This is a genomic window from Larkinella ripae, from assembly GCF_054780775.1.
In genome coordinates this window covers 113,781-171,451 of record NZ_BAAGVR010000001.1, presented here as the reverse complement: position 1 = coordinate 171,451, position 57,671 = coordinate 113,781, and the positions used below count along the sequence as shown (strand labels likewise).

General features: G+C 53.1%; 50 protein-coding genes and 1 tRNA gene (2 of these 51 cut by a window edge). 34 read left to right on the top strand and 17 right to left on the bottom strand.

Annotated features, from left to right (window positions below):
* Window positions 1–463: the 5' end (the start) of a M16 family metallopeptidase gene (locus ACYVHX_RS00770; protein WP_460669684.1), read on the bottom strand. The gene continues 773 nt to the left of window position 1, outside the view; the window shows 463 of its 1,236 coding nt (coding positions 1–463); the start codon lies at window positions 461–463; its stop codon lies beyond the left edge, outside the window.
* 114 nt (window positions 464–577) lie between these two features.
* Between ACYVHX_RS00770 and ACYVHX_RS00765 the strand changes: the two genes are divergently transcribed.
* Together ACYVHX_RS00765 and ACYVHX_RS00760 are read left to right on the top strand one after the other, a co-directional pair.
* Window positions 578–1,687, top strand: a complete 1,110-nt coding sequence (locus ACYVHX_RS00765) for a tetratricopeptide repeat protein (protein WP_460669683.1) — start codon at window positions 578–580, stop codon at window positions 1,685–1,687.
* Between the two features lie 12 nt (window positions 1,688–1,699).
* Window positions 1,700–2,701, top strand: coding sequence for a phosphotriesterase family protein (locus tag ACYVHX_RS00760; protein ID WP_460669682.1), 1,002 nt, complete (start codon window positions 1,700–1,702; stop codon window positions 2,699–2,701).
* Between the two features lie 9 nt (window positions 2,702–2,710).
* On the opposite strand, the gene ACYVHX_RS00755 is transcribed toward ACYVHX_RS00760, so the two are convergent.
* Together ACYVHX_RS00755 and ACYVHX_RS00750 are read right to left on the bottom strand one after the other, a co-directional pair.
* Window positions 2,711–4,555: a DNA polymerase III subunit gamma/tau gene (locus ACYVHX_RS00755; protein WP_460669681.1), complete on the bottom strand. Its 1,845-nt coding sequence runs from the start codon at window positions 4,553–4,555 to the stop codon at window positions 2,711–2,713.
* A gap of 81 nt (window positions 4,556–4,636) precedes the next feature.
* Entirely contained in the window at window positions 4,637–5,227 is a 591-nt protein-coding gene (locus ACYVHX_RS00750) for a DUF6962 family protein (RefSeq protein WP_460669680.1), read from the bottom strand.
* Between the two features lie 211 nt (window positions 5,228–5,438).
* Here ACYVHX_RS00750 and sucD point away from each other — a divergent pair, with 211 nt between their 5' ends.
* From sucD to porN, 8 genes are all read left to right on the top strand, one after another.
* The gene (gene sucD, locus ACYVHX_RS00745; RefSeq protein ID WP_460669679.1) at window positions 5,439–6,317 is read left to right on the top strand and encodes a succinate--CoA ligase subunit alpha; all 879 of its coding nucleotides are present in this window, start codon (window positions 5,439–5,441) and stop codon (window positions 6,315–6,317) included.
* Window positions 6,318–6,431: 114 nt separating this feature from the next.
* On the top strand, window positions 6,432–7,556 hold the full coding sequence (locus ACYVHX_RS00740) for a DUF4271 domain-containing protein (RefSeq protein ID WP_460669678.1): 1,125 nt from the start codon (window positions 6,432–6,434) through the stop codon (window positions 7,554–7,556).
* A 39-nt stretch (window positions 7,557–7,595) separates the two neighbouring features.
* Window positions 7,596–8,381: a uroporphyrinogen-III synthase gene (locus ACYVHX_RS00735; RefSeq protein ID WP_460669677.1), complete on the top strand. Its 786-nt coding sequence runs from the start codon at window positions 7,596–7,598 to the stop codon at window positions 8,379–8,381.
* A 252-nt stretch (window positions 8,382–8,633) separates the two neighbouring features.
* Window positions 8,634–9,602 (top strand): PorP/SprF family type IX secretion system membrane protein, encoded by a 969-nt coding sequence (locus tag ACYVHX_RS00730; RefSeq protein WP_460669676.1) that lies wholly within the window; start codon window positions 8,634–8,636, stop codon window positions 9,600–9,602.
* Between the two features lie 264 nt (window positions 9,603–9,866).
* On the top strand, window positions 9,867–10,946 hold the full coding sequence (gene porK, locus ACYVHX_RS00725) for a T9SS ring complex lipoprotein PorK/GldK (RefSeq protein ID WP_460669675.1): 1,080 nt from the start codon (window positions 9,867–9,869) through the stop codon (window positions 10,944–10,946).
* A 68-nt stretch (window positions 10,947–11,014) separates the two neighbouring features.
* Entirely contained in the window at window positions 11,015–11,833 is an 819-nt protein-coding gene (gene porL, locus ACYVHX_RS00720; RefSeq protein WP_460669674.1) for a type IX secretion system motor protein PorL/GldL, read from the top strand.
* 37 nt (window positions 11,834–11,870) lie between these two features.
* Entirely contained in the window at window positions 11,871–13,466 is a 1,596-nt protein-coding gene (porM, locus tag ACYVHX_RS00715) for a type IX secretion system motor protein PorM/GldM (RefSeq protein WP_460669673.1), read from the top strand.
* A gap of 64 nt (window positions 13,467–13,530) precedes the next feature.
* Window positions 13,531–14,592, top strand: a complete 1,062-nt coding sequence (gene porN, locus ACYVHX_RS00710; protein WP_460669672.1) for a type IX secretion system ring subunit PorN/GldN — start codon at window positions 13,531–13,533, stop codon at window positions 14,590–14,592.
* 66 nt (window positions 14,593–14,658) lie between these two features.
* Here porN and uvrC read toward each other — a convergent pair whose 3' ends face one another.
* The 4 genes from uvrC to porW all read right to left on the bottom strand — a co-directional run bounded on the left by uvrC (window position 14,659) and on the right by porW (window position 22,283).
* Window positions 14,659–16,467: an excinuclease ABC subunit UvrC gene (gene uvrC / locus ACYVHX_RS00705; protein WP_460669671.1), complete on the bottom strand. Its 1,809-nt coding sequence runs from the start codon at window positions 16,465–16,467 to the stop codon at window positions 14,659–14,661.
* 76 nt (window positions 16,468–16,543) lie between these two features.
* Window positions 16,544–17,671, bottom strand: coding sequence for a glycerate kinase (locus ACYVHX_RS00700; RefSeq protein ID WP_460669670.1), 1,128 nt, complete (start codon window positions 17,669–17,671; stop codon window positions 16,544–16,546).
* Between the two features lie 33 nt (window positions 17,672–17,704).
* Entirely contained in the window at window positions 17,705–20,059 is a 2,355-nt protein-coding gene (locus ACYVHX_RS00695; protein WP_460669669.1) for a penicillin-binding protein 1A, read from the bottom strand.
* A 76-nt stretch (window positions 20,060–20,135) separates the two neighbouring features.
* Window positions 20,136–22,283 (bottom strand): type IX secretion system periplasmic lipoprotein PorW/SprE, encoded by a 2,148-nt coding sequence (gene porW / locus ACYVHX_RS00690; RefSeq protein WP_460669668.1) that lies wholly within the window; start codon window positions 22,281–22,283, stop codon window positions 20,136–20,138.
* A gap of 221 nt (window positions 22,284–22,504) precedes the next feature.
* Here porW and ACYVHX_RS00685 point away from each other — a divergent pair, with 221 nt between their 5' ends.
* The 7 genes from ACYVHX_RS00685 (at window position 22,505) to ACYVHX_RS00655 (ending at window position 27,006) form a co-directional block, all read left to right on the top strand.
* Window positions 22,505–22,759, top strand: coding sequence for an AtpZ/AtpI family protein (locus tag ACYVHX_RS00685; RefSeq protein ID WP_460669667.1), 255 nt, complete (start codon window positions 22,505–22,507; stop codon window positions 22,757–22,759).
* A 1-nt stretch (window position 22,760) separates the two neighbouring features.
* Window positions 22,761–23,123, top strand: a complete 363-nt coding sequence (locus ACYVHX_RS00680; RefSeq protein WP_460669666.1) for a hypothetical protein — start codon at window positions 22,761–22,763, stop codon at window positions 23,121–23,123.
* Window positions 23,124–23,142: 19 nt separating this feature from the next.
* Window positions 23,143–24,213 carry a F0F1 ATP synthase subunit A gene (atpB, locus tag ACYVHX_RS00675; RefSeq protein ID WP_460669665.1) on the top strand — a complete coding sequence of 357 codons (1,071 nt, stop codon included), beginning with the start codon at window positions 23,143–23,145 and terminating at the stop codon, window positions 24,211–24,213.
* Window positions 24,214–24,356: 143 nt separating this feature from the next.
* Window positions 24,357–24,614 (top strand): ATP synthase F0 subunit C, encoded by a 258-nt coding sequence (gene atpE / locus ACYVHX_RS00670; protein ID WP_460636583.1) that lies wholly within the window; start codon window positions 24,357–24,359, stop codon window positions 24,612–24,614.
* A gap of 157 nt (window positions 24,615–24,771) precedes the next feature.
* A complete protein-coding gene (atpF, locus tag ACYVHX_RS00665; RefSeq protein ID WP_460669664.1) occupies window positions 24,772–25,266 on the top strand; it encodes a F0F1 ATP synthase subunit B in 495 nt (164 codons plus the stop codon).
* A gap of 58 nt (window positions 25,267–25,324) precedes the next feature.
* The gene (gene atpH, locus ACYVHX_RS00660; protein WP_460669663.1) at window positions 25,325–25,861 is read left to right on the top strand and encodes an ATP synthase F1 subunit delta; all 537 of its coding nucleotides are present in this window, start codon (window positions 25,325–25,327) and stop codon (window positions 25,859–25,861) included.
* Between the two features lie 86 nt (window positions 25,862–25,947).
* On the top strand, window positions 25,948–27,006 hold the full coding sequence (locus ACYVHX_RS00655) for a CHC2 zinc finger domain-containing protein (protein ID WP_460669662.1): 1,059 nt from the start codon (window positions 25,948–25,950) through the stop codon (window positions 27,004–27,006).
* Window positions 27,007–27,010: 4 nt separating this feature from the next.
* Here the strand turns inward: ACYVHX_RS00655 and ACYVHX_RS00650 are convergent, their stop codons facing one another.
* The gene (locus ACYVHX_RS00650) at window positions 27,011–27,451 is read right to left on the bottom strand and encodes a GNAT family N-acetyltransferase (protein WP_460669661.1); all 441 of its coding nucleotides are present in this window, start codon (window positions 27,449–27,451) and stop codon (window positions 27,011–27,013) included.
* A gap of 86 nt (window positions 27,452–27,537) precedes the next feature.
* On the opposite strand from ACYVHX_RS00650, the gene ACYVHX_RS00645 reads away from it, so the two are divergent.
* Window positions 27,538–28,776: a DUF6786 family protein gene (locus ACYVHX_RS00645; protein WP_460669660.1), complete on the top strand. Its 1,239-nt coding sequence runs from the start codon at window positions 27,538–27,540 to the stop codon at window positions 28,774–28,776.
* A 163-nt stretch (window positions 28,777–28,939) separates the two neighbouring features.
* Here ACYVHX_RS00645 and ACYVHX_RS00640 read toward each other — a convergent pair whose 3' ends face one another.
* Together ACYVHX_RS00640 and ACYVHX_RS00635 are read right to left on the bottom strand one after the other, a co-directional pair.
* Window positions 28,940–30,856, bottom strand: coding sequence for a hypothetical protein (locus tag ACYVHX_RS00640; protein WP_460669659.1), 1,917 nt, complete (start codon window positions 30,854–30,856; stop codon window positions 28,940–28,942).
* A 6-nt stretch (window positions 30,857–30,862) separates the two neighbouring features.
* The gene (locus tag ACYVHX_RS00635; RefSeq protein WP_460669658.1) at window positions 30,863–31,513 is read right to left on the bottom strand and encodes an oxidoreductase; all 651 of its coding nucleotides are present in this window, start codon (window positions 31,511–31,513) and stop codon (window positions 30,863–30,865) included.
* Between the two features lie 80 nt (window positions 31,514–31,593).
* On the opposite strand from ACYVHX_RS00635, the gene ACYVHX_RS00630 reads away from it, so the two are divergent.
* The 4 genes from ACYVHX_RS00630 to rodA all read left to right on the top strand — a co-directional run bounded on the left by ACYVHX_RS00630 (window position 31,594) and on the right by rodA (window position 38,708).
* Window positions 31,594–34,062 carry a TonB-dependent receptor plug domain-containing protein gene (locus ACYVHX_RS00630; RefSeq protein ID WP_460669657.1) on the top strand — a complete coding sequence of 823 codons (2,469 nt, stop codon included), beginning with the start codon at window positions 31,594–31,596 and terminating at the stop codon, window positions 34,060–34,062.
* Window positions 34,063–34,228: 166 nt separating this feature from the next.
* Window positions 34,229–35,266 carry an SMP-30/gluconolactonase/LRE family protein gene (locus ACYVHX_RS00625; RefSeq protein ID WP_460670404.1) on the top strand — a complete coding sequence of 346 codons (1,038 nt, stop codon included), beginning with the start codon at window positions 34,229–34,231 and terminating at the stop codon, window positions 35,264–35,266.
* Between the two features lie 154 nt (window positions 35,267–35,420).
* A complete protein-coding gene (gene mrdA / locus ACYVHX_RS00620) occupies window positions 35,421–37,394 on the top strand; it encodes a penicillin-binding protein 2 (protein WP_460669656.1) in 1,974 nt (657 codons plus the stop codon).
* Window positions 37,395–37,427: 33 nt separating this feature from the next.
* Window positions 37,428–38,708, top strand: a complete 1,281-nt coding sequence (gene rodA, locus ACYVHX_RS00615; RefSeq protein ID WP_460669655.1) for a rod shape-determining protein RodA — start codon at window positions 37,428–37,430, stop codon at window positions 38,706–38,708.
* A gap of 110 nt (window positions 38,709–38,818) precedes the next feature.
* Here the strand turns inward: rodA and ACYVHX_RS00610 are convergent, their stop codons facing one another.
* From ACYVHX_RS00610 to ACYVHX_RS00595, 4 genes are all read right to left on the bottom strand, one after another.
* Window positions 38,819–40,048, bottom strand: coding sequence for a sulfite oxidase (locus tag ACYVHX_RS00610; protein WP_460669654.1), 1,230 nt, complete (start codon window positions 40,046–40,048; stop codon window positions 38,819–38,821).
* Window positions 40,049–40,159: 111 nt separating this feature from the next.
* Window positions 40,160–41,443 carry an adenylosuccinate synthase gene (locus ACYVHX_RS00605; protein ID WP_460669653.1) on the bottom strand — a complete coding sequence of 428 codons (1,284 nt, stop codon included), beginning with the start codon at window positions 41,441–41,443 and terminating at the stop codon, window positions 40,160–40,162.
* A 79-nt stretch (window positions 41,444–41,522) separates the two neighbouring features.
* Window positions 41,523–42,041, bottom strand: a complete 519-nt coding sequence (locus ACYVHX_RS00600; protein WP_460669652.1) for a Fur family transcriptional regulator — start codon at window positions 42,039–42,041, stop codon at window positions 41,523–41,525.
* Window positions 42,042–42,159: 118 nt separating this feature from the next.
* Window positions 42,160–44,406, bottom strand: a complete 2,247-nt coding sequence (locus ACYVHX_RS00595) for a RelA/SpoT family protein (protein WP_460669651.1) — start codon at window positions 44,404–44,406, stop codon at window positions 42,160–42,162.
* 259 nt (window positions 44,407–44,665) lie between these two features.
* Here ACYVHX_RS00595 and ACYVHX_RS00590 point away from each other — a divergent pair.
* Together ACYVHX_RS00590 and tig are read left to right on the top strand one after the other, a co-directional pair.
* Window positions 44,666–44,747 (top strand) — tRNA-Leu (locus ACYVHX_RS00590).
* Between the two features lie 115 nt (window positions 44,748–44,862).
* Window positions 44,863–46,224, top strand: coding sequence for a trigger factor (tig, locus tag ACYVHX_RS00585; RefSeq protein ID WP_460669650.1), 1,362 nt, complete (start codon window positions 44,863–44,865; stop codon window positions 46,222–46,224).
* A gap of 57 nt (window positions 46,225–46,281) precedes the next feature.
* Here tig and ACYVHX_RS00580 read toward each other — a convergent pair whose 3' ends face one another.
* Window positions 46,282–46,680, bottom strand: a complete 399-nt coding sequence (locus ACYVHX_RS00580) for a helix-turn-helix domain-containing protein (protein WP_460669649.1) — start codon at window positions 46,678–46,680, stop codon at window positions 46,282–46,284.
* Between the two features lie 228 nt (window positions 46,681–46,908).
* Here ACYVHX_RS00580 and ACYVHX_RS00575 point away from each other — a divergent pair, with 228 nt between their 5' ends.
* The 10 genes from ACYVHX_RS00575 to argB all read left to right on the top strand — a co-directional run bounded on the left by ACYVHX_RS00575 (window position 46,909) and on the right by argB (window position 56,665).
* Window positions 46,909–47,583: a ClpP family protease gene (locus ACYVHX_RS00575; protein ID WP_460669648.1), complete on the top strand. Its 675-nt coding sequence runs from the start codon at window positions 46,909–46,911 to the stop codon at window positions 47,581–47,583.
* A 189-nt stretch (window positions 47,584–47,772) separates the two neighbouring features.
* Window positions 47,773–48,237, top strand: coding sequence for a heme-binding domain-containing protein (locus ACYVHX_RS00570; protein ID WP_460669647.1), 465 nt, complete (start codon window positions 47,773–47,775; stop codon window positions 48,235–48,237).
* Between the two features lie 262 nt (window positions 48,238–48,499).
* Complete coding sequence (gene clpX / locus ACYVHX_RS00565) at window positions 48,500–49,735, top strand: ATP-dependent Clp protease ATP-binding subunit ClpX (protein WP_460669646.1); 1,236 nt, start codon at window positions 48,500–48,502, stop codon at window positions 49,733–49,735.
* 134 nt (window positions 49,736–49,869) lie between these two features.
* Window positions 49,870–50,493 (top strand): hypothetical protein, encoded by a 624-nt coding sequence (locus tag ACYVHX_RS00560; protein ID WP_460669645.1) that lies wholly within the window; start codon window positions 49,870–49,872, stop codon window positions 50,491–50,493.
* A gap of 216 nt (window positions 50,494–50,709) precedes the next feature.
* Entirely contained in the window at window positions 50,710–51,354 is a 645-nt protein-coding gene (locus tag ACYVHX_RS00555) for a hypothetical protein (RefSeq protein WP_460669644.1), read from the top strand.
* Window positions 51,355–51,492: 138 nt separating this feature from the next.
* Window positions 51,493–52,221, top strand: coding sequence for an alpha/beta fold hydrolase (locus ACYVHX_RS00550; RefSeq protein ID WP_460669643.1), 729 nt, complete (start codon window positions 51,493–51,495; stop codon window positions 52,219–52,221).
* A gap of 202 nt (window positions 52,222–52,423) precedes the next feature.
* Window positions 52,424–53,611 (top strand): hypothetical protein, encoded by a 1,188-nt coding sequence (locus tag ACYVHX_RS00545; RefSeq protein WP_460669642.1) that lies wholly within the window; start codon window positions 52,424–52,426, stop codon window positions 53,609–53,611.
* A gap of 147 nt (window positions 53,612–53,758) precedes the next feature.
* Window positions 53,759–54,886 (top strand): aspartate aminotransferase family protein, encoded by a 1,128-nt coding sequence (locus tag ACYVHX_RS00540; RefSeq protein ID WP_460669641.1) that lies wholly within the window; start codon window positions 53,759–53,761, stop codon window positions 54,884–54,886.
* A gap of 28 nt (window positions 54,887–54,914) precedes the next feature.
* Window positions 54,915–55,862, top strand: coding sequence for an N-acetylornithine carbamoyltransferase (locus tag ACYVHX_RS00535; protein WP_460669640.1), 948 nt, complete (start codon window positions 54,915–54,917; stop codon window positions 55,860–55,862).
* Window positions 55,859–56,665 (top strand): acetylglutamate kinase, encoded by an 807-nt coding sequence (argB, locus tag ACYVHX_RS00530; RefSeq protein ID WP_460669639.1) that lies wholly within the window; start codon window positions 55,859–55,861, stop codon window positions 56,663–56,665. Before ACYVHX_RS00535 ends, argB begins: the two co-directional genes overlap by 4 nt.
* Here the strand turns inward: argB and ACYVHX_RS00525 are convergent.
* Together ACYVHX_RS00525 and ACYVHX_RS00520 are read right to left on the bottom strand one after the other, a co-directional pair.
* Window positions 56,653–57,207, bottom strand: coding sequence for a C40 family peptidase (locus tag ACYVHX_RS00525; RefSeq protein ID WP_460669638.1), 555 nt, complete (start codon window positions 57,205–57,207; stop codon window positions 56,653–56,655). The two genes, argB and ACYVHX_RS00525, sit on opposite strands and share 13 nt — an antisense overlap.
* Window positions 57,208–57,427: 220 nt before the next feature.
* On the bottom strand, window positions 57,428–57,671 hold the 3' portion of the coding sequence (locus ACYVHX_RS00520; RefSeq protein WP_460669637.1) for an esterase-like activity of phytase family protein. Its footprint extends 701 nt past the window's final position; the window shows 244 of its 945 coding nt (coding positions 702–945); its start codon lies off the right edge, out of view — the gene reads right to left on this strand; the stop codon is at window positions 57,428–57,430.

The following is a 57,671-nucleotide window of genomic DNA, read 5'->3' as shown; positions in this document are numbered from 1 at the left end:
ACCGATACGGATGCACGGTATAAGCCAGCGGACGGAGTTTGAGCCAGACGTCGCCGTAGGGCTGGTTGAGATACCGTTGTTTAAATTCCTCAATCACCACTTTTTGCTGGACCTCCAGCACCGTCGGGTCGAACGACAGGCCGAGCATCCGGTCCGATTCGAGCCAGAAGGCGGTTTCCAGGTTGGCCGACGGCAGCGTAATGTAGTAGTTGGTGATATCGGGCGAGGTGAACGCGTTGTTTTCGCCCCCCACTTTTTGCAGCGGTTCGTCGTAAACCGGAATGTTCTGAGAACCACCAAACATCAGGTGCTCGAACAGGTGCGCAAAGCCGGTTTTTCCCGAATCTTCATCGCGCGACCCGACATTGTACAAAATATTGACCGTCGCCATCGGGCTGGTCGGATCTTCGTGAACGTAGACCTTCAAGCCGTTATCTAATACAAAGTGCTCAAATTGAATCATGGCAAACTTTTTCGGTGGGGGTGTCGTTAGGCGTTTTGAGAACAAACAAAAGTAAGGGTCAAATCCTTTTCTTCAAAAAGGAACATTCCCCATTGCTTGTCAACACACCATCTCATGAAAAAATTCTGCGTATTCCTCTTTCTTCTGGCCCCGCTGCTGGGACGGGCGCAACTTCTCGACGATGCTGGTATTCAGCAGGTTATTTTAAAAGCGACCGACAAGATTTACAATTACGAATTCGAGGAAGCCGAGGAATACATCCGGGCGGTGAAAGCCAAATACCCCCAGCATCCGGTGGTGCCGGTTATGAAAGCCATTCAACTTTACTGGCAGTATTTGCCCCTGCACGAAAATAAGACCGCTACGACCCAGTATATGAGCTACCTGAATCAGGGCATTGCGTTGTCGAAGAAGCTGCTGGAACGGAATGAAAACGATCCGGAAGGCGTCTTTTTTTCGCTGGCGTCGCACGGCTACCTGGCAATGAAGTATCATTATGATAACGAGATGATGAAGGCCGTGGGCGAAGCGCAGAAAGCCTACAGCTACCTGCGGAAGGGCTTTAAACTGATGGAAAAAAATCCGGAATTTTATTTCTCAACCGGCCTGTACAATTATTACATCGAGCGGTATCCGATGGACCATTCCATGGCCAAACCGCTCCTGATTTTTTTCCAGAGTGGCGACATGGCGCTCGGCATCCGGCAGATGGAAACCGCCATTCGGCGGGGGATTTTCACCCGCACCGAAACGGCGATTTACCTGGGACACATTTACCTGGAACACGAAAGCCAACCGGCCAAAGCCGCTAACGTGATGAAACCGCTGGCGGACAAATACCCGCAGAACCCCCTTTTCAACCTCGGCACCGCCGAATCGCTGATGCAGGCCGGCCGCTACCGCGAAGCGCAGCTTTACGTCGAACGGCTTGAGAAGTTTCCCCAGAAGTTTCTGGCGATGCCGGTGAAGGTGATGCAGGGAATGGCGGAAGAAAAGCTGAACGGAAACCTTAAAGCAGCGGCTGAGAATTACCAGAACGCCGTCAGGATGCCGCACGACGAAGTTTTTACCAAAGAATTTGTGGCCCACGCCTACAGCGGACTGGCCCGGATTGCCGCCCAGACCGGCGACCGGAACCGGGCGAAGTCGATGTACAAAAAGGCGTTGAGCGTGGCCGGCTACAAATCGACCATCCGGGAGGCCAAGACCTATCTTAAATCCTAACCCCTTGATCAGGTGAAACGCCGGACTTTCCTGAAAGCTTCGCTGGCCGCCGGTTTTGGACCTTTGGTAAAGCCCAAACCGTTGCTCAACACGGTTACGGGACCGGTCCGGGTATCGGCGCTGGGTTTGACGCTCATCCACGAACACATACTGGTCGATTTCATTGGGGCCGACAAAAGTAATGCTGACCGCTGGAAACGCCCCGACGTGGTGGCCAAAATGCTGCCGTATTTGCAGACCTTGCACCAACTGGGCGTTCGGACGCTGGTGGAATGCACACCGGCGTATTTGGGCCGGGACCCGTTTTTGCTGAAGGAGTTATCCGAAAAAACCGGTATCCGGATTTTGACCAATACCGGGTATTACGGTGCCAGTAACAACAAATACCTGCCCGCCCATGCCCTGACCGAAACCGCCGACCAACTGGCCGACCGCTGGGTGGCGGAGTTTGAGCACGGTATTGCCGGAACCGGCATCCGACCCGCTTTTCTGAAAATTGGCGTCAATCCCGGCCCGCTGTCCGAACTGCACCGCAAACTGATCACGGCGGCTGCCCGAACGCACAAGCGGACCGGTCTGCCCATCTGCTCGCATACGGGGCCGTATGTCCCGGCTTTTGAGCAGCTTGATGTGCTGAAACAGGAGGGCGTCGATCCGGCGGCTTTCGTGTGGGTGCACGCGCAGGGACAAAACATGGTGCATTATGCCCGCGCCGTTCGCGAAGGAGCCTGGGTGAGTCTGGACGGTCTGGACGCTACCAACGTCGGGCAGTACGTCGAAAATTTGTTGCTAATGAAAGAAAACCGGCTGCTCCACCGGACGCTGCTTTCCCACGATGCCGGTTGGTACGATCCGGCCCAGCCGGCTGGTGGCCCGATTGGCCGCGACTACACGGTTTTGTTTACCCAACTCAGGCCGGAGCTAAACCGGAGAGGCTTCACCAAAAAAGACTGGAAGCAAATTCTGGTCGAAAATCCGGCGGAAGCCTTTCGAATAAAGCGGGACGAACTGTGAGTGATGAACTCAATAATCAACGTCCAGGCCCAAGGTTCGTTTCAACTCCAGCAGCGCCGGGTTTTTCTCGGCCAGGTAATTGAATTTGTCCTGCGGGGTGTAGATCATCCGGCGGCTTTCCTGCACGGCAACCGTCGATTCCAGCTGAATATGGCTATTTTGTAGCTCCTGCCGAAGATAGGTCAGTAAATCCTGCCGCAAATCATTGAGCAGGTTAGCCTGCAACGAATTGTCGAGGGCAATGTGGATGGTTTTGTCATCAAGAATAAACTCCCGGTTGAGCATCACCTGTTCCGTTTGCGAACCGCCCTGCTGATCGCGCAGGCGTGTAAACGTGCTCCAGGCGGCTTTTAATTGCTCAAAAATGAACGGTTTGTCCATTTTAGGTAATTCGGGAACCTCCAAAACCGCCGAGGCATTGGCAGAGTCCGCAACCGACGCGGGCCGGTTGATCGACGCCAGATTGGCGGTCGTTCGTAACCGGCTGCCGACCGGTTTCGGAATTTCGGCCACCACCGGAGCGCGCTCGGGGGCGGTTTTTACCGACCCGTTGCCGTTGGGCTGCGGATGATAGCCATTGGTGGGTTCGCTGGTGTGCGCCGGAATCAGGGCGGGCTCGTCCGGAGTCGTCAGGGAGTTACGATCGGCTGAGCTGTCCTTTTTTTTTTCGACCCGCTCGATTTCCGGGGGTGCTTTTCTATCCGAATCTCCGGCCAGAACCGGTATCGCGGACACCTCCAGCACATTCGGTAAATGGGCCAGCTTCATCAGGCAGACCTCCACGTGAAGCCGCTGATTTTTAGCGGCTTTATAATTCAGATCGCATTGAGCGCCCACGCTCAGCGCCGAGAGCAGAAAGCTCAGGGGCGCTTCGGCGGCCTGTTGCAGGTATTTTTGCTGAATGCTTTCGGTGACCTGCAGCAACTGAACCGTGGCGGTATCCTTGCAAACCAGCAGGTTCCGGAAGTGCTCGCTCAGACCGACAATAAACTGGTGGCCGTCGAATCCTTTCCGCAGAATTTCGTCAAACAGCAGCATACTTTGCGGCAGGTTAGCCGCCAGCAGCAGATCCGTCAGCCGGAAATAGTAATCATAATCGAGAATGTGGAGGTTTTCCAGCACCTCTTTGTAGCGCAGGGTGCGATCTTCCGAGAACGTCACATTCAGGTCAAACATCGAGAGCGCATCCCGCAAACCGCCGTCGGCTTTCTGGGCAATCAATTCCAGGGCCTCGTGTTCGGTCTGGATATTTTCTTTCCGGGCGATGTTCGCCAGGTGATCGCTGATGTCGCGCGGCTGAATCCGGTTGAAGTCGAACAGTTGGCAACGCGACAGAATCGTCGGCAGGATTTTATGCTTCTCGGTGGTCGCCAGGATAAAAATGGCGTAGGAGGGCGGTTCTTCCAGCGTTTTCAGGAAAGCGTTGAAAGCCGCCTGCGACAGCATGTGAACCTCGTCAATGATGTAAATTTTATAGTTGCCCGACTGGGGCGGATACCGCACCTGATCAATCAGGTTCCGAATGTCTTCCACGGAGTTGTTGGAAGCCGCATCCAATTCATGAATGTTGAAGGAGGCATTCTGGTTGAAGCTGACGCAGGATTCGCACTGATCGCAGGGTTCAACGGCGTCGGCCGATTTGATTTTACTCAGATTCTGGCAATTGATGGTTTTGGCCAGAATCCGGGCACAGGTGGTTTTCCCAACCCCGCGCGGCCCACAAAACAGAAACGCCTGCGCCAGGTGATTGGTCAAAATTGCATTCTTGAGAGTCGTCGTAATGTGGGCCTGCCCGACGACGGTATCGAAGGTAGCCGGGCGGTATTTTCGGGCCGAGACAACGAAGTTATCCATGGCCGCAAGTTAGCCAAAAAAACCGTGCGCCGGTGTGTCTGAAACCGGGTTGCTCAAAATTAAAATCGCTTTTTGCTCCGGTTACTGCCGCAGTCCTTTGACTGATTTTCCGAAGCAAAGCAGGGATAATGAAAGCGTATAGTGGTAGAAATCAATGGGATGGATCGGTAAATTAGTGAATTGGGTCACCCGGGTGGCCAGGGCCAGAATCATGACGGCAAGTACAATCCAGGAGGCTCGGGGGTCCCGGCGGATCACGCCCAGAAAAGCCGTCAGCAAGACGATCACCATGCCCATCGAGGGGACAACCGCCCGGAATCCGCCCACAACCGGATTCAGTAATAAAACCAGAAACAGGCCCAGCCCCAGGGCGACCGTGACCACAAAACCGTTTCGCGAGATGCGCTGCTTCAGAATGACCCCGTAAACGCCCACAATCACACAAACGACCCCCAGACTACCCGCCAGGGTTTCCAGGGAGCGATGGAACGGCACCACCTGCTGAATACCCGCAAACACCAGAATCCCGATCAGCGCCGTCAGTGAAATGGTGATGAGAAAAAGCCCCCATAAAATCCGGTTGTACCAGCTCAACCCCTGAAAATACCGCCAAAAAACCCAGATACCCGTAAATGCCAGCACGGCATCAGAAACCATATTTGATATGTTCATGCTGGAAATAACAATTTTTCAAAGAAAAAGGCAAAAAGGAAAGGAGGAGGGAAAAAGGCGGCAGGGAGGAAAGGGGGCACTTCATCGCTTTTCTCCCCTTATCCTCTCCTCCTTTCCTCCTTCCATTTTTTTCTTTACCCATTTCGCTCTACTTTTGCGCCGGTTCCAAAGGCTTATCCCTTCACACGCACAGCATAGCTTTTCATTCATCATGAGCGTATTAGTTAACAAGAATTCCAAGGTTATCGTACAGGGTTTTACGGGCTCTGAAGGTTCATTTCATGCTCAGCAGATGATCGAGTATGGCACAAACGTCGTTGGCGGGGTTACACCGGGCAAAGGCGGGCAGACGCATCTCGACCGCCCTGTTTTCAATACCGTGAAGGAAGCCGTTGAGAAAGCCGGGGCGGATGTCTCCATTATCTTTGTACCGCCGGCTTTTGCCGCTGATGCGATCATGGAAGCCGCTGATGCCGGTATCAAGGTAATCATCTGCATTACGGAGGGCATTCCGACGAAAGATATGATGGTGGCGAAATCCTACCTGCAGGACAAAGACGTTCGGCTAATCGGGCCAAACTGCCCCGGCGTGATGACGTCCGAAGAATGCAAAGTTGGAATTATGCCCGGTTTTATCTTTAAAAAAGGTACCATCGGCATTGTTTCCAAATCCGGTACGTTAACCTACGAAGCGGTTGATCAGCTCTCCAAAGTGGGACTTGGCCAAACGACGGCCATCGGTATCGGCGGTGATCCGATCATCGGCACTACCACGAAAGAAGCCGTTGAACTGCTCATGAACGATCCGGAAACGGAAGGGATCGTGATGATTGGTGAGATCGGTGGGGGCATGGAAGCCGAAGCCGCCCGCTGGATCAAGGCCGATGGAAATAAAAAACCGGTTGTCGGGTTTATTGCCGGGCAAACCGCTCCCAAAGGCCGTCGGATGGGCCACGCCGGTGCCATCATCGGGGGCGCTGACGATACCGCGGCTGCCAAAATGCGCATCATGTCCGAGTGCGGCATTCACGTAGTCGAATCACCCGCCCACATCGGTGAAACGATGCTGAAGGCGCTGGGAAAGAATTAAAAAGAAGGATGAATTATGAAGGATGAAGTATGAACCGGTTACGAATTCATCGTTCATACTTCATCCTTCATAATTATATCGTTTGTGCGGTTTTGTTTGATAGTGTCCACACTGATGCTGTGGGCGTTGGGAAGCTGGGCGCAGGGAGTCGGGCCGAATCAGCAGTTTTTTCCGGTTCATGACTTTCGCAACGACTGGCTGGTCTATGACCAGGCCTACAAATCCTACGTGCCCTTCATTGACGAGCAGCACGCGCTGGTTAGCTCCGTCAGTTTCTTCCTGGACATTGAAAGCAATCGCCGGTACAGTCTGCTGATTTCGACCCAGCAGGCCGGTTATTTGTTTATCGACGCGGCTCTCAAACGCAAGCTGAACGCCAACGAGTGGGCGGTGATGAACCTGGATAGTTTATACCGCGCCTACCGAAAACCGGAGCTTTTTCTGACGCTGCACGGGAGCGTCGGCGTTGATGATAAACAGGTCTTCATCGGCCACCTGAAATCGGCGGCCCAAAAAAACGTCGTCGCCACCGACACGCGCCTGAGCATCTTACCCCGCCGGCTTTCGGTATATGCCAATTTCTTCACGCTGAGTCTGCTGTTTATCGTTGCCATCAACGCCTACCTGTTCAATTTTCACCACCGCTCGTATCTGCGGTTTTTCAATCTGGCGGATCTGCTGTCCGTAACGGTGCGGGACGAATTGTTTCTGGTGAACCGGCCGCTGGGCCGCACGAACCTGCTCTTTTTGATGAACCTGAGTTTCATCACCGCCTATTTGTACCTGATTATTCAAAGCAAGAATATTGACCTGTTTCTGTCCCGGGCGCTGCTGCTGCGCGGGCAGGGGCTGCTCGATCTGACCCTTACTTTCTTCGAACTGAGCGGTCTGGCTTTTCTGCTGCTGCTGGCAAAATATATTTTTATTGTAACCATCGGCGGGTTGTACCGACTGGAGGAAGTGGTGAACCTGCATTTTTTCAAGGCCATCCAGTCTTCCCTCATCTTTTTCACCGCCGGAGCCATTGCCGTTGCCATTGTTGCGTCCAACACGCCCACGGGCGGCACCTGGCCGAGCCTGTGGCTGATTATTCCCTTTGTCGGTTTTTACGTGATCCGGCTTGCGTTGCTTTATGTTGTTATCGCCAACAAGGCAGTTATCAAAAATCTGTATTTATTTTCATACCTTTGCATCGTAGAATTGATCCCCCTTACCATTGGGGTACGGTTCGCCCTGTAGCCATTGCGCAAGCTTTAAACACAAAACGCGAGGAATTCGATGAGTGAGATTTCTGCGAAGTACGACCAGGAACGGCTAACCAAGGTTGCCAGCATTTTAGTAACCCAAGCCCGACCTGCCGATACCAGTTCCCCTTATTTTGCGATTGCAAGTAAGTATAATCTGCAAATTGATTTTCGCCCTTTTATTCAGATTCAGGGCGTTTCTTACAAAGATTTCCGAAAGCAAAAGATCAATATTCTCGACCATACGGCCATTATTTTTACCAGCCGTAATGCCGTCGATCACTTTTTCCGGATTTGTCAGGAAGCCCGGCTGGAAATGCCCGCCGACATGAAGTACTTCTGCGTCACCGAACAAACGGCCAACTACCTGCAGAAATACATCGTGATCCGGAAGCGGAAAATATTCACCGGCAACAAAACGGCCGCCGACCTGTTCGATCTGATCCGGAAACACAAGAACGAGAAGTTCCTGTTTCCCTGCTCGAACATCCGGGGCAACGACATTCCGGACTTCATGGATACCAGCGGGCTGCACCTGGCCGAAGCGGTGATGTACGAAACCGTACCGGCCGATTTGTCAGACCTGGACATCAACTCGTTTGATATTATTGCTTTTTTCAGTCCGTCGGGCGTCAATTCGCTGCTGCATAATTTTCCGGATTTTAAGCAAAACGGGATTCGGATGGCCGCTTTTGGACCTACCACGGCACGGGCTGTTACCGAAGCGGGCTTTATTCTGGACATCGAAGCGCCTTTGCCGAATGCCCCGTCGATGGCCGGTGCGCTCGAGCTTTTCATGAAGAAAGCCAATAGCCACTAACAGACAGGGAGGTAGAATCTGCCATTGCGCGGATGGAAGGAGAGGAGACATGAATTTCAGTGACTCATGCCCATCGTTCCATGCGCGCAATTGCGGTTTAAAACAGTCTCTTTTTTATACCAATATTTTTGGAAAATCTCCGTTTAATAGGTAACATGCCACTAAAGCATGGTTTACTTCTGAACAGATTTAGGAACGAGTCGTTTACCGTTCGGGAGTGTCTAAATTCATTGGTGATTGTTCTGAGATTATATGAATCGTAAGTTCTACGCTGTCCTGTTGATACTGGGCTACCTAATGGGAATTTCGGGTGTTGAAGCACAAAATCAGGACCCGCAGTTTAGCTTTTACATGTTTAACCCGGTTTACTACAACCCGGCTGCCGTAGGCTCGGAGGGCGTAGCCCGGTTTCAGTTGGTGCACCGGACCCAGTATATGGGGTATCAGAGCAATTTTGACGACGGTGGTTCGTTCAATACCCAGTTGTTTTCGTTCAACATGCCGTTGTCTAAAATCCGGAGTGGGGTAGGGTTATACGCCCTCAATGAAAACGTCGGTCCGCAGGGTTTTCAAAAAGTTCAGCTGGCGTATGCGTTTCGGCTGCCGCTGAAAAAAGGAACGCTTTCGTTTGGGGCCGAAGGTGGGTTGCACAACTATTCGATCAACTACGACTGGTTCCGGCCCAACGATCCCGAAGATCCCCTGATTCAGAACGGGCGCGTTAACCATATGCAGCCGGATTTCGGAGCGGGTGTTTATTACAATACCGATGCCTACTACGTTGGCGCCAGCATGAAACACCTGACGCAGCCGGATTTCAAACTCAGTTCCGAAACGAATCTGAATGCACTCTACCGGACGGCCTACCTAACGGCGGGGTACCGGTATGGCTGGAATGAACTCATCGATATTATGCCGTCGGCAATTTATAAATTCAACACGAACGGGACTTTTTCGTCGCTGGAACTCAACGTAATGGGAATGTATGACAAGCGACATTGGGTGAGTCTCGGATATCGGCAGGGCGATGCGTTTACCGCCACGGCGGGCGTTAGCCTGCTGCGGAACAATGCGCTGCGCTTTGGCTATGCCTTTGATTTTGTGGTTGGCAACCGCGCGGCCAAAAGCCCGACGTCTCACGAAGTCCTTTTGTCTTATTCGCTTCCCGAACCTCGCTCAGGGCGCAAACCGATCATTCGAACCCCCCGATTCCGCTATTGAAAAAACCGCTACGAAAGCTACTATCGTTTATCCGATCCGGCCATTACTAACATTGGCGTAATTATTGTTAGGCTGTTTGGAGCCAAACTAATAATTTTGAAAAATTCAGTAAGCTGGATGATATGACTGATCGTATGTTCGTTTGCACTTTTTCTGAATAATAAATGCATTCAATCAATTCAAATGTACGTATACAATAAATTGCTTTATTTTCGTTCTAAGACTGGTTTGCACGCGAAACAGATTTTAACGTATCATACAACTATGAGTATTAAGTGGTTTACCGGCAACGCAGCCCGAGGGGTGATGGTGGTGGCAACGATTCTGCTGATGCAGGGTTGCGGGTTTATCAAATCAAAATTTGGCGGTGGCGGAGGAAAGGGCCAGGACGTTGGGGTGACCAACGGGGAAATTACCGCCAACGGCCGGAAAGGCTGGAAACAAACGACTCCATTCGGCATGGTGCTGGTTCCATCAGGTTCGTTTATGATGGGACAGGCCGACGAAGATCTGGCGGCCAGCCAGGCCAACATGAACCGGCGGGTAACGATCAGTTCATTCTACATGGATGATACGGAAATTACCAACCACGAATACCGCCAGTTTGTCAATGCGCTGCTGACGGATTCGGTCTCGGTGTTGGGCGAAGAAGAAATCATGACCAAGTATTATCCGGATACGACCGTCTGGAAAAATGACTTCACCTACCACAACGGCGACCCGATGCTGGAGTACTACTTCTCGCACCCGGCTTTTGATACGTATCCGGTGGTGGGCGTAAGCTGGAAGGCGGCTCAGTACTTCTGTAACTGGCGGACGAATCTTTACAACGATTACCGCACGAAAGAAGGTCAATTTGTTTCGCCCCGCTACCGGCTGCCATCCGAAGCCGAATGGGAATGGGCGGCTCGCGGGGGGCACAACTCCGCGAAATACCCCTGGGGTGGCCCGTACGTTGCCAACGGCAAAGGCTGTTACCTGGCCAACTTCAAACCGCAGCGGGGTAATTTTGATGCCGATGGATACCCATACACAGCCCCTGCCAACGCCTACAACCCCAACGATTACGGTCTGTACAACATGGCTGGTAACGTGGCCGAGTGGACCCGCGATGCTTACGCCGAAAATGCATCGGCCATCGTTTGGGATATGAACCCGGACAACCAGAATGCGGATGAACCCAAGAAAGTGGTGCGGGGTGGTTCCTGGAAAGATATCGCTTACTACCTGGAAACGGGAACGCGGTATTATGAGGACGAAAACACCAAACGGTCGTACATCGGCTTCCGGTGTGTAATGGACAACCTTCAGGGAAGAACCGCTTCCAGAGGAGCCCGTCGTTAAGCTGAAATTCCACTCTTTTAGTTGAGTCTTCTCTCTAACACAATAAAAGTTAATTTTTCTTCAATATCATGGCAAGTAACGGTTCTAGCGTTTTTTTTGATAAGGTTCTTCCGACTGTATATAGCGCCGGAGCAGCTGTCGTTGTTCTCGGAGCTTTAGGTAAAATTCAGCATTACGATTGGGGTGGACCGATGCTGACCATCGGTTTGTCGGTGGAAGCCGCCATTTTCGCCCTCTTTGCCTTACAGACCTTCTTCCAGCCTTCCCAGGCGGAACCGGACTGGACCCGGGTTTACCCGGAATTAGCGGATGATTACAAAGGCGAACTTCCCAAACGGGGACCGGCTTTGCAAAGCAACGGTTTGACCGCCAACATGGATAAAATGCTGGCTGATGCCAAGGTTTCTCCGGAAATTTTCGAGAAACTGGGAACCGGCCTCCGGAGCTTTACGGATACGGTTGGTAAAATGCGCGATGTTTCGGATGCAACGGTTGCCACGAGCGAATACGCCCAGAACGTGCGTCAGGCTTCCAGTTCAATCAATGAGATGAACAAATCGTACGGTGTAGCCGTAACGTCGATGAATGCGATGGCCGACGCAACGCAGGATGCTAAAGAATACCGCACGCAATTCCAGAAGATTACCCAAAGCATGGGCGCCCTGAATGCCGTCTATGAACTGGAGTTGCAGGATACCAACAAGCACCTGAAAGCCATGAACGCTTTCTACAGCAACCTAACGAGCGCCATGGAAAACATGTCGGAAGCTAGCCGGGATACGCAGCAATTCAAAAACGAATTGTCGAAACTGACCAACAACCTGTCTTCCCTCAATAACGTATACGGCAGTATGTTGACTGCGATGCGGGGCAACGGCGCGAAATAATCTTCAACTTTAAAAGAGCTTACACTACCATACACAAATGGCAGGAGGAAAAGAAACACCCCGGCAGAAAATGATCGGGATGATGTATCTGGTATTGACCGCTATGCTGGCCTTGCAGGTCAGCTCGGCATTGCTGGAAAAATTTATTCTGCTGAACAATAGTTTGGAAACATCTACGGGTTCAGCGAATCGAATCAATCAGTCTACGCTTGATAATATTAAAGCCACCGTTGACAAATCAGGAAATCGGGCCACTGACCTGGCTATTGTAAAGCAGGCGCAGGAAGTGCGTGAACTGACGTCCGGTATGGTGAATGAACTGGATGCGCTGAAAGAACAGATTGTGACGGAAGCAGGCGGTGGTCTTGACGAGCAGGGTAACATCAAAACCCCGAATGAAGAGACCAAAGTAGGTGCCATAATGGTTGGCAATAACAAGAACGGAAAAGCGTATGAATTGCAGACTAAGCTGAACCAGTATACGCAGCAACTGCAAAAGTACAATCCGAACGCCAAGTTTACTCCGCTGGCCGTCGATGCCAAAGATGATCCGATTGCCAGCCGCTCGAAAGAACAACGCAACAAGGATTTTGCCGAGTTGAACTTTGAGCAAACCCCGGTTCCGGCCGCTCTGGCGGTTTTGAGCCAGCGCCAGTCCGATATTCGGCGGATGGAAGGTGAAGTACTGGATTTTCTGGCGAGCAAAGTAGGTGCGCAGGACATCAAGTTTGACAAAATTCTGGCGATGGTCAGTATGGAGTCGAAAGTGGTCGTTGCCGGTACGAAATTCAAAGGACAGATGTTCCTGGCGGCTTCGTCGAGCGGAATTACGCCCCGGATGAGCCTGAACGGTGGTGCCGTACGCGTTGATAATGGCGTTGGTAACATCGAGTTTACGGCGCAGGGTGGTACCTATGACAAAAATGGTCTGGCCAAGCGCGCTCTGACCGGTTCGATCAGCTACCAAGCTCCGGACGGAATGAAAACCGTGAATTTCAACCAGGAATATTTCGTTGCCAAGCCCTCCTACGAAATTGAAACGGCTTCGATGCCGCCTTTGTATCTCGGCTGTGCGAACAAACTGAGCATTCAAAGCCCGCAATTGGGCGCCTTGTGGAATCCGACATTCTCGGCAAACGGGGCTGCGGTGGTAACCAGTGGTGAGCGGGGAAAAATTACGGTTATTCCAAATTCGGCGCAGGTTAGCCTGAACGTAAACAACGGCGGTAGTTTATTGGGAACAAACCAGTTCAAAGTAAACCGGGTACCCCGCCCAACTCTGAGGTTATTGGTTGGTGGTGTAGAATACGACGAGCGTCGTGGCGCTACTATTTCCAGTGCCCGTACGATCCAAGTTCAGGCAGTTCCCGACGAAAGTTTCAAGAACTTTATGCCGGATGATGCAAAGTTCCGCGTAAAAGGCTTAACAGTGTCACTTGCGCAGGGTAGCCGTCGAATTGCCGGCCCGATCTCATTAGGTCCAAATGGGGGCAGCGTCGGTAATTTGGCCTCAGAAGCCCAGCCGGGAATGCGTTACGTGATTGAAGTAGAGGGCGTTCAGCGTCAGAATTTCCGTGGGGAAATCAGTGATGTTCCTGTAATTCAAAGATTTTTTCCAGTTAACTTGAATTAACAGTACGAGAACTGATAGTCAATTCGTTATTGTGGAGAACAAGAGAAGCAAAAAGCACAAGGTCATGAAACAGGCGGGAAGTGTAGCAGTAGCTGCGGTATTGGCAGTACTGGCAGGCGGGGTGGCACAAGCGCAGGAAAAGGATAACGCCAAAGCAAATCCTTTATCGGTTCGGGAAATCAGCGACGGCGATATCATGATGAAGAAAACATTATGGCGTCGGGTCGATCTGAACGAAAAGCAGAACCAGCCCATGTTTTCCAAGAACAATCAGATCACCAAATACCTGATTGATGCCGTGAAAGCAGGCGTGTTGGTGGCTTATCCGAACGATTCGGTGGCTACCCCAATGGAGGTTGGCAAATTCGCTGAGAAGCTGGCTGTTCCCGATCAGGCTTCTGCGTTAACGGCAGAGGAAAAAGCGGCCGGTTTTGGTGATGAGGCCAAGACGACCGATAGTTGGGGAGATGCGCCCAAAGATAAAAAAGCCGCTGCAAAACCGGCTGATGACGGTTGGGGAACGCCTTCAAAAGCGGCCAAAGCGCAGCCCGCCGACGATGGTTGGGGAACACCCGCACCCAAGAAAAAGGCAACCGCCAAAAACACCAAAGGCAAAAAAGGCGCAAAACCGGCTCCGGTAGTGCCGGAAGTCCCGAAGGTTGACTCTTCGGCAATGGCGAAAGCAACCGCGTCGCCGTTTAACAGTGCCAACGAGCGGTTTGCGGACGAATACAGCGTTCTGGACATCAAGGAAGACTGGATTTTCGACCGGAAGCGTTCTCGTTTGTACTACGACGTTCAAACGGTAGGGATCATCATTCCGGCGGATAAAACCCAGTCAGGACTGGAGCAGCCGGTGGCGTATTTCAAATACAAAGACCTCGATAAGCTGTTCCGCAGCGATCCGAAGAAATTTATCTGGTATAACTTCCAGAACCAGGCTCAACACAAAAACCTGGCGGATGCTTTCGACCTGCGGTTATTCTGGGGACGGATTTATAAAGTGTCCAACCCGAAAGATCGTGATTTGATCGGCCAGTACGGCAGTGAGCGGGAAGGGTTGATGAAATCCTACCAGATCGAGCAGCAATTGATGGAACAGGAACACGGTTTGTGGGAATACTAACCCATCCGTGTTGCATAACAAAAAAGGGAAGCTTTCGGCTTCCCTTTTTTGTTAGCGGTTTTCGTGTCACTGATTGATCGTTGCAAAATACTCTCTGATCTTCAGCGCTTTGTCGTTTCCAACGACCGAGGCAACATCCTCAATTGGCGCTTCCCGGATTTTCTTCACGCCTTTAAAGTATTTCAGCAGTTTGGCGGCTGTTTTTTTACCAATTCCCTCGATGTTTTCCAACTCACTGATGAGGCTGTTCCGGCTGCGTTTGTCGCGGTGGTACGTAATCGCGAACCGGTGCGCTTCATCGCGGATGCGCTGGATCAGTTTCAGCGATTCGGACTTCTTGTCGATGTACAACGGCAAACTGTCTTCCGGGAAGTAGATTTCCTCCAGCCGTTTGGCAATGCCGATGATGGGCACCTGGCCGTATAAATTCAGCTCTTTTAATGCTTCACAGGCGGCACTCAACTGGCCTTTTCCGCCGTCAATCACGATCAGGTCCGGCAACCCGGTTTGTTCGTCCAGCACGCGGGTGTAGCGCCGGGTAACCACTTCGTGCATGGAGGCAAAATCATTGGGGCCAATGACGGTTTTAATGGAAAAATGGCGGTAGTTTTTGGGCGACGGTTTTCCGTCGATGAAGCAAACCATAGCCGAAACCGGATTGGTGCCCTGGATGTTGGAGTTATCGAAACATTCGATGCGGTTGGGCAGGGTTTTTAACTGCAAATCCTGTTTCAGCCGAATCAACACCCGGTCTTTCCGGTTGGCGCTGCCAGTTGCTTCAATGGCCGCGCGCTCGGCTCGTTCGCGCCGGAAATACAGCACATTTTTCAGCGACATATCGAGCAGCTTCTTTTTATCGCCAATTTGCGGAACTGTAATATCGGCTTTCAGATCGGCTTCCAGCGGGATGTTGGTAATGATCTCTTTCGCTTCGCTGCCGTACATCGTCCGAAATTCGACAATCAGCATCGTCAGTAAATCACTGTCGGTTTCGTCCAGTTTCTTTTTGATTTCCACCGTATTCGTCTGGGTAATTGTGCCGTTCACCACCTTCATGAAGTTGATGTAAGCCGCCGATTCATCCGACGCAATCGTGAATACATCCGCGTCCAGAATTTTCGGATTGACCACGGTCGATTTGCTTTGAAAATTATGCAATACCCCCAGTTTTTCCTTGTAGTGCTGCGCCTGCTCAAACGCCAGTTGATTCGCCGATTCAACCATCCGTTCCTTGAAATAGTGCTGAGCCGGGCTAATGTTGCCCTTCAGAATGGAATGAACCTGATCGATATCCTTCAAATACTCGTCTTCACCAACCAGCCCTTCGCAGGGACCTTTGCAGTTTCCGATGTGGTATTCCAGGCAAACTTTGAATTTTTTGGCTTCAATGTTCTCCGGCGACAGATTGAGGTTGCAGGTACGCAGCGTAAAAATCTGGCTAAACATCTCCAGCAGGGCGTACATCGGCCTTAATTGAGCGTACGGTCCGTAAAACGTGCCCATTTTGCGATCAATCCGCCGGGTTGTCTGCACACGCGGAAAATGCTCGTTGGTCACGCAGATAAACGGATACGTTTTGTCGTCCCGAAGCAGGATGTTGTAACGCGGCTGAAACCGCTTGATCAACTGGTTTTCCAGCAGCAGGGCATCGAATTCGGTGTGTACAATCGTAAATTCAATCTTACGAATCTGACTGACCAGCCGCTGCGTTTTGCGGTCGTGCTGGTTCGATTTGACAAAATAGCTGCTGACCCGGTTTTTTAAATCCTTGGCTTTTCCTACGTAAATCACCTCGCCCGAGGCATCGAAATACCGGTAAACCCCCGGTTCGTGCGGCACTTTCGCTAATTCTTTTTTATAGTCAAACTCGGCCATAATTCTGGATGGGAACGCGATTGAACGGAGTTAAGAGAATGACACGGAAAAATCAATTCTGGTCTTTTTAACCTGCTCAATCCGTGCTTTTACTAAACAAGCGGATTACCTGAAAAGTTGTCTGGCTAACGGCTTCGTAGGCCGACGCCAGGGCGGTTTGGAGCGATTGGGGTTTATCCAGTACGGAGAAGGCGGCTGTCAGTCCCAATGCGATCAAATCCGCCGGTTTTGCTTCCAGGGTTCCGCAGAGGGCCACGGTCGGTATGGCGGCTGCGCGGGCTTGCTGCGCAATGCCGAAGATAAGTTTGCCTTGCAAAGTCTGGTGATCCAGTTTGCCCTCACCGGTCAGCACGAGGTCCGTTCCGTTGAGCTGGTCCAAAAACCGGGTTTGCTCCATCACAACCTTGACGCCTTCTTTTAAGGTCGCGTTCAGGAAGAACAATGCGCCGGCGCCCATTCCTCCGGCGGCTCCGGCACCCGGCACCTCCGCCAGATCAATTCCGAACTGATCGTGAATCAGGCCAGCCAGGTGGCGCAATCCCTGATCCAGTTTTTCAACATCGGCGGCAGAAGCGCCTTTCTGCGGGCCGTAAATAGCCGCGGCTCCGTTGGGGCCGTACAGCGGATTGGTAACGTCACAAGCCACCTCGACCACCAGGTTCAAGGCGTCGGCGGGGGGAATAATCCGGCGAATCTGGCCCAGGTTTCCGCCGGATGGTTGCATCACTTCACCTTGATCGTTTAAAAACCGCCAGCCCAGCGCGGCTGCCATCCCGGTTCCGCCGTCGTTGGTTGCACTGCCGCCAATTCCCAGCACAAGGTGGGTCATTCCCCGGTCAATTGCATCGCGAATCAATTGGCCGGTGCCGAATGTATGGGCTTTTAGGGGATTGTATTCGTCGGAATGCAACAGGCGAAGCCCCGATGCCTGCGACATTTCGATGAAAGCCGTCTGATGGTCGGCCGAAAAACCGTAAGAAGCCTGAACCGTACGCCCGAGTGGATCAAGAACCGGGATGCTCACCCACCTACCGCCCGTTGCCAGCGTCAGCACTTCCGCCGTTCCCTCACCACCGTCGGCCATCGGAAGGGCCACGATGTCAGCTTCGGGATACGCCAGCCGAATGCCCTCCGTCATGGCGTCGCACACCTCACGGGCGGTCAGCGAACCTTTGAATTTATCGGGAGCCAGCAGGATTTTCATGAAAGAGCGTAAAGAGCACCTTGCGTCGAGTCATCAATTCAGAATCTCTTCTTCTTCCGATTCCACCACCTTGGGCGGGATGTAACGCTGGCTGGAGTCGATGGCGTAACCGCCACAATCCAGCGATAAATTAAAGCCATCCGGTTTTCGGAACGGGACCTTGGGGTAGGGGCGTTTCAGCGTGGGATCGGCATACACCTTCTGCATGTACATACCCCAGGCGGGCATGGCCACGCGCGCACCCTGCCCCAGTGCCATATCGCGGAAGTGAATGCTGCGGTCGTCACCACCCACCCACAGTCCCGAAACCAGGTTCTGCGTCATGCCCATAAACCAGCCGTCGGAGTAGCTGGAGGTGGTTCCGGTTTTGGCTGCAATTTCGTTCCCGCCTTCCAGGAGTTTATACTGCGTCCGGAGCCGCTGCGAGGTTCCGTCGGGATCTTCCACCGCCCCACGCATCAGATACAACATCTGGTACGCCGTATTGGCGTTGATCACCAGTTTGTTTTCGGCAAAAAAGCTGGTCAGCACATTGCCGTTTTTGTCTTCAATGCGCAAAACCGTCAGCGGTTTTACCCGGTATCCGGCATTGGCAAAGGTGCAATAGGCCGCCACCATCTCGAACACCGATACATCGCTGGTGCCCAGACACAAGGTGGGATTTTCGGCCAGTTTGCTTTCGATACCGAGCTTGTGCGCATACTCAACGACGGAAGCCGATTTGGCCTGCTTGATCAATTGGGCACTCACCGAGTTGATCGAACGGCCCAGCGCCTGCCGCAGCGACAGTTGCTGGTAGCTCCATTTTCCGTTGGAGTTGTGCGGTACCCAGGCGCTGGGCCCGTTGTGATCTTCATACGGCTCAAAACGGACGGGCTGGTCGGTGATGCGGTCGCAGGGCGTCAGAAAATTTTTGTCGATCGCGGCCAGATACAGGAACGGTTTAAAGGTCGAACCCGGCTGGCGCTTGCCCTGTTTTACGTGGTCGAATTTGAAATACTTGAAGTTAATGCCCCCCACCCAGGCTTTGACGTGACCATTGCGCGGGTCCATCGACATAAAACCGACGTTCAAAAACCGCTTGTAATACTTAATGGAATCCAGCGGACTCATCACCGTATCTTTCTCATTCCGGCGTCCTCCGTAGACGAAAACCTTCATTTTTACCGGTTTCCGCATTTCGGCCCAGATGGCTTTTTCATCGTCGCCGTATTCCTTTTTCAAGGCGATGTACCGCGGGGTGCGTTTGGCTACATTCTCAATATAGCCGGGCATTTCGCGCCACTTCCCGCCTTTGTCCTTATACGTCCACGGATTGCGGCCCCGCCAGTGTTCGTAGAACTTCCGCTGCTGTTCGCGCATGTGTTCGTAAACCGATTCTTCCGCAGCTTTCTGAAGCCGGGAATCAATGGTGGTGATGATGCGTAACCCGCTGGTATTCAGATCTTTTTCGTCGTCCGGATTCGCTTCGTTGTAGTCATCCAGCCACTTCTGAATGTCGTCTTTGATAACCGAACGAAAGTAGGCCGCCCGACCGGTATTGTGGTTTTCGATGTTGAAATCGAGTTTGATCGGTTTTTGCTTATACACCGCAAACTGGTCGTCGGTCAGAAAACCGTATTTCCGCATTTGCGACAGCACGACATTCCGGCGAACCAGCGAACGGTCCTCGTACAGCCGGGGATTGAACCGCGACGGATTTTGCAGCATCCCGACCAGCAAAGCCGCTTCTTCTACGTTCAGCTGCCAGGGCTCTTTGTTGAAATAGGTTTTGGCGGCCGTTTTAATTCCGAAAGTGTTGTTCCCGAACGAAACCGTGTTCAGGTACATCATCAGGATTTCCTGCTTGGTATAATTCCGCTCCAGCCGGACGGACAGAATCCATTCCTTGGTTTTATCAATGAGAACCCGCAGATAAGGAATGCTGCCAAACACGCCCCGGTATTTCTCGGTGCGGGTTTCGAACAGGTTTTTGGCGACCTGCTGGGTGAGCGTACTGCCCCCGCCCGAACTGCTTCGACCGGTCAGAACCCCGCTGATGGCGCGGAAGATACTGCGGGCGTCGATGCCGGAATGCTTCACAAACCGGGCGTCTTCGGTGGCCAGCAGGGCCGAGATGACATTGGGCGAAACCTGGGAGATCTCAACCGGCGTCCGGTTTTCGATGTAATATTTACTGAGCAAAACGCCGTCTTCCGAATAGATTTCCGACGCCTGGTAGCTTTGCGGGTTTTCGAGGGCTTTCAGACTGGGCATGCCACCAAACAGCCACAAAAAGTTGAAACTAACCGCAACGATATACAGAATCAGCAGGAGAACACCGGCCAGGGTCAACTTCCAGAGTCTTGCAATCAGGCGTCGATACAAACCCGGTTGGAACTCGAACATACAAAAATCAGGGATTTAAACTTACACTGGTTAACGCTTCGGCGTTTGCCAAAAGTACACATTTTAACCCAAAACGCTACTTTCGTTTGGCCGTGGGTTGCTCGGCCGCCACCTGCATTTCTTTTACTTTTGGCAGCAGGGAACTGGTGGGATAATCGCGCACAAATTCGACCAGCGCCTGCCGGTACGGATCGACGCCCCGCACTTTGCCAATCAGCATAACGCGCAGCACGGCCAGTTTGTCTTCGATCAGGCTGCCGGTCAGCGACCCCAGGGCGGCTTCGGCCCGGCTCAGGGCTTCGGTCAGGTTGTTGGCCTGGTACAAGCCGTAGATTTCAGTGTAAATTCGCTGGGCTTCGCTTTCGCCCGAGGCTGTGTGCGCCGTAGTGGAGCCGGTTTTTCCAACCTGGCGGGCGTAGGACGAGGTCGGAAATTCGGCCAGCAGCTTTTCTTTCCAGCCCGAAGTCCGGTTTAACTGATCATTGGAAATCATCAGCAAATAATAGACCTCCGGTTTTACGACCGTGTTCGGATAGCGGGTCAGCAGGGTTTCGAAGGTCGGGATGGCCTGAGTTGGCTGATTGAACTGAAACTTATACAATTTACCCAGGCGGTAATAAGCTTCTTCCAGCCGCTGGTTCGATTGTTTCAGGGCGTCCGGGCTGAACGGAATGGTAGCATACAGCGCGTCTTTCTGCGCCTTTCGCTCTTCGGCCGATAAGGTAACGGGTGCTGCCGCGTCGGGACTGTTGCCTGCAATGGCCGTACCGATCTGAACATTCGATTCATTGGCGAGGGCCTGGGCCGACGATTCTTTCTGGCTTCGGCGCCAGTTGTCTTCGAGCTGGCGGTTTCCCCATTTCTGGCTAAACTCCGCCCGGGCCTGGGTCATCATGAGGGGATTGTAGAGCACCCAGCGCTGGTCGGCCGGAATGTCCGACTGCGTGGCCGGACGGTTAGCGGCCTGAGCGGCCAGGGCCTGCGCTTGAACCATCAACTCCTGTTCCTGTTTTAATTTGCGGTCGATGGCTTCGTTGAGCTGACGGTCGAGAGCCGCCGGATTCAGCTGCGCCAGCTTTTGCAGGCTGTCTTCTTTTTGAATGGCCTGCTGATGCAGCACAAATTCATCCAGGAAGACTTTCCGGTCCGCCAAGGCTTTGTAATCGGCCGATTGCTGGGGCAGAAGGGCCAGGGCGCTATCGTAATACGCTTTGGCGGTCGGGAAATTCTGCAATTTTTCGAAATACAGCTTTCCCATCTCCATATACGTATACGGAATCTGGGTGGTGTTGGTGGTGGTTTCCTGAATGGATTTCTTCCAGTATTCGATGGCTTTGGGATAGCGCTCGCTGCGGGCTTCCAGCAACCCCATCGTATAGTAGATTTTATCCCGCAGGTCGTTGTTCTTCCGGTCGTTCAGCATGCGGCTGAATCGTTCGTTACTGGTTCGCCCACCCTGAATGGAATAGATAGTCGCGTAGAATGATTGTTCGTAATTCGGACGGTTTCGCAGCACCTGCTGGTAGTGCGCGATGGCCTGATCCGGTTTTCCGACCAGGTCATACATCTGTCCGGCAATCAGGTGCAGCCGCGCGGTGGCTTCCCCTTTTTTCAGAAATGGAAAAGTGGCATCCAGCAAAGCCGCCGAAACCGCGTATTCCTGACGTCTCTGGTGCAAGTGGGCTTTGGTCAGGTAATAATCCCGCGTATTGATCTTGTTGAGCGGTTGAGCGCGGAGGTATTCCGCCACATTCAGGCCGTTGGTGTAATCGCCGGTTTCGACGTAGGTGCGCATGAGACCGATCAGGGCTTCGTGCTTTTCGTCTTCGCTTTCGCCCTTCGTATTGACGTATTTGAAAACTTCCATCGCGTTGCCGTAATCCTGCCGGTAGAGCCGGGCCGTACCCAGCAGGATGTAACTGTTGTCGAGCCACTTGCTGTTCTGATGGCGTTCGGCCACCAGCGACGCTTTTTTGATGGCATCGTCGAGTTGCGCCTTGACGGGTTCCAGCTTGGTGGAATCGAGCGGCAACAGAATCGGCAGCGGCTGGTTATAATTTTCCTGGTACGTCCGGAGCCGGTACCGTTCCACTTCCCGGATGCGGTCGCGGGCGATGAGGTACGCGTTGTAGCGGGCGTTCAGGTTATGATAGGCGACCGGTAATTTTTTCTGGCTGTATTGCGAACACCCACTGAGCCCGATCGTTAGGACAACCCACGGCAAGCAGGCCCGAAACCAGGTGGAAACCGCAGTTGGAAAGAAAGATCGGTTAGAAAACCCGCTTTGCATGGAAAATGATCAGATTCTTGGTAACCGGCGGAAGGCTGTTTACCTTCGCAGGACTAACCCTACTAGTAACGTCGTGTGCGTAAAAACCGTATCGAAAAACGTGCCACTCAGACAAAAATACGAAATTACTGACACCTATTTAGCAGACTTGCCGTATGGAATCCGATAAACATCCGTCCGACGACCCGGAAAAACCGCTCGGGAAAGCCACACGCCGGACCAACGCGTTTGTGCAGTATTCGTCGATTGGTTTTCAGATGCTCGCCACAATTGGACTGGGCGTTTGGGGAGGCATCAGGCTCGACGAATGGCAGGGAAATCAGAAACCCATCTGGACGCTGGTGCTGTCGTTGTTCGCCATCGGCTCGTCCCTGTACCTGTTCATTCGCAGTTTACCCAAACAACCTTGATATGCTTCCCGGTATAGGGTTTACCGCTTTCCTGGCAATTGTATTTTTTGTAGCCGAATACTACGGCGCTACGGCCTGGCTGCATCCCTACTGGAAATTTATGCTGATTTTTTTTCTGAGCATTTCCTTCCTGATTCACCGGCTCATGGAGGTTGGTTTTCAGAATAATCGCGAGAAATTCGTGCCGTTTTACATGGCGACGATCGTGGCCCGGCTCATTCTTTCGCTGGTCTTTGTCGGGGTGTTTTTGTGGCGCGGACTCAGCGACGTAAAACTGTTTATTCTGGACTTTCTTGCACTATATATATTTTATACAGTCTTTGAAATCTACATTTTGAATCGTAACTTGCGACGCGGTTTGTGATACATACCATTTACTTCATATGTTTCGTCTCCTGATTCGTAACGCTTTCTTAAGTATCATTCTGTTTCTGAGCACGTTGGTGGCGGTTCATGCCCAGCATGAAGACCATCACGATCATGCGGCTGCCGAAGGTGAGAAAAAATTCAATGTGGGTGATATGATCATGCACCACATTAAAGATGATCACGGCTGGGAATTTGCGCACGGTCTGACATTGCCTTTGCCGGTCATTCTGCACACCCAGGATCGCGGTCTGGAGGTCTTCTCATCATCGCATTTTGCCCACGAAGCCAATTACAACGGGTACGTCAAAGAACACAATAAAATTTACCGGGCGGGCGCCGATGGCAAACCGGATAAATCAATTAAGGTAAACGATTTCTCGATCACCAAAAACGTAGCTTCCCTGCTGCTGAGTGCGGTTTTGCTGGTGCTGGTCTTTTTCTCCGTTCGGAGCGGGTATGAAAAAAACAAGGGCAAGGCTCCGAAGGGATTGCAATCGTTTCTGGAACCGATCATTCTGTTTGTCCGCGACGAAATTGCCAAGCCGAACATCGGCCCGAAATACGAACGGTATCTGCCCTTCCTGCTGACGTTGTTTTTCTTTATTCTGTTCAACAACCTGCTGGGGCTGCTGCCGGGTGGCGCCAACCTGACTGGCAACATCGCCATCACGATGACGCTGGCCGTAATCACTTTTCTGATTGTTAACCTGAGCGGCAACAAGCATTACTGGGCGCACCTTTTCAAACCGACGGGCGTTCCGGTGGCCCTGCTGCCGATCATGATTCCCGTCGAAATTGTGGGCGTGTTCATGAAGCCGTTCTCGCTGATGGTCCGGTTATTCGCCAACATCACGGCGGGTCACATCATCATCCTGAGCTTGCTGGGTTTGATTTTCATTGCCAAGGATCTGGGCGGTTCGGGCATGGGTTGGGGGGTTAGCCCGCTGATTATCGTGTTCTCGCTGTTCATGAACCTGATCGAATTGCTGGTTGCGTTCCTGCAGGCGTTTATTTTTACCCTGCTCTCGTCGATGTACATCGGCAGCGCCATTGAAGAAAGCCACGAAGCTGATCACGGGCATTGAGTATTCGGTACTCGGTATACGGTTTACGGTGAGCTACCGCTTTAGTGGCAAAACCGGAGCAGTAACCGGGCCGAAAACTATAAACCGAATAACCATTTTTCGTTTGTATTCTTTTTGTTTAACTATAAATCTGTTTATCGAGCATGTTAGCAATGTTGCTCTCTATTCTTTTGGAAGCTACAGGTAGCTTCGCAGTAATGGGTGCCGCAATCGGCGCTGGTTTGGCAGCTATTGGTGCTGGTCTGGGTATCGGCCGCATTGGTGGTTCAGCGATGGAAGGTATCGCTCGTCAGCCGGAAGCTGCTGGTCGTATCCAAACTGCGATGTTGATTATCGCAGCCTTGATCGAGGCCGTGGCCCTGTTTGCCGCCGTTATCTGTCTGCTGATTTCACTGGGTTAATCCGGAAATCCGCATTCGAGTCGCCGATTGCATTAGGCGTTGGCCCATGACTCCCCAAAATTGGAAAAAGTCCGTCGGTATGAGCTAGTCAACCGGCGGGCTAATTCTCAAAAACACGGAAATTCAACGTATTTATATATCCTAATTTCATACTTCCATGGATCTGCTGATTCCTGATGTTGGGTTATTGTTCTGGATGGTGGTCGTTTTCGGGCTGCTGTATTTCATCCTTTCAAAATTTGCCTGGAAACCAATTACGGAAAGCCTGAAAGAACGGGAAGACGATATCCAGAAAGCTCTGGATATGGCCGAGAAAACCCGGATCGAAATGGCTAAACTGCAAGCCGACAACCAGAAGTTGCTGGCCGAAGCGCGCGCCGAACGCGATGCCATTCTGCGGGGAGCCAAAGAAACCGCCGACCGGGTGATCGCCGAATCCCGCGATAAAGCCACGCAGGAAGGCAAACAGATTATCGAGAAAGCCCGCGAAGAACTGCAATCGGAGCGTCAGGCCATGATTGCGCAGGTAAAACGCGAAGTGATTGATCTGTCGCTGGAAATCGCCGAGAAAGTGCTGCGGAAAGAACTGAGCGACCAGAAATCGCAGGAAGAATTGGTTAAAAGTCTGGTCGCCGAATCCCATTTGAATTAAGACTTACGAGTTCAGAGTTATCAATACGTGAGCCCGCTCTTAACTCAATCACTCCAAGATGGCAGAGTCAACAGTTGCATTCCGATACGCTAAATCCCTGATCGACCTGGCTCAGGAAAAGCAGAAGGTCGAAGAGGTTTATAATGATATGACTTTTTTTCGGCAGGTGGTTGGTCAAAACCGTGACCTGATGCTGGCCCTGAAAAGTCCGATTTTGCGGCACGAAAAGAAATTGGCCGTCCTTCGGGCCATTTTTGAAAAACGGGTCGATCCCCTGTCCTTTTCGATCTTCAATATCATTACGAAGAAAAACCGGGAAGGCATTATGGACGTGATTGCCGACGAGTATATCCGGCAGTACAACAGCCTGAAAGGAATCCAGAAAGTGCAGGTGGTAACCACGGTGCCATTGACGGAAGAACTTCGGAAAGAATTCACGGACATCGTTGCCAAATCCACCGGCAAAAAGATTGAACTGGAAGAAAAAATTGATCCGAAACTGATCGGTGGCTACATTCTTCGGATCGACGATCGGCAGATCGATGCGTCAATCCGGAATCAACTGGCCGAGTTGCGGTTGAGCTTTCTGAACTAAATCAAGAGAATGTATCCAAAGGAAACCTGTCCGGTCTTCAAGACCGGACAGGTTTTTTTGTTATCATGCGTTATTAAACGCTTCAAATGGATTTACTCGCCCAGACCCGCACCATCGACATCCTCCGCGTTGTGACGGATCTAGGGTACGTGTTGCAGGAAAACCGCAAAATCATCTGTCCGTTTCATTCCGAAAAGACGCCCTCGCTGGTTATTTATCCGCAGAATAACTCCTACCACTGCTTTGGGTGTGGCAAACACGGCGATGTGATCAACTTCTACGCCGGAGTGGCTCAGCTGGAATATGCAGCCGCCATGCACGAACTGGCCTTCAATTATTTGCCCGGCTACAAACCGGAACTGTACAAACGAAGCCCTCTGAAAAAGATACAGAAAACCGCCGTAACGCCAGCCGAAAGAATTGCCTTACCAACCGATACCAAAACGTACGAATACAAACCCCTGCACAGTGAGATTTACGAAGAGTTCCGGCGGTTTTGCGAACAGCAGCCACCCGGTTCCGTCCGAAAAGAAGCGTGGGATTACCTGACCAGCCGCGGTTTTTCGGAATCGACCTTGCGGAAATTTCACATTTTTACGGTCAACGATTACCACACGGTTCAGGCGCATTTGCGCAATACGTACAACGTTCTGGATTTGCAGGAAAGCGGCCTGTTCAACGAAAAGGGCAACCTGATTTTCTACCGCCACGCCATCATTATTCCGTATTACCGCAAAAACCGCCTATTGTTTTTGCAGGGGAGGGTGATTGGCAACCCGTCCGATACGGTTTCCCGGTATCAGTTTCTGAGCGGTGTTCCGGTCGAACTTTTCAATGCCGATGTGATGGATGTTGTGAAAACCGGCCAGACCCTGTACGTCACCGAAGGGGCTTTCGACTGCATGACGCTGATGCAGGAGGGGATGCCCGCCGTGAGCCTGGGCAGTGCGACGATGTTTAAAAAAGACTGGATGAAATTGTTCCGGCGGTTTGAAATCTGCTTTTACTTCGATAACGATGCCGCCGGACAGAAGGCTGCCCGCGAGTACGGTGAGCTTTTCGGCCAGTATGGCGTTTCTACGCGGATCAAAACGGTCAAAGAAGGCTATAAAGACGTGAACGACTACTTCTCAAAACGCGGGTGACGGCTTACTGGAATTCCTTCACAAATTTGAAGTGCGACGGCCGAAACGTCAGTTGCTGATAAAACCGGTGGGTGTGCGTGCGTTTTTGATTGGCCGTTACTTCCAGATTGACAAAACCGTGGGTTTCGGCGAGTTCTTCCAGCGCGGCTACCAGTTGCCGCCCGATCTGCTGATTCCGGTATTCCGGCATCACGTATAATTCCTGGATTTCGCCGACCTTGCCGGTGTGGTGAAGCAGATACTGGACGTGGCAACTAATAAAACCGACTATTTCGCCCGCCACTTCGGCCACCAGGTAGTGCACCCGGCGGTCGGTGAGGTTTCGCTGAAAAACCGCCCGGAAAGCCACGGCATTCAGCTGGCATTCTTCCAGTTCACAAATGAAGCGATAAATCGAACCAACATCCTGAAAATCAGCCGGACGAATGTGGGCGGGAACGGTCATGGTCGGAGAAAGATTAGGTAAGGTTTCGGGAAGTGGCTAAGATGTGGTTAAATTTCGGGAAATTCTGATGAATCCTAAACCCGATGATGAAAAAAATAAGTTTCTGGCCTTCGTTGGCCCTGCTCGCGGCTGCCGTTGCCTGCCAGTCGAACTCTTCGAGCGACGATAAAACGACCCAAACCGACACCTCCCAAACCACTATGTTTGCTTCCGACGCGGATTTTCTCCAGAAACATCATCCCGATTTAGTAACCTTAAAAGACGGCGATGCCCAGGTTTTAATCTGCCCGGCCTATCAGGGCCGGATCATGACCAGCACGGCCGACGGTCAAACGAGTTACGGCTGGATCAACCGGGAACTGATCGAATCGGGGAAGCTGGTGCCGCACATGAACGCGTTCGGTGGTGAAGACCGGTTCTGGCTGGGGCCGGAGGGCGGACAGTTTGCGATTTATTTCAAACCCGGCGCTGAATTTAACGGCGATAACTGGCAAACCCCCGCGCCCATCGACTCCGAACCCTTTACGCTGGCTTCGAAGGACGATCGGTCGGCCCGGTTTACGAAGGAGTTTCAGTTGACGAACTATTCGGGTACCAACTTTACCGTAGGCGTCGAGCGGGACATTCACCTGCTGCGTCCGGAGCAGATCGGCCAGGCATTGGGCGCTGCGGGTATGCCGCTGAGCGACTCCCTGAAAATGGTGGGCGTCGAATCGGTCAATACGCTGGTTAACAAAGGAAAAGAACCGTGGGTCAAGGAAAAAGGCCTGCTGTCGGTCTGGATTCTGGGAATGTACAAGGCGTCGCCGGAAGCCACGATTGTTGTGCCGTTCGAGCCTGGTACGGGTCCGGCGATCAACGACAGTTATTTTGGGAAAGTGTCGGCGTCCCGGCTGATCCAGAAGGATAAAGTGGCCTTTTTTCGGGCGGATGCCAACGAACGCGGTAAAATCGGGGTGCCGCCCAGCCGCGCCAAAAACCGCCTGGGGAGTTACGATCCGAGTTCGCAAACGCTGACGCTGGTCACGTTTACGTTCAATCCGGCCCACCGGGATTACGTCAATTCGGCCTGGGAAATGCAGAAAGACCCCTATGCCGGGGATGTGGCCAACTCGTACAACGACGGTCCGATGAAACCGGGTCAGCCGCAAATGGGGAAATTTTACGAACTGGAAAGTTCGTCACCCGCAGCCGCCCTGCAACCCGGCGGTCGGTTGACGCATACGCACACGACGCTGCACATTCAGGGCGATGAAACCCAGCTTGACAAAATTGCCCGCCAGTGGCTGGGCGTTTCGCTGGAGGAAGTTGTGAATGCGTTTTGAAAGCAAGCGAAACCGCCCAGCGGGGACCGTTTCTGAAAAAGACAAAAAAGAACAAACTCCGCAGGAGCGACCTGAGCAAAATAAGAGGTCGCTCCCTGCGGAGTTTACGAATAAAAACCGGGTGCTCGTAAAAAAGCTCTCCCGGAGTACTAAAAACCGGTTTTTAGTACTCCGCGAAAACCGTTGCAAAAGGAGCTAACTCAAACCGCAGGGTGCCCGTGTCGTCGGGGGATACGGTTTGCGGGGTTTCGTCCCAGAACGAATCGGGTGAAGAGCAGGCGTTCTGAAAGCTCGTTTCGTCCAGAACACGCACGAAAACCGGTTTTTCGGCCGGAATCCTGACCACCTGCGGGTAATCGGTCAGATTCGCCAGAATGAAGGCGGTTTTCTCGTCCTTTTGCAGGCACAGGGCCTCCACGTCGAAGGGCCGGTTGCTGGTGACTGGCACCACCCGCCCCTCCCTGAATTGGTTGACAAACCGGAACACCCAGTAGAGGGGAAAAACCGTGCCCGCTTCCGCGAAAAACCGGTTGGGATACGCCGAGGGGAAATCACCCTGGACGATGCCCTGTTCGCCCACGGTTTCGTAATACGTCAACGAACGGGCCCCGGCCTGAATCAGATTTTTCAGGCTGGCAACGGTCCAGGCGGCTCCAAGCAGCGACATTTGCCGCGGATCGGTGGAAAACGGCAGCTGATTCGGATCGGGAGCCGGCTTGTCGCCCGTGGCATCGGGATTAAAACGGGGTCGGAGCGTGACGGGCGAAACGTGAACGTTCGGAATCCAGCGACGGGCATCCCGAACCGTGTCCGATTGGGCGGATGCGTTTTCCACCAGCGTCAGCTGATCAACCGCGTGGGCCTGGGGACTAATCGAATAGCTCAGAAAATCGACGGCCGTGAGCGGGGGTGTTTCCCGGTTAACCGCCACGAAGAAAACGTTGGTTCCGGCACCGATCTGGGCATTGGGAAAAGCCTGCCGAATCGGCGGCACAACCTGCTCAAGCAGCGAAACCGGTGTGGTTTTGGCGAAATTACTGACAATCAATACCGACGAAACGCGGGCGGCATCGACGGGCTCTTTCAGAAACGTATAAAGCTCATAGTTGGCCAGCTGGTTGAAAATCAAAACCAGTTCCAGACTTGCATCCAGCCGGGTCGCGTCGTCAACCGCCTGGCGAAACGTCGCGGGCCAATCCGGTTTTTGAAAATCGACCTCGACCCGCAGGTGTTGAAAATGCGCTTTCCAAAGTTGCGCCACAACCGTATCCGTCAGCGGTTCGTGATTGGCACTCAGACCAATTGCGGGAAGTGGCAGGGGAGCGGAACCACCGGAAATGCGGGTTTCGGAAGTTGATTCCAGGTCCAGAGGGCGGGCGTCGGAACCAATCAGACGCAACTCAACCGACTGCTGAATTTTGTCACCCGGTTTAAGCGTGACCGGAAAGGGCTTCGACAAGGGCGTGCAGTACGTTTTGTACGACGCATCCGTCCAGTTGCGCTGGTCTTCAGTTTCAAAAACATCGCCCACAAACCACAAAACCGCAGCGCCCCCGTTGACCGTTGGCCACTGCATTTCCCGGATGTTGAAAAAAGGCTGATGCGGATTGATGGTGTCGGGAAACGTTGCAACCGACTGGCTGCCGTCGGGATGCGTGAGCGTACAGGCTTGTCCGGCACATTCCGGAATGGGGTGCAGAATGCAGAATCCGGCCCGGTTTCGCCGAAACTCGGCCAGGGCCTCGCCGTCGATGTTGAATTGAATCGTGCCGTCGGGATCACCGGTGATTTCGCACTGCCAGCGGAGGTGTATGGTTTCACTGCGGCAGATGCAGGTATAACGAATCCGAAACGAATCGGCCTGTTGATCAACGGTTTCGTCCTGAATTTCGTGCGTTGCCGTCGCCCAGTTCGAATCGCGGACCGCGTGGTACATCAAGCGCAGTACTTCGTGGTCGCCCAGGCGGATGTACCGCAGAAAACCGTTCTCGTACAGCATGGTAAGCGGCCCGGCGCGCAGGGCACGGGGTTCCGGCAGCGGCTCGTGCTGGCCGTAGCGAATCAGGGAAGGTGAATGCATCGTGGTTTAGTAATTCTGCAACTGATCCGATTCAAAAATATGTTTGCCGGTCAGTTGGTCCTGGGCTTTTTTACACATCGCATTGGCGACACTTTCGGCGCGAACGCCTTTGTATCGGGCCGGAATCAGCGGATTGAGCAACTTCATCAGTCCTTCGCCAATGCGCTCGCCGAGCCGAAACTCTTTCCGGTCGCCCAGCAGGAGGGAAGGTCGAAAAATCAAAAAAGTCGGGTAATTTAAGGCCGTAATGTCGCGTTCGAGTTCGCCCTTGACGCGGTTATAGAAAAAAGTGGAGCCGGGATTGGCGCCCATCGACGAAACCAGCAAAAACTGGTTGGCCTGATTGACCAGCGCCCGTTTGGCCACGTCCAGGGGGTATTGGTAATCCACTTTCTGAAAGGCTTCCCGCGAACCCGCCTGTTTCATGGTGGTGCCGAGGCAGCAGAAAACGTCGTCGGCCTGAACCAGCAACCCGTTCGGATGGTCGAAGTCATACTGAATTTCCTGTAAGCGGGGGTGTTGCCAACCCAACGAATGACGAACCAGCACCTTTACTTTTTCGTAGGCTGCCGAATCCACCAGGCGGTGCGTCAATACGTTGCCGATGAGTCCGGTTGCGCCAACGACGAGCGCAGTCTTTGAAGCGGGTCTGGTCATTTTGGGTTAGTTACCGATAAGATTGCTAATTTATAAGCGAGTATTCGTTTTTTTACCATATTTTTTCGAAAAACTACTCAATGAAGCGACTACCTTCTGCATTCCGGCGATTCGGATGGGTGCTGGCCGCGCCGATTCTCCTCGGACTTGGCTTTGCGGATACCGACTTTCCGACCCGTCTGGTCGAACGACTACACGCTTTCAACACCGCCTATCCGAAAGAAAAAGTGTACGTCCAAACCGATAAACCGTACTACTCCGTCGGGGAAACGATCTGGATCAAGGGGTATTTGTTCGATGGTCCCCAGCACCTGGCCGATTCCGTCAGTAAGGTCCTGTACGTGGATCTGGTGCAGCTTGCCAGTAAAAAGGTCGTCGTACACCGGATACTGCGGGTGGAAAACGGATATGCCAGCGGAGATATTGCCCTGGGCGATTCACTGGCCGCGGGCGGTTACTGGCTGCGGGCGTATACGGGCTGGATGCGGAACTTCCCGGAAGACTATTATTTTACCAAACCGCTGACGCTTCTGCGAACGGATGCCGAAAACCGTCAGGACCCCGTACCTGCGCCGAAAAGCACCCGGCCCGATGTGCAGTTTTTTCCGGAAGGGGGGCAACTGGTCACCGGCATTGAAGGGCGGGTGGCCTTTAAAGCGGTGAGCCCGGTCGGGAAAGGATTGGAAACGTCCGGTTTTGTGTTGAGTTCGGCCGGCGACACCGTGACCGGTTTTTCGGAAAAGCACCTGGGAATGGGTTATTTCTCGTTTAAGCCCGAAACCGGTCAGACCTATACGGCATTCGTCAGACTCAGTGACGGAAGTACGCATCCCTATCCCTTGCCGCAGGCCCAGCCGACTGGATACGTGTTGCTGGTCGACAACATCACCAACCGCGATAACGTGCGGGTGTATATTAAGAACAACAAACCGGCCACCGTTCAGGGGAAATTTACGCTCATTGCCCAGTCGCGCGGGAAAGAAATTCAGGTGGCGCAGGGCGATGTGGGCAAGAAAGCCCTGATGATGCAAATTCCCCGGCAGTTGTTTCCGGACGGGATTTCGCAGTTCACCCTGTTCGACGAAACCAACCAGCCGGTTTGCGAACGACTGGTTTTTGTCGAGAAAAATAACCGGCTGACGATCAGCCTGAAACCGTCGAAACCGGTGTTTGGCCCGCGCGAAAAAGTGCAATTGGCTATTTCCGTCACGGATGCCGCCGGAGCGCCGGTTCGGGCCAATCTCTCGCTGGCGGCTACGGATGCCGGTCAGGTGCTGGAGAAAGAACCGTACCCGACCGATCTGGTGTCCTACCTTTTGCTCCATTCCGACTTGAAGGGAACCATCGAACAACCCGGTTATTACTTCAACCCGGCCAATAAGGAACGCCTGAACGATCTGGATGTTCTGATGATGACGCAGGGCTGGCGCCGGTTTGTCTGGAAAGACGTTTTGCAGGAAACGTATCCGCCGACCACTCACCCGATTGAGGAAGGGCTGGTTTTCTCGGGTCAGGTGCTGCGACCGAATCAGAAAACGCCCGGTACGGTCAACCTGACGTTTATGGTGATGCAGCCGGATAGCTCGCGCGATGTGCTGGCGGGCGAAACCGACGAGAACGGGCGGTTTCGCGTTCAGGGACTGGATTATCTGGATTCGACCAAGGTGCTGATTCAGGCCGTGATGGGCAAAAACAACCGGAATGTGGAGGTCCGGCTGGATGAGCTTTTCAGTCCGACCATCAAACTGACGCAGATTCCGTATAACCCCATTGTGTTTCAGCGCGATGAACTGGCCGATTACCTCAAACGGGCGAAGGAATACCTGGAGATTGAGCGGCAGATCCGGCAAAACCGGGAAATTTTGCTGAAAGAGGTGACGGTTCGGAAGAAACGGGAAGCGCCCTCCGACTCGCGGAAAATTTACGGCCAGGCCAGCAACACGCTGAAGGTCGATCAGAAAATGATGGGCGCGGGCATGAACGTGATTGATTTGCTGCGGGGCCGGATTCCGGGCGTCAATGTGTCGGGCAGCGCCATGAATCCAACGGTGCAGATTCGCGGGTCAGTCAACTTTTCGGGCGTGGTCGAACCGTTGTTTACGCTGGACGGGGTGCCCGTCGACAAAGCCAGCATCGTCTCGATCCCGGTTTTTGATGTCGATTACATTGATGTCCTGAAAGGCGCGAATGCGGCCATTTTTGGCAGCCGGGCCAGCGGGGGAGTCATTGCCGTCTACACCAAACGCGGTTCACCAAATTACGATTTCGCGCAGGAAAAATCGCCCGGAACACTGGTGACGACCTTACCCGGTTTCCGGGCGACCCGCGAATTTTACGCGCCCCGCTACGACGAGGCTAAACCCGAACACGTTCGGCCGGATTACCGCCCGACGCTGCACTGGGCACCGATGATCCAGACCGACGCCGATGGCAAAGCGCAGGTCAGTTTTTTTTCGTCCGATGCCCGCGCCCCGATTCGCGTCATCGCCGAAGGAGCCTCAACCGATGGGCGGCCGGGCGTTGGAAAGACGGTTCTTGAGGTAAAGTGAGGCCATTACTTCGACATTCGTTATTTGATATTCAATATTCGCTATTTAGCGCAGGTCGAGATAATAGCGAATATTGAATATCAAATAACGAATAACGAAATAGTATGGAGGCTGAATAAACCGGTTTTTTGTATTTTGCTCCCTAAACCTATACCTGATGAATTCCATGAAGATGCCTATTTTGGCGGCCCTGCTGATGGCAAGTAGCTGCCTGACGCTGGCCCAAACGCCTTATCCTTCCATCGGTTCGATTGAGCGCCTGGATCCGAAGCTGGATGCGCTGATTCCGAAAGATGCGAAACTGGAAGTGCTGGCCAGCGGTTTTGACTGGTCGGAGGGGCCGGTTTGGGTCAAAGGCGCCGGGAATGCGGAAGGCTATCTCCTTTTTTCGGATGTTCCGCAGAATACGGTCTATAAATGGTCGGAAAAAGAAGGTAGTCAGCCCTTCCTGAAGCCCTCCGGCTATACCGGTGCTGCTAAGTACAGCGGAGAACCCGGCAGCAACGGGCTGGCGCTGGACGGCAAAGGGCGGCTGATTTCGGCGGAACACGGCGATCGGCGCATTTCGGCGCTGGCGCTGGACGGAGTTTCGGGCGGGAAACGTACGCTGGCCGATCAGTACAACGGAAAACGCTTCAACAGCCCGAACGACGTAGCTCCCCATTCGAACGGGAGCGTCTATTTTACGGACCCGCCCTACGGGTTACCGGAGCGGGAAAAGGATACCAAAACCCGCGAATTGACCATTCATGGGGTTTACCGGGTGACGCCCGACGGCAAAGTAACGCTTCTGATCGACAACCTGACCCGCCCCAACGGCATTGCCTTTTCGCCCGACGAAAAGACCTTGTACATTGCCCAATCGGACCCGGAAAAACCGTATATCATGGCGTATCCCGTGCAGGCCGACGGAACGGTGGGCAAAGGGCGGCTTTTTTACGATGCCACGGAAGGCGTCAAACAAAACTGGCCGGGCCTGCCCGACGGCCTGAAAGTAGATAAAACCGGTACGGTTTGGTCGAGCGGACCGGGCGGTATCCTGATCATTGCCCCCGACCGCCCCGACGGACCGGGCAAGCTCCTGGGCCGCATCCGAACGGGGGTCGCCACGGCCAACTGCGCTTTCGGGAACGACGGTTCTACGCTTTACGTCACGGCGGATATGTACCTGATCCGGGTGAAAACCCTGGCGAAAGGTCTTTAGGAAACCGGCTCTGGTCGCGGGAAAATGCCGTTGCCCGGAAAAGAAATAACCGATAATTCTTACCGCCTAACTCATCACTCCTACGCCTTCTCTCGTTATATTTGTGTTTGCGTTGGCACGAATCGTGAGGTAAGGATTTACGGGTTAAAGAGTTATGATTGAGAACAGAAAATACATTGTCATCGGCGTTTTCTGTCTGGTTGGGCTGGTCTATCTGTCGCGTTTGTTTTATCTGCAGGTTCTGGATGACAGCTATTCGCTGGAGTCGTCGAGCAATTCCATCAAACGGGTGATCGAGATTCCGTATCGGGGTCAGGTGTACGACCGGAACGGAAAACTGCTGGTTTACAACACGCCGGTTTACGATCTTTACGTTACGCCTAAAAAAGTATACATTCCGGATACGCTGGCGTTTTGTCAGTTGATGAACCTGGAGCGCTCCGAGTTTGACAGCATCATGGAGGCTGCCAAAACCTACTCGCCCCGAAAACCGTCTTTGTTTCTGCGGCAGTTGTCGAAAGAAGATTTTGCCCGGATTCAGGATGCGCTGGTCGATTACAAAGGCTTTGAACACGTCACCAGTTCCAACCGAACCTACCCGGCCCGCACGCTGGCGAACACCCTGGGCTACGTCAGTGAAGTAAGTAAAAAGCAACTGGACGAGCAGGAAACGCCCTACTACCGGCAGGGCGATTACATTGGCCGCAGCGGTCTGGAAGAACACTACGAGTCGGTTTTGCGGGGGCAGCGCGGCATCAAGTTTATCATGCAGAACGTCCACGGCGTACCGAAGGGTGCCTGGAAAAACGGTGCGTTCGATTCGCTGGCCATTGCGGGCAAAAACCTGCATACGGGCATCGACGTCGAAATTCAGCAGTACGCCGATACGCTGATGCAGAATAAGGTCGGAAGTGTGGTGGCCATTGAGCCTTCGACGGGGCAGATTCTGGCGATGGTGTCGGCACCGACCTACGATCCGAATATTCTTTCAAACCGGTTTTTCTCCAAAAGTTACGCCCAACTGGCAAAGAATCCGTACAAGCCGCTCATCAACCGCCCGGTGATGGCCAGCTACCGGCCGGGTTCGACGTTCAAGCTGATTCAAAGTCTGGTGGCCTTGCAGGATGGAGCGATTTTTCCGAGTTCGATCTTCAGCCACGCGGGCGTGCCGATGAAATGCCACTGCAACCGTTCGGGGCGTCTCAACCTGTCGGGGGCCGTTCAGTATTCCTGCAATCCGTACTTCTACCACGTTTTCCGGCGGTTATTGTACAACAACGCGGAGCGGAACACCTTCAAGGCGTCGGCAATGGGCCTGCACCATTGGCATAACATGGTGACGAGATTCGGGATCGGGCAGAAACTGGGCATCGATCTACCCAGCGAACGGAAAGGAAACCTGCCCGATGCCGATTATTACGACCGCATGTACGGCGAGAAACACTGGAAATTTTCCACGATCTACTCGCTCAGCATCGGGGAGGGCGAATTGCTGATTACGCCCCTGAAGATGGCGAATGTGGCGGCAATCATTGCCAACCGGGGCTGGTATTACACGCCCCACCTGGTTAGCGGCATTGGCACACCGGGCCAGGGCATTGATCCGAAATACCTTGAAAAACACGACGTTGGCATTGATCCCCGGTATTTTGAAATCGTGGCCGAAGGCATGCAGGGCGCGGTTGAACACGGCACAGTGACGGCGGCCGCTACCATACCGGACATCACGATTTGCGGAAAAACCGGGACTTCGCAGAATAAAAAAGGCAAGGATCACTCCATCTTTGTGGCGTTTGCTCCGCGCGAAAACCCGAAAATCGCCATTGCGGTTTTTGTCGAGAATGCGGGCTGGGGCGGGGTCGCAGCGGCTTCGGTGGCTTCGCTGGTCATCGAAAAATACATCAAACGGCAGGTCGTCGACCACGTGCTGGACAAGAAAGTCAAAGAAGCGAACTACCTGCCCGGTGTGATTCTACCTCCCAAACCTGCGCCCAAAAAGCCCGAACCGCCGAAAGATAGCGCGGCCAAACCGCTGATCGTGAAAGCGATACCCGCCCGGGCCACTTCGCCCGCCGTGGTAGAGCCCCCGTCAGTGGCCGCCCGCCCGGTGGCTACCAACGGAAACTAATTCATCGTTCATCCTTTATAATTCATTCTACCTTTGGTTTCCCGCGAACCACAAATTACACAAAACATCGACTGGGTAACGCTCATGCTCTACATGGCCTGTGTGTTAATGGGCTGGTTGAATGTGTATGCCGCCGTTTACAGCCCCGAAACCCAGACGAGCCTGTTCGACCTGTCGACCAACGCCGGTAAGCAGTTGATGTGGATCGGTACGACCGTTTTGCTCATCATTGCCATTCTGGTCATCAACTACCGGTTTTGGGACACCTTTGCTTTCGTGATTTACGGCATCACCATCCTCTTGCTGCTGCTGGTGCTGGTGGCGGGGTCGAACATCAACGGATCGCGGTCCTGGTTTAAGTTTGGCGCTTTTTCCATCCAGCCTGCCGAATTTGCCAAGCTGGGCACGGCCCTGGCGCTGGCCCGTTACATCGACTATCCCAACGTTAACCTTACCAAACTGAAAGACCAGCTCTGGTGTGCCGGAATCATTGCGCTGCCCGCCTTGCTCATCATCGCGTCGAACGAAACCGGCTCGATGCTGGTGTTTGCCTCGTTCATTATCATGTTGTACCGGGAAGGGTTGCCGGGCATTTATCCGCTGATTGCGGTGGTGGTGATCACGCTCTTTATCCTGACGCTGATTGTGCCGAAGCTTTATTTGTTTGGGGCGATTCTGGTGCTGGGCGTGCTGCTGTTCTTTCTGACTCCGCGCTACCAGCGGTCGTTTCAGAATGTAATGGTGATCGGCATCACGGCCTTCCTGATGATTGCCATCGTGGCAGGAGTGGATTTCTTTGTCAATAATGTGCTGCAGAAACACCAGCAAAACCGCATCAAGGTCCTGATCAATCCGGCTGCTGATCCGCTGGGCGCGGGCTGGAACGTGACCCAGGCCAAAATCGCGATTGGCTCCGGACGGTTGCAGGGCAAAGGGTTTCTGGAAGGGACTCAGACCAAATTCGACTTCGTTCCTGAACAAAGCACCGACTTCATTTTCTGCACCATTGGCGAAGAACACGGTTTTTTGGGAAGCACACTCGTCCTGTTTCTGTTTGTCACACTGCTGTGCCGCATTGTCCTGCTAGCCGAAAAGCAGCGAACGCGCTTTGCGCGGGTATACGGGTATTCGCTGGCGGGGATTATCTTTTTTCACCTGATGATCAACGTCGGAATGACAATCGGCCTGATGCCCGTGATCGGGATTCCGTTGCCGTTTTTCAGCTACGGCGGTTCGTCGCTCTGGTCGTTTTCGATTCTCCTGTTTATCTTCCTGAAACTGGATTCCCGGCGGGTGGGAATGTTTACGCGGTGAAAGAAGCTGAATGATACATGTAAAATGAGTAACGCTAAATGTGAAAGTGAGGAGCATCCAACCACTTTCACATTTAGCGTTACTCATTTTACATTTGAAATTATCTTAAGTTACACCACCTTCACGGCAATCCGGTGGCAGGCGTTGTTGCAATAGCCTTCCGGATTCCATTGCGGCATCACCATCGGTTGCGAAACACCGGCATCGTCGATGGCTTTCGCCCAGATTTCGTAATAGCCCTTTTGGGGCAATTTAAGGTCGAGGGTCCATTGCTGCCAGGCCAGCCGGTTTTTGGGCGCCTGTAATTTGCAGGTCTGCCAGGTGCTGCCAAAGTCAAACGAAACCTGCATAATTTTAACGGCCCGGTCGCCCGCCCAGGCGTGGCCGCGCAACGGAATCGGTTGGCCAACTTGTACGGTAGCGCCGGTTTTGGGAAACGTAATGAGGGATTTCACCGGCATGGATTCAATGATTTTGAATTGATCTTCCGGCGGATCGACCCCCGGCGCAACGGGATTGATCGGTACTTTGTAGCTCTTTCCGGTCATTTTGGCCCCGTCATGAACCTTGTTGCGCACCGCAATGGTATGCAGCCATTTGCCCGAGGTCGAAGCGGGCCAGCCGCCCACCACCAGCCGCAACGGATGCCCGTGCGTCAGCGGAATATCCTGACCGTTCATGGCCCAGGCCACCAGCGTTTCGTCTTCCAGCGCTTTTTTCATCGGCACCCCCCGCGAAATAACCGCTTTGGTGGGGTCCTTGCTGACGTGTAAATCCTGGCCGTAGTAGCCAATGTAAACCGCATCGTCTTTCAGGCCCACATCCGCCAGAATATCCTTCAGCCGGACGCCCGTCCATTCGGCACAACTCACCGCGCCATCCGTCCACTGGTTTCCGGCGGCCTGGGGTGCGTAGCCCGCCCGCCCGTTGCCGGCGCACTCCAAGACGAGCTGGTAGGTATAGGATTTGAATTTCTTTTTTAAATCGGCCAACGAATAGGTTTTAGGCGCTTTTACCGACTCACCGTTGATGGTCAGTTTCCAGGTCGCAACATCGATGCGTTCCGGAATCAGGCCGTTGTTCCGAATAAACATTTTGTCGGCGGGCGTGATGGCATCGTCCAGCAGGTGCGCCGGGGTTTCGATGTTCCACGGTTTATCGTTCAAAACCGTCATGTCTTTGTTTTTGCCCAGCATGGGGTTGGGCTCAAAACCAAGCGGTACGTAGCCCGTGGGCATCCGTTCGGCAAAGGCAATTTCGGCTCCTAAAATACCGGCCATAGAGGCCAGGGTACTTTTTTTCAGAAAACCACGACGGTCGAAGAGTGGTGATTGTTCCATTTAACGGAAAAAGAGTGGGTTTAATGAATCAAAAGTAACAAAAAAAGACCTGCCGGGGATCTAAATCCTGGCAGGTCTATAAATTCTGTATTGCAAACCGCAGCCGATCCGTTACACCACGGCTTCGCGGTGGATGATGGCTTCGCGATCCGGCCCGGTCGAGATGAAGCTGATGGGCAGGCCCAGTTCGGTTTCCAGAAAGTCGATGTAGGCTGCCAGCTCCGCGGGAATCTCTTCATAGGTGTGAAAATCCGTCAGGGCGGTTTTCCAGCCTTTGAATTCTTTATAAACCGGGGTCACGGCCGTATCGCACAGATCGTAAGGCAGTTGCTCCGAAACCGTGCCGTCGGGGAGCTGGTAATGCGTACAGATTTTGATGGTGTCGAAGATGTTCAACACATCGACTTTCATCATAATCAGTTGCGACACGCCGTTGATCATAATGGTGTATTTCAGGGCGGGCAAATCGAGCCAGCCGCACCGGCGTGGGCGGCCCGTTGTGGCACCAAACTCCCGGCCTTCCGCCCGCATCCGTTCGCCGGTTTCGTCCGACAGCTCGGTGGGGAAGGGGCCGCTGCCAACGCGGGTGCAGTACGCCTTGAAAATCCCGAAGACCTCGCCGATTTGCCGGGGCGCAACGCCCAGACCGGTGCAGGCCCCCGCCGTCATCGTGTTCGAACTGGTCACGAACGGGTAGGAACCAAAATCAATATCGAGCAGCGAACCCTGCGCGCCTTCGGCCAGCACTTTCTGGCTGTTGTGCAGCGCCTGGTTTACTTCGTATTCACTTTCAACCAGTTGGAATTGCTTCATGAACTCCACGGCATCAAAGAACTCGGTTTCAGCCTGCGGCAAAACCGACTGATAATCGAACTGATGGTGATCCAGCGTAATTTTGTGAGCGGCCACCAGCTTGTTGTATTTGTCCCGGAAATTCGGCGACAGCACATCACCCACGCGCAAACCCTGGCGGGCTACTTTGTCCTGATAGGTAGGGCCGATGCCGCGCAGCGTCGAACCAATTTTAGAGTCGCCTTTGGCCTGTTCGTAAGCCGCATCCAGCAGGCGGTGGGTCGGCAAAATAATCGACGCTTTTTTGGAAATGAAGAGATTGCGGGTCAGGTCGAGGTTGAATTTGGCTAAACCGTCAATTTCTTTCCGGAAGACAATCGGGTCCAGTACGACCCCGTTGCCGATGATGTTTTTGATGTCAGCCCGGAAAATGCCCGACGGAATCTGGTGCAGTACGTGCTTAAAACCGTCAAATTCCAGCGTATGACCAGCATTGGGCCCGCCCTGAAACCGGGCGACCACTTCGTACTGCGGGGCCAGTACATCCACAATTTTCCCCTTGCCCTCGTCGCCCCATTGAAGGCCGAGTAATACATCTACCATGATAAATAGTTAAAGATAAAGACTGCGTTCATCCAATCGGTCTTTGTCGTTGAAGCGTAATGGTCGGGCGGTTTTTACCCTATGACACCAGCGGCTGGCCGCCGTGTTCCTGAAGGTCTTTTTCTTCTTCGGATTTCGTACGGTTTTCGCAGTTGTCCCGTTGGCAGCTTCCGTAGAAAATCAGCGAGTGGTGCATAACGTTGAATTTCAGCATGTCACCCACCAGCGACTGAATGTTCTGCACGCGCGGATCGCAAAACTCCATGACGTGGTGACAATCCGTGCAGATAATGTGGTCGTGCTGCTTGTAGCCGTACGATTTTTCGTACTGCGCCAGGTTTTTCCCAAACTGGTGTTTGGTCACCAGATCACAATCGACGAGCACATCCAGGGTGTTATAAACCGTTGCCCGACTCACCTGATATTTTTTATTTTTCATCGAGATGTAGAGTTCGTCCACATCAAAATGATCCTCGCGGTTGTAAATTTCTTCCAGAATTGCGAAGCGTTCCGGCGTTTTCCGGAGGGCTTTGCTTTCGAGATAAGCCGTAAAAATTTTTTTTGCGGCATCAAGATTGGCTTGTTTTGCTATTGGCATAACTTCACAGATATGGGCTCAGGGCTTGGGAGTACTTGGTTTAGACGAAAATGCGTACTGACTGTCAGTGTTCCAGTCACCAACGTCCCAACCCCTGAACGCGTAAAGGAATACAAAATTAATCAAACCGGGCTACTTTCACGACTCCATCGACTTTTTCGAGTTTTTTCATCAACTCTTCGAGGTGGCGGGTGTTATGAACGTATAACTTCAGGGAGCCTTCAAATATTCCGTCTTTCGAATCGATTATGATCGAACGAATGTTGATGTGCAACTCGTTGCTGATGATCTTCGTCACGTCGTTAACCAGCCCAACCCGGTCGGTGCCCGTAATGCGCAACCCGGCCAGAAACGCCAGATCCCGTTGCGAGGTCCATTTGGCTTTGATGATCCGGTTGCCGTGGTTCGACATCAGCTCGACGGCGTTGGGGCAGGTGGTCCGGTGGATCTTAATGCCTTCGTTTACCGTTACAAAACCGAAGACGTCGTCGCCCGAAATCGGATTGCAACATTTCGCCAGCGTGTAGTCGATCCGGTCCATGTCCTCGCCGATCAGCAGCATGTCGGCATCGGCCCGTTCGCCGTGGATTTTCTTCAGCTCTTTTTCAAACTGCTTTCCATCCTGAAGCGTGTCGGTATTGAGTTTGTTCTGGCGGTTTTCCTTGGCATCCTTGTCCGACTTAAACCGTTTCAGTTCCTGAACGTCGATGTGTCCCTTGCCAACGCGGTAAAAGAAATCATTGGCGGTTTTGGAGCCGAAATACGCCCGGAGCTGGTTGACGGTTTCGTTGGTCAGTTCCAGCCGCAGTGTTTTTAGCTTGCGGACCACGGCTTCGCGCCCGTCCGTAATGTGCTGCTTGTTTTCCTCTTTAATGAGGTCCTTGATTTTGGTCTTGGCCTTCGACGTCACCACAAACCGCAGCCAGTCCTCGTTGGGCTTTTGCTTGTTGGACGTAATGATTTCAACCTGATCGCCGTTGTTCAGCACGTGGCTGAGCGGCACCAGCGTCGTGTTGACCTTGGCGGCCATGCACCGCGCCCCGATCTGGGTGTGAATGTCGAAGGCAAAATCCAGGGCTGTTGCGCCCCGCTGGAGGACTTTCAGGTCGCCTTTGGGCGTAAAAACAAACACTTCCTCGCTGTAAAGATTGCTCCGGAAATCATCCAGAAACTCAATGGCAGCGGTTTTTTCGTTGTTGGCCGATTCCAGCATTTCGCGCACCTGGCTGATCCAGGACTCGATGCCCCGGCCGGTCTGGGTTTCGTTGCCTTTGTATTTCCAGTGGGCCGCGTAGCCTTTTTCGGCAATTTCGTTCATGCGGGCCGTCCGGATCTGTACTTCCACCCACTGCCCGGCTTTGCTCATCACCGTGGTGTGCAGGGATTCATACCCATTGGCGCGGGGCGTACTGATCCAGTCCTTCAGCCGGTCGGGGTTTGGTTTGTAATGGTCGGTAACTACGGAATAAGCCTGCCAGCAACCGGCTTTTTCACTGTCCTGAGGAACCTTCAGAATAATCCGGATCGCGAACAGGTCAAAGATTTCCTCGAACGGTTTTTTCTGCTTGCTGAGCTTATTATAAATGGAGTAAATCGACTTGGGGCGCCCTTTCACCACAAAATCATACCCCATTTCTCTCAGATCTTCCTCAATCGGTTCAATAAACTTGGCGATGAAGCGATCCCGTGACGTTTTGGTTTCCCGTAATTTGCGGGCAATATCCTTGTAGGCTTCCGGTTCGGCGTATTTCAGATACAAATCCTCCAGTTCGGATTTAATGGCGTACAAACCCAGCCGGTGGGCAAGGGGCGCATAGATATAAATCGTTTCGGAGGCAATCTTGAGCTGCTTGTCGCGGGGCATCGAATCGAGCGTCCGCATGTTGTGCAGCCGGTCGGCCAGCTTGATCAGAATGACCCGCACATCGTCCGACAGCGTCAGCAGCATTTTGCGGAAATTCTCGGCCTGCTGCGAGGTGCCGTATTCAAATTTGCCGGAAATCTTGGTCAGACCGTCGATGATCCGGGCCACTTTCGGACCAAAAAGCCGGTCGATGTCCTCGATGGTCATTTCGGTATCTTCCACCACATCGTGGAGCAGGGCGGCTACAATCGAGGTTGTTCCCAGTCCAATTTCTTCAACGGCAATCTGGGCGACGGCCAGCGGGTGATAGATGTACGGTTCGCCCGACCTTCGGCGCATACTCTGGTGAGCTTCCAGCGAGGTATTGAACGCCTTTTTGATCAGCTTGGCGTCGTTATCTTTCAACATCGGTTTCGCTTCCCGCAACAACCGGCGATACCGCTTCAAAATTTCCTTCCGTTCCAGATCAAGTTCATTGACCGGTTCCGCGATTACATTCATAAGGGTGTGATCTCCTTCTCTGAGACTCTGCATAGCTTCCAGGTACAGGCTATACATTAAATTTAAAAAATGGACTCAGCAAACCAAAGGAATACTTGTAAAAATTAATCCTCCTGCAATTTGCGGTTGTACGATACCGAAAACATTCGTACTTTTGCAGGCCAAAATAAGTTCACAAACCAGAGGAGCGGCTTCTGAATTCCACAACGGAGTACGAAGTCCATAACGACGGGTCGTGAACGAAGTTGTATTCGCGTTTGCGGGCGTGGCGAAATTGGTAGACGTGCCAGACTTAGGATCTGGTGCCGCAAGGCATGGGGGTTCGAGTCCCTCCGCCCGTACTAGTTTTACTTGTGAATGAGTGAATTAGCGATTGAGCGAAATAGATTCTTCTTCTATTGGCGCTTCCGTTGATTCACTCATTCGTTCATTCACTCAATCACTCCTTATTTTCCCGTGGAAATTGCATTAGAGAAATCAACGGAAACCAATGCTTCGCTGAAAATCAAGCTTACCAAAACCGATTACCAGCCCGAAGTCGATAAAAAACTAAAGGATTACGGCCGCCGGGCCAGCATCAAGGGTTTTCGCCCGGGCAAAGTGCCGGCTTCGTTGATTCAGAAAATGTACGGGCGCAGTGTGCTGGTGGAAGAAATCAACGAGTTGTTGAAAAATACGGTAAACAATTACATCCGCGACAACAAGCTGCAGATCGTTGGGGACCCGCTGCCGGATCGCGAACAAGCCGATGCGATCGACTGGGACAGCCAGAATGAATTTGAGTTCAACTACAACCTGGGGCTGGCGTCCGACTTCGAGGTTGATTTCAGTGCGTTGCCCCCGGTTCCGGCCTACGAAATCGAAGCGGGCGAAACCGAGTTGAACAACACCATTGAGGAATTGAAAACCCGGTTTAGCGGCCACGCCCACGCCGAGGAGTCGGCGGAAGGCGACATGATCTACGGCGAGCTGAAACAACCGGCCAAAGAGGACGGCGAACCGTTTGAAACCAAAACCGCCCTGCCTACCAAGCAGATTGCCGCCGACGAACTGGCGCAATTCATCGGGTTGAAAAAAGGTGATACGGTTACGTTCGACATTCAGAAAACGTTTCCGGACGAAAAATCACGCGGACTGGCCACGGGCCTGAAGGGCGAAGAAGCCGCCGAACTGGAAGGGGAGTTTACGTTTACGGTGGAAGATGTCACCCGCAACGAACCCGCCGAAATCGGTCAGGAGTTTTTCGACAAAGTGCTGGGCAAAGATGCCGTTGAAACCGAGGAGCAGTTCCGGGAGAAAGTCCTGGAAATCATCAAAGGAAATTACGGCCGGGAATCCGTCACCCTGCAACGCATTGATATTGAGCAGGCCCTGCTCGACACCATCACCATCTCGCTGCCGGATGACTTCCTGAAGCAATGGCTGCTGGCGACCAACGAAGGGAAAGTGACGGAAGCCGAAGTCGAGGAGCAGTACGATGCCTTTGCCCGTTCGGTGAAGCTGCAATTGATCAAAAATAAAATTGCCAGCGAAAACGAAATCAACGTAGCGTACGAAGATGTGCTGAACGTCACGCGCGGAATGGTGCGCGAGCAGTTTGGTTTTTACGGCGACGATGAGCAGATGAACCAAAGCATCGACAAAATTGCCCAGCAATACCTGATGGACGAGAAAGGCAACAACTACATGCAAATGTATAACCGCATTGCCGACGACAAGGTAATCGAGCTGATCAAAGACAAACTGACGCTGGAGCCAAAAACCATTTCGGTGGACGAGTTCAAAGAGCTGGTGAGCGCCCGTCAGCCCCAGGCCTAATCAGCAGGCGAGTCAATCGGATCGGGTTTTAAGTCGCTTTCCTAAACCGGAGGTGAGTTAAAACCCGATCCGGTTTCGTTCGGTGGGCACCACCAGATTCCGCACCACTTCCACCAGGGCGGTTTCTTCGGCTTTGCGTTTCCAATAAACCACTTCCATCCGCAGTTTTTCAATTTCGAGTTCTTTGCGTTCCTGCTCGGATTTCAGCGTTTCGACCTGATGCACCACTTCGGCCGGGTACAATTCCGGCTGGGGCTGCACGTCGCCCGAAAGCAGCTGGGGGGCGGTGGTGCCGAGGGCCGTCGCAATCTGCTGCAGCCGCGAGATGGTGAGGTCGGTTTTTCCCCGCTCAATGTCGCCGTAAGCGGTGGTGGAAAGGCCCAGCATATCGGCCATGTTTTCCTGCGAATAGCCCTTCTGTTGGCGTAATAAACGGATTTGGGTGCCTATAGTCATCGGATCTCAAGTAATTCTGACAAGATAATAAGTCAAACCGACTATCAAAACCGGGTTTGATTTCTCATTTTTGTAGATAACACGATCGGTGGGGAAGTTGGTTTCCAAACCGCAGCGTTGCTGCCGAAAACGGGTTCGTCAGGAAAAAAAGAGGAAAGCCTGCCGACGGTTTTCGGGAGTCCGTTAAGTTTGTATTTTCGTTGCGCTAAAACAGACAGAATAATCAGTATGAATCAAGGAAATGAATTCCGCAAATTTGCCGTTCACCACATGGGTCTGAACGGACTGACGGTCGACGGCTACATGAACCACACCGTTGAAAACATGACCCGTTCCGTCATCGAGGAACGCCCGATGAACTTCCGCGAAGTCGATGTATTTTCCCGGCTGATGGCCGACCGGATCATCTTCATGGGAATGGGAGTCGATGATAACATTGCCAACATCATCGTGGCGCAGTTGCTCTTTCTGGAATCGGCCGATCCGAAAAAAGACATCCTGATGTACATCAACAGCCCGGGCGGTTCGGTATACGCCGGTTTGGGGATTTACGACACCATGCAGTACGTTCGTCCCGATGTAGCCACGGTCTGTACGAGCCTGGCCGCGTCGATGGGGGCGGTTTTACTGTGCGGAGGAGCGGCCGGCAAACGGTCGGCGCTGCCCCACGCCCGCGTGATGATTCACCAGCCGTCGGGTGGGGCGCAGGGACAATCGGTCGATATCGAGATCACGGCCCGCGAAATCGTGAAACTCCGCGATGAATTGTACGAAATCATTGCTTCCCATTCCGGCAAAACCAAAGAGCAGATCGAAAAAGACTCCGACCGCGATAAGTGGTTCCGGGCCGAAGAAGCGAAAGAATACGGTTTGATCGACGAAGTGTTGCGTCGGGAAAAATAAAAACCGGTAAGCGGTTTACAAAAAACGGGAGCTGTCGTCGACGGTTCCCGTTTTTTGTAAAGGGAAAGTCGTATTTTTAAGAAGACAAAAGAGGGGAAGACAAGGGATAAGAGGAAGGCGTGCCTCAATCCCGGTTTCTCTGGTCAAAACTCTCTGGTCAGTTTCTTACGATCTCTATTAATGCCTCTTATGAAACAAAGACTCTTTCTTGGCCTTGCCATCGTTCTAATTGGTATTCAGTTCATTCGCCCGGAAAAGAACGAAGGAGCCGCCGACACGCCCCAGGACATTACGCATTTTGTGCAGGTGCCGGAATCGGTGATGACCACCTTAAAAACCGCCTGTTACAATTGCCATTCCAACCACACCGATTACCCGTGGTACGCCCAGATCAGCCCGGTGAGTTTGTGGCTGGCCAATCACATCGACGAGGGCAAACGCGAGCTTAATTTTTCCAACTTCGCCCAGTATGACAAAAAGCGGATGGATCACAAGCTGGAGGAACTCGCGGAGGAAGTGGAAGAAGGACACATGCCCCTGCCTGCGTATACGCTGATGCACCAGGAAGCCAAATTGAACGAAACCCAGAAAAACGACCTGGTGGAATGGGTCACTACGGAGCGGGCGCGGCTGGGCGTCGTTCAGGAGGAGTAGGGCCCCGGCGCCGAAGCCGAACCCACCCGGTTTTTTATTTTTTGCGGCAACCGGCTCATCCTGAACGGGGAAAACCCGGATTTTGGCCCTCGCCGGCATCCGGCTGCTCAGGCCCCAAAACACGCAACCAAAATTTCTAGTATATTTGTCTTGGTACGAACCTGTTCCCCCAATTGGACTGCTTTTTGTAGTAAGCCGGAAACCGGCCGCCAGATTCCAACGTTAAGCCGAATAGTTACCGAATCGTTTTAGAAATATTGATATGCCACAAGTGAGCTGTTCGTTCTGCGGACGACGGAAAAACGAGGTGACACTCCTGCTATCGGGCATCGATGCCCACATTTGTAATTTCTGTATTGAGCAGGGACACCAGGTTGTGCTGGAAGAAACCCGCCCCAAACGCTCCAATCCCGAAGACCGGCCGAACTTCAATCTCATCAAACCGATGGAGATGAAGAGCTACCTCGATCAGTACATCATCGGGCAGGACGAGGCCAAGAAGGTGATGACCGTTGCCGTCTATAACCATTATAAACGCCTGATGCAGCCGCCGTCGGAGGACGAGATCCAGATTGAAAAATCTAATATTGTCATGGTGGGCGATACCGGAACCGGGAAAACCTACCTGGCCCGCACCATCGCCAAGATATTGCAGGTTCCGTTCTGCATCGCCGATGCGACCGTGATCACCGAAGCCGGTTACGTGGGCGAGGATGTGGAAACCATTCTGACGCGCCTGCTGCAAGCCGCCGATTATAACGTTGAAAATGCCGAGCGGGGCATTGTGTACATCGACGAGATCGACAAAATTGCCCGCAAGTCCGACAATCCGTCCATCACGCGCGACGTGAGCGGGGAGGGCGTTCAGCAGGCCATGCTGAAACTGCTCGAAGGCTCGATTGTGAACGTGCCCCCCCAGGGCGGACGCAAGCACCCCGACCAGCGCATGATTGCGCTCAATACCGAAAACATTCTGTTCATCTGCGGAGGAGCGTTTGACGGCATCGACCGGCACATCGGAAAGCGCGTCAATGCGCGGCCCATCGGTTTTTCGGGCGATCGCCGGCTGAACCTGTCACTGGAACGCGCCAACCTGATGCGGCACGTTTCGGCCCAGGATCTGAAATCATTTGGGTTGATTCCGGAGTTGATCGGCCGCCTGCCGGTTTTGACGTACCTCGAACCACTAAGCGCCGAAGCCCTGCGCCGGATTCTGACCGAACCTAAAAATGCCATCACGAAGCAGTACGCCAAACTGTTTCAGATGGAAGACATCCACCTGTCCTGGGATGATTCGGCCCTCGACTACGTAGTCGATCAGGCGATGGTCTATAACCTGGGTGCCCGGGGGCTGCGGTCCATCTGCGAGTCAATCATTACCGACGCCATGTACGAATTGCCGTCGGCAGATGACGTCAAAGAACTGACGATCACGGTCGATTACGCCCGGGAGAAGTTTGGCAAGTCATCGCTGCACGTCCTGCGGTCGGCCGCCTGATCCGATGGTCTGAATTTGACCCCCCAAATTCAGACCATTTAGTTTTTTTTTGAGGAAACGAACAAATACGGTTTTGAGCAGTTTTGGATACGAAGCAATCTTCATGCTTCACCATAACCTCAATTTTATCCCGTATGAAAACTTCTTCCAGAAACGTGTTTTACGCGCTGATCGCTACCCTTCTGTTCAGCGCCTGTAGCCGTCCGTACGCTACCTACCAAAAAATGCCGGTTGAGCATTTTGCCAGCCAAAAATCAAAAACGACCCCCACTTTACCCGCCGAAACGGTTTCTGCGTCCGTTAACGAAGAGACGGCGCCAGCTCCGGCCCTGACCCAGGCCGTGGCGGTTTCGGCACCAGCCGCCGAGCTGGCCAAAGCCCAGCAGGCCATTGATCAGGTCGTGGCCAGCACCGAAAACAAAGCAACCGCCAACAAACTGCAGAAAAGAATGGCCCGCATCCAGTCGATGCTGGGAGCCGAGGCCAAGCAGTCTACCCAGACTTCGGAGCAGGTAAAAACCGCAAAAAAGCCAAACCTGGCGGAGCGGCTGATGCTGAAAAACGTGGATAAAAAAATTAAGCGGGTGCTGGCTCCGCAAAATCCGAACGCCCCCAAAGCCGTCAACATCGTGGTAACGATTGGGGCACTTGTGGCGCTGGTTGGCTTGATCTTGTGGCTGGCGACTACCTCCACCGGCATCGGCATCACCCTGCTGCTGGTCGGTTTGATTCTCCTGCTGGTCGGCCTGATTGTCTGACGACGTAGGGAACAACGGTGCGGTTTTGAAAAACCGCACCGTTCAAAATGGGCAAAAAACCGCCTTTTTCGGGCGCGGTAAATAAGAAAAGGTCGTTCTCGATCGACTTTTTTGCAAAAAACAGGGCCAAGTTTTGCAGGGTTGCCAATCATTCTGCTTTTTTGCCCTGCTTTACAACGAATACACTATTACTAATTTAATCTCCATTCCAAATTCATGAGAACACTCTCCAAACTGGCAGTGTATTCACTGCTGACTTCAGCCTTGTTCAGTGCCTGTAGCCGTCCGTATGCCACCTACCAGAAAATGCCGGTTGAACACTTTGGGAGCCGTCAGGAGGTTGCAGCCCCGCAAGCCGTTTCGACGCCCGCGGAAGAAGTTGCTGCCGTAGCGGTAGAAACCCCGGCGGTAGCGGTTGCTGAACCGGCTACTCCGCTGACCACCGCTGCTGCCCTGAAAAATGTTGAGCAAAAAATGCAGGAAGCCGTTGCTCGGAATGATAACAAACTGGTGGGCAACAAAAGACTGGAAAAACGCATGGCCCGCGTTCAGAATTTATTAGCCGAAGCGAGCACGAAAGCGGCTACGGCGGATAAAACAACGGCATCGACGGCCACCGCGACGCACAAGATGAATCTGGCCGAGCGGATGATGATGAAGAAACTGGACAAGAAAATTAAAAACTCGCTGGCACCGGACGAAGCCAAAGCCATGAGCCGGACGCTGCGGGCCGGGATCATCGTCGGGGTGGTGGGTTTGCTGTTCGCGCTGCTGTTTGGGGGCGTATTGGGCCTATTGGGTGTTCTGATGCTCATTGGTGGTATCGTCCTGATTCTGGTCGATGTCCTGAGCAATACCTAGTCGGATACAGCTAGAACTTCCTGCTTTTTGCAGAAGATACCAATTGGCGTAGTGATCGGCCCCCGGGGTTGGTCACTACGCCAAACTGTTTTCGGACTTCCTGGTTTACTAGGAACACACATTCAAAGCCATTGACACATGCGTAATAAACCCGTTATTGTTTTGATTCACGGCCATGGGGTCGATGCCTCCATCTGGAATTCGCTTTATGAGCAGTTAGCCACTGAATACAGCGTTATCAAACCGGATCTTTCGACCCAGGCGAATCACGAAACGATCGATGCCTATGCCGAGGATCTACTGAGCATTCTGCCGGCTGCCGCCGACCCGTCGGTGGTGCTGATCGGACATTCGATGGGCGGTTACATCGCTCTGGCCTTTGCCGAACAACATCCCGAACTGGTGCGGGGGCTGGTGCTGGTCAATTCGACGGCTTTTGCCGACAATGAGGAAAAAAAGAAGGCGCGGCAGCAGGCCATTACCAGCCTGCAGGAGAAGGGTTCGGCGCCCTTTATCGAGGAGACGTTTCCTAAAATGGTCGGAAAGACGTTCGCGGAGCAGCATTCCGACCGCGTTGAGCAGGCCGTTGAGCGGTTTTCAGAGCTTCCGGCCGACGCCCTGATTGCGGGCGTGAAGGCAATGGCGGCCCGACCCGACCGGGTTCAGGTTCTCCAAAACGCAACCTTTCCGGTTTTGATCGTGGCCGGACAGGAAGATCAGATCATACCGTTTGATAAGAGCCAGGAGCTGTTCGGACAGGTTCCGAATGCAAAAACCGTCCTGCTCGAAAAAGCCGGGCATCTGAGTATGATCGAGACGCCGGAGGACCTAAACAAAGCCGTACAAGACTTTATCACTGGCGTTTGATCCTGAAAGTCAGAATCTTATAATTGTATTAAAACCTGTGGAAAGCGGTTTCGAAAGTTCGAAACCGCTTTTTGTTTGGGCGGTATTGAGGGAGTTAACTCGCCGGCAGGACAAAACCGCATACTAAATCATTCCGCTGAGGATGTGCGGTTTACCGTATTTTGGGGCAAAATGAAACAACAAATCCATGACGGAAGTCCTAATGAACCATCCTTTAATACGGACGAAACGCCTGCCCACCGTCGAAGAGGTGGCGCGAATTGGGGCACTAAGCGACCCGGTCGTTCGTAATTTACAGATCACCCACTGCTACCATGAATTATCGGCCGCGTTCGGAGAACGAACGGGCACCGGCGCCAACTGGTGCACCTTTGCCACCTGGGCTTCGAAACAGGCGGGGCAAACCATTCGACAGGAGGACGCCATTCGGGAGCTGGAAGCCCGGTTGCGCATTCAGTCGGAAGCCGGGGAGGCTCTTATTTTCCTCGTCGAGCTGATCAGAAAGCTGGGCGCGCAACAAAAACCGGATCGCATTCGGAAGCTAATCTGGGATAGTGTGGTCGTGAAGGCCATGAACCGCGCCAGTGAAGCCGTCAGCCGGGGAAACCGCAAGGTATTCGTGGAGATCGGGCGGGAGTTCGCCCGGTTTATGAACCTCTGCTGCTCCGATTCAACCTACAACGCCGAACACCTCAACCAGTTTTTGCAAGGCCTGAAACCGGGTAACCCACCCGACGGGCAACAGTATATTCGTCAGGCTTTTACGTCCTACTACCGGGCCTGGTTTGAAGACGATCCAAAGCAACAGGCGGAACTATTGCTGCTGGCGAATCTGGAGATCGGTTTTCACGAACAAACCCGGCTGCAACCCGAAATCGCCGAATCACTCACGATGGCACCGATTGATCCGGCGGCCCTGAAAAAGCAATTGCTCGATTTGATTTATCCCCCCGAAAGCTGGTTTTCAAAAAGCCGCCGGTTTTTGCTGGATTTAACGGGACAGACCTCGCCGTTGGATCGGGCCATCGATGCGCTGGTGGCCAGCGTTCACCGGCAGATTCGGCTGATCGTGACCGAACAACTGATGACCATGAGCTTTCCGCCCAACGTGCGGCTGCGCCTGGGCCGGGATCTGACGGTTAATTTTCCGGCGACATTGCGGATCGTTACCAACCCGGATCTGCACCATCTGTTGCTGCAAATCGACCCGACGGCCAATAGCCTGCTCGAAACCGGCGCGGTCGATTGGGCCGATCTGCCCGAACGGATTCACTACATCGCCGACCTGTTCCGGTGTTACCACGAATCGAAAGACCTGTTCGAACCGCCTTTTTCGGCGGATCAAACGGCGGTTTTGACGGCGGGCAGCCGACCCGGGGGACGGCTTTGAACGTCTGGGTTCGTTTGATGATGACCAAAAGCAGACCAGCCGGTCTGCTTTTTACATTTTTAACGCAGATTTACCGTCAGAATGCGTAAAATTGCAGGCTGAAATCCAGTACCCTGAAATTAGTAATTCGTTTAATCCAGTAACAAAATGCTTTTCAACGTCTATCCGCTCTACGACATCGAACCCGTTCGGGCGCAGGGCAGCTATCTGTGGGACACCAAAGGTGACCGTTATCTTGATTTATACGGTGGTCATGCCGTTATCTCGGTTGGCCATACCCACCCACGGTACGTCAGGGCATTGACGGAGCAGTTGAGCCGGATTTCGTTCTATTCCAATTCGGTACGGATTCGCCAGCAGGAAGAACTGTCGGAAAAACTGGGTGCGATGTCGGGGTACCCGGATTACGCCTTGTTTCTCTGCAATTCCGGCGCGGAAGCCAACGAGAATGCGCTGAAATTGGCCTCGTTTCATACGGGTCGTAAAAACGTCGTTGCTTTCAAAAAGTCGTTCCACGGGCGCACCGCCGGGGCCGTAGCCGCGACGGACAATCCGGCCATCGTAGCGCCGATCAACTTCAACGAACACGTAACCTTCCTGCCGTTCAACGACATCGAAGCCGCGCTGGCGGGCATTACCACCGAAACCTGCGCCGTCATCATCGAGGGCATTCAGGGCGTGGGCGGTATTCAGGTTGCGACCAGCGAATTTCTGCAAGCCCTGCGCAAAAAATGCGACGAAACCGGTGCGGTTTTGATTCTGGACGGGGTGCAGTGCGGCTACGGTCGTTCGGGCAAGTTTTTCTCCCACCAGTTCAGCGGCATCGCGCCGGATCTGATTACGATGGCGAAAGGCATGGGGAACGGTTTTCCGATTGGCGGGGTCCTGATTTCGCCCAAATTCAAAGCAACGTACGGTTTACTCGGCACGACCTTCGGCGGCAATCACCTGGCCTGTACGGCCGGTATTGCGGTGCTGGATATCATGCAGGAAGAAAACCTCATTGAAAATGCCGCCCGGATCGGCGACTACATCATGGAGGGTGTCCGGCAGATTGGCGGTTATAAAGACCTGCGCGGGCGCGGACTGATGATCGGGATCGAATACGATTTTCCGGTTGAATCGCTCCGGAACAGCCTGCTGTTCGAACACCGCATCTTTACGGGTGTTGCGGGGAAAAATACCATTCGGTTACTGCCTTCGCTGGCGCTGGGCCGCGAGGAAGTGGATGTGTTTCTGGAAGCCCTGAGCAAAGAAGTTCGCGTAGTGTCTTAACCGCTTTAACCCGCCTTTGTGACCGGAAATGACCAATTTCTTAACGTACGACGACGTACCTGACTTGAATGCCCTTATTCAGGAAGCCCTGAATGCCAAACAAAATCCTTTTGCCGATCAGTCGCTGGGCCGGAACAAAACCATTGGCCTGATCTTCTTTAATTCCAGTTTGCGGACCCGCATGAGTACGCAGAAAGCGGCTCAGAACCTGGGGATGAACGCCATCATGATGAACGTGGGGCAGGATAGCTGGGGGCTGGAAATGGAAGAAGGCGTGGTCATGAACGGCGACAAGGCCGAGCACGTCAAAGAGGCCGCAGCCGTTGTGGGGCGCTACTGCGACATCGTTGCCGTTCGGGCGTTTGCCGGCTTGAAAGACCGGGAGCAGGATTACCGGGAAGTGGTTTTGAACCAGTTCAAAAAGTACGCCGGCGTGCCCATCATCAACCTCGAATCGGCCACCCGCCACCCGCTGCAATCGCTGGCCGACTGCATCACCATCGAGGAATTTAAGGTTCGGAAACGCCCCAAAATCGTGCTGACCTGGCTGCCGCACTTCAAACCGCTGCCGCAGGCCGTCGCCAATTCGTTTTGTGAGTGGATCAACCACACCGATGCGGAATTTGTCATTGCCAACCCCGAAGGCTACGATCTGGCCCCGGACTTTGTCGGCAACGCGCGCATCAGCCACAACCAGAACGAAGCGTTTGAAGGTGCTGATTTTATTTACGGGAAAAACTGGTCCTCCTACGAACAATACGGACAGGTGTTGACGCAGGACCCGTCGTGGATGGTGACCCTGGACAAAATGCGGCTGACCGACAACGGGAAATTTATGCACTGCCTGCCCGTCCGGCGCAACATGAAGGTAACCGACGAGGTGCTGGATAGCCCGCAATCCCTTGTGATTGAACAGGCTGCCAATCGCGAATGGTCGGCCCAGGCGGTTTTGAAAGGCGTTTTGCAAAGTTTATGAACAGTCTGACGATCATTAAAATAGGCGGCAACGTCATTGACAATCCCGACGCGCTGAAACAGTTTCTGGGCTCGTTTCGCAGCATTCCGGGGCATAAAATTCTGGTTCACGGCGGAGGGAAAATTGCGACGCAGGTGGCCGAGAAGCTGGGCGTACCGACGACGATGGTGGAAGGTCGCCGGATTACGGACCAGCCCATGCTCGATGTCGTGACGATGGTATACGGCGGGCTGGTCAACAAACAGATTGTCGCGCAACTGCAGGCCATCGGCGTTGATGCCATCGGGCTGACCGGCGCGGATGCCAACACGGTTCGGTCGAAAAAGCGGGCCGTGGGAGCGATTGATTACGGTTTTGTGGGGGACATTGAAGAAGTGAACTCCGGTCAGATTCAGTATTTTATTCGCCAGAATCTGGTGCCGGTTTTTGCGCCCCTGACCTACGATTCGTCCGGAAGTTTACTGAACACGAATGCCGATACGATGGCGTCGGCCATTGCCGTCGATACGGCGATTCGCAACGAGGTAACGCTGGTGTACTGCTTTGAAAAGCAGGGCGTTTTGTCGGACCCCGCGAATGACGACAGTGTGATTGCCGAACTGACGCCCGAACGCTACGCCGACTACAAAAACCGGGGCGTGATCAACAAGGGCATGATTCCGAAGCTGGACAATGCCTTCAGCGCGCTCAAAAAAGGCGTTAAAAAGGTCATCATCTGCCACGCCAACCAGGTCACCGAAGCCGTCAGCGGGAGCGGAGTGGGTACGGTTTTGAGCGCCGGAACCGGTTCTCAGCCGACCTGACCCACAATGCGCCGGATGCCGACGTACCGCCGTTGGTAGTAACTCGCGTGCAGCCAGTCGTAGCGAACCCCGCCGTTCCAGGCCGAGTGAATGAACTTGATGCGGTCGCCGACAATCTCGACAATCATGCCGACGTGACCAATATGTTTGCTTTGCGAACTTTGGCCTTTGAAGAAAATCAGGTCGCCGGGCTGGGCCACTTCCTGATCAATTTCGACGCCGACGTTGCCCTGAGCCGCACTGGAATGCGGCAGCGTAATCCCGAATTTACTGAAGCAAAACCGGGTAAAACCGGAACAGTCGAACCCGCGGGGGGAGGAGCCACCGGAGCGATACCGCGAAGAAAGGTATTTTTTGGCGTAGCCCAGAAGGTCGTGAACCAGCGGAATCCGGTCATAAAAAGCGGATTCGTTCTTGGTGGAGTCAGCCGCGACGGGCCGATTGGCCGCCGACGTTTTAACGCTTCTTTTGAACGGGCGATGGGCTTGAGCAATGCCAAACGAGACAACGCAGAGCGCCGTCAGGAGCACTTTTCTAATCATAAATTAGTAGGTCAAGTCAAGTTTCGATTCTTAAAAATAGAACCGTTTACTAAAAAGTCCAAACAAATTACTGTTTTTCGAATAGTAGTAACAAACAGGGAATGGTTTGATTTTGAGCGGTTTTTCGTCGTAGAGAAGCTGGTAAGCACCTGACGGTAAGCGGTTTTGGAGTACGTTAGCTAACCAATGGTGGAGAAAGGCTTTAACCGGTTGGTAACAATTATTTCATCTCCATTTCAAGTAGAATAAGTTGCGTCCACTGCGATTTTCCGGTGTTGTCGTCGGACATGACGACCAGGACTTTCCGGCCGTCAACGTCCTCTCCCCAACTCATCGCTTCGAGGTTATCGGGGCGAAAACCGTTGCGGCTGTTAAAATCGAAAGCCGGTTTTTCCCGGAGCTTAATCAATTTCCGGTTGGGTTCGTCGATGCGGGCTTCGTAGAGTTTGGCCGTGACCGCTTTG

Coding starts and splice junctions, on each gene's coding strand:
- ACYVHX_RS00765 (WP_460669683.1), top strand. CDS start 578: ATGAAAAAATTCTGCGTATTCCTCTTTCTTCTGGCCCCGCTGCTGGGA.
- ACYVHX_RS00755 (WP_460669681.1), bottom strand. CDS start 4,555: ATGGATAACTTCGTTGTCTCGGCCCGAAAATACCGCCCGGCTACCTTC.
- ACYVHX_RS00750 (WP_460669680.1), bottom strand. CDS start 5,227: ATGAACATATCAAATATGGTTTCTGATGCCGTGCTGGCATTTACGGGT.
- sucD (WP_460669679.1), top strand. CDS start 5,439: ATGAGCGTATTAGTTAACAAGAATTCCAAGGTTATCGTACAGGGTTTT.
- ACYVHX_RS00740 (WP_460669678.1), top strand. CDS start 6,432: ATGCTGTGGGCGTTGGGAAGCTGGGCGCAGGGAGTCGGGCCGAATCAG.
- ACYVHX_RS00735 (WP_460669677.1), top strand. CDS start 7,596: ATGAGTGAGATTTCTGCGAAGTACGACCAGGAACGGCTAACCAAGGTT.
- ACYVHX_RS00730 (WP_460669676.1), top strand. CDS start 8,634: ATGAATCGTAAGTTCTACGCTGTCCTGTTGATACTGGGCTACCTAATG.
- porK (WP_460669675.1), top strand. CDS start 9,867: ATGAGTATTAAGTGGTTTACCGGCAACGCAGCCCGAGGGGTGATGGTG.
- porL (WP_460669674.1), top strand. CDS start 11,015: ATGGCAAGTAACGGTTCTAGCGTTTTTTTTGATAAGGTTCTTCCGACT.
- porM (WP_460669673.1), top strand. CDS start 11,871: ATGGCAGGAGGAAAAGAAACACCCCGGCAGAAAATGATCGGGATGATG.
- porN (WP_460669672.1), top strand. CDS start 13,531: ATGAAACAGGCGGGAAGTGTAGCAGTAGCTGCGGTATTGGCAGTACTG.
- uvrC (WP_460669671.1), bottom strand. CDS start 16,467: ATGGCCGAGTTTGACTATAAAAAAGAATTAGCGAAAGTGCCGCACGAA.
- ACYVHX_RS00700 (WP_460669670.1), bottom strand. CDS start 17,671: ATGAAAATCCTGCTGGCTCCCGATAAATTCAAAGGTTCGCTGACCGCC.
- ACYVHX_RS00695 (WP_460669669.1), bottom strand. CDS start 20,059: ATGTTCGAGTTCCAACCGGGTTTGTATCGACGCCTGATTGCAAGACTC.
- ACYVHX_RS00685 (WP_460669667.1), top strand. CDS start 22,505: ATGGAATCCGATAAACATCCGTCCGACGACCCGGAAAAACCGCTCGGG.
- ACYVHX_RS00680 (WP_460669666.1), top strand. CDS start 22,761: ATGCTTCCCGGTATAGGGTTTACCGCTTTCCTGGCAATTGTATTTTTT.
- atpB (WP_460669665.1), top strand. CDS start 23,143: ATGTTTCGTCTCCTGATTCGTAACGCTTTCTTAAGTATCATTCTGTTT.
- atpE (WP_460636583.1), top strand. CDS start 24,357: ATGTTAGCAATGTTGCTCTCTATTCTTTTGGAAGCTACAGGTAGCTTC.
- atpF (WP_460669664.1), top strand. CDS start 24,772: ATGGATCTGCTGATTCCTGATGTTGGGTTATTGTTCTGGATGGTGGTC.
- atpH (WP_460669663.1), top strand. CDS start 25,325: ATGGCAGAGTCAACAGTTGCATTCCGATACGCTAAATCCCTGATCGAC.
- ACYVHX_RS00655 (WP_460669662.1), top strand. CDS start 25,948: ATGGATTTACTCGCCCAGACCCGCACCATCGACATCCTCCGCGTTGTG.
- ACYVHX_RS00650 (WP_460669661.1), bottom strand. CDS start 27,451: ATGACCGTTCCCGCCCACATTCGTCCGGCTGATTTTCAGGATGTTGGT.
- ACYVHX_RS00645 (WP_460669660.1), top strand. CDS start 27,538: ATGAAAAAAATAAGTTTCTGGCCTTCGTTGGCCCTGCTCGCGGCTGCC.
- ACYVHX_RS00640 (WP_460669659.1), bottom strand. CDS start 30,856: ATGCATTCACCTTCCCTGATTCGCTACGGCCAGCACGAGCCGCTGCCG.
- ACYVHX_RS00635 (WP_460669658.1), bottom strand. CDS start 31,513: ATGACCAGACCCGCTTCAAAGACTGCGCTCGTCGTTGGCGCAACCGGA.
- ACYVHX_RS00630 (WP_460669657.1), top strand. CDS start 31,594: ATGAAGCGACTACCTTCTGCATTCCGGCGATTCGGATGGGTGCTGGCC.
- ACYVHX_RS00625 (WP_460670404.1), top strand. CDS start 34,229: ATGAAGATGCCTATTTTGGCGGCCCTGCTGATGGCAAGTAGCTGCCTG.
- mrdA (WP_460669656.1), top strand. CDS start 35,421: ATGATTGAGAACAGAAAATACATTGTCATCGGCGTTTTCTGTCTGGTT.
- ACYVHX_RS00610 (WP_460669654.1), bottom strand. CDS start 40,048: ATGGAACAATCACCACTCTTCGACCGTCGTGGTTTTCTGAAAAAAAGT.
- ACYVHX_RS00605 (WP_460669653.1), bottom strand. CDS start 41,443: ATGGTAGATGTATTACTCGGCCTTCAATGGGGCGACGAGGGCAAGGGG.
- ACYVHX_RS00600 (WP_460669652.1), bottom strand. CDS start 42,041: ATGCCAATAGCAAAACAAGCCAATCTTGATGCCGCAAAAAAAATTTTT.
- ACYVHX_RS00595 (WP_460669651.1), bottom strand. CDS start 44,406: ATGAATGTAATCGCGGAACCGGTCAATGAACTTGATCTGGAACGGAAG.
- ACYVHX_RS00580 (WP_460669649.1), bottom strand. CDS start 46,680: ATGACTATAGGCACCCAAATCCGTTTATTACGCCAACAGAAGGGCTAT.
- ACYVHX_RS00575 (WP_460669648.1), top strand. CDS start 46,909: ATGAATCAAGGAAATGAATTCCGCAAATTTGCCGTTCACCACATGGGT.
- ACYVHX_RS00570 (WP_460669647.1), top strand. CDS start 47,773: ATGAAACAAAGACTCTTTCTTGGCCTTGCCATCGTTCTAATTGGTATT.
- clpX (WP_460669646.1), top strand. CDS start 48,500: ATGCCACAAGTGAGCTGTTCGTTCTGCGGACGACGGAAAAACGAGGTG.
- ACYVHX_RS00560 (WP_460669645.1), top strand. CDS start 49,870: ATGAAAACTTCTTCCAGAAACGTGTTTTACGCGCTGATCGCTACCCTT.
- ACYVHX_RS00555 (WP_460669644.1), top strand. CDS start 50,710: ATGAGAACACTCTCCAAACTGGCAGTGTATTCACTGCTGACTTCAGCC.
- ACYVHX_RS00550 (WP_460669643.1), top strand. CDS start 51,493: ATGCGTAATAAACCCGTTATTGTTTTGATTCACGGCCATGGGGTCGAT.
- ACYVHX_RS00545 (WP_460669642.1), top strand. CDS start 52,424: ATGAACCATCCTTTAATACGGACGAAACGCCTGCCCACCGTCGAAGAG.
- ACYVHX_RS00540 (WP_460669641.1), top strand. CDS start 53,759: ATGCTTTTCAACGTCTATCCGCTCTACGACATCGAACCCGTTCGGGCG.
- ACYVHX_RS00535 (WP_460669640.1), top strand. CDS start 54,915: ATGACCAATTTCTTAACGTACGACGACGTACCTGACTTGAATGCCCTT.
- argB (WP_460669639.1), top strand. CDS start 55,859: ATGAACAGTCTGACGATCATTAAAATAGGCGGCAACGTCATTGACAAT.
- ACYVHX_RS00525 (WP_460669638.1), bottom strand. CDS start 57,207: ATGATTAGAAAAGTGCTCCTGACGGCGCTCTGCGTTGTCTCGTTTGGC.